Below are 54,277 nucleotides of genomic sequence, written 5' to 3' on the forward strand. Positions count from 1 at the left end.
CCGCACCAAGGCGGTATTCTGCGAGAGCGTCGGCAATCCCTCGGGCAGCGTGGTCGACTTGGCCGCCCTGGTTGATGCCGCCCATCGTCATGGCGTGCCGGTGATCGTCGACAACACTGTGCCGACTCCTTTCCTGTGGCGGCCCATCGAGCACGGTGCCGATATCGTTATCCAGTCGGCCACCAAGTATATCGGCGGTCACGGCACCACCGTGGGCGGGGTGATCGTCGACTCCGGGCGTTTTCCCTGGGCCGATTACCCCGACCGCTTCCCGCTGCTCAACGAGCCGGACGTCTCCTACCATGGCGTCTGCTATACCCGCGACCTGGGCGAGGCGGCCTTCATCGGCCGCGCCCGCGTGGTGCCGCTGCGCAACATGGGGGCAGCGCTCTCCGCCCAGGCGGCCTGGAACCTGCTGCAGGGCCTCGAGACCCTGTCGCTGCGTATCGAGCGCGTCTGTGACAATGCTCAGAAGGTGGCCGAGTACCTCGAGGGCCATCCCGCCGTCACCTGGGTGCAGTATGCCGGTCTCGAGAGCCACAAGGATTACGGGCTGGCGCAGCGCTACATGGGTGGACGCGCCTCGGGTATCCTCAGTTTCGGCATTCAGGGCGGGCGCGACGCGGGGGCGCGCTTCTATGATGCGCTGGGCATGATCCTGCGCCTCGTGAATATCGGCGATGCCAAGACCTGCTCGTCGATTCCGGCTTCTACCACCCACCGTCAGCTCAATGACGAGGAGCTCAAGGCGGCCGGCGTAACGCCCGATATGGTGCGCCTCTCCATCGGCATCGAGCATGTCGATGACATTCTCGCCGACCTGGAACAGGCGCTGGTCGCCAGTCAGGTGTGAGCGGCTGCAAGGCACGCCCCGTCTAGAGGCGGTACTGGCGCAGGAAGCGCCGATCCAGATGCGTCTTCAATGCCAGGGCCAGGCGCCCGCCCCACCAGTGGTGGCCACGGATGGCCAGCCCCTGTCCGGCGCCCAGGTCGAGGATGGCCAGGGCCCGCCGCTGGGGAACGTAGGCAATGAGGGGGTCGCCGGAGAGGCGTGCCGCCAGGTTATCCAGCAGTACCCTGGCCTGGCGGATGCCATAGATGCGCAGGCGGGGAAGCTCGTGGTGGAGCATTGCCGCACAGTCGCCGATGGCGAAGATGTCGGGATAGCCGGGGCACTGCAGGGTCGCCTCGACAGCCAGGCCGCGGTGCGGAATCAGTGGCAGGCCCAGTCGTTCGACAACGGCGGGAGGGACGAGCCCCTCGGCGTGCACGACATGGTCGGCCGCCAGCCATTGCAGGCTGTCCTCTCCCCAGGCATTGCTCTCGGTGGTAAAGGTGACGCCGTTGGCGGCATGGCCGGTGACCTCCAGGCCGAATCGCACCTCGATCTCGCGACGGGCGAGCTGGCGCATCAGCCAACCGATGGCGCCTCGCGGGGCTCCCTCCAGCAACTGCTGGCCTCGTGTCACCAGCAGGATCTCGGGATGAGCCCCATGGCGCCTGGCCAGCTCGCGTAATTGACAGGCGACCTCCACGCCACTCGGACCACCCCCGACGATGACCAGTCGGGGTGTCCGACCGCGTGAGAATTCCTGTTCCAGGCGGTGGCGCAGGGCGAGTAGCCGCGGGAGCGGCTTGACCCCCCAGACCCCCGGCCCCGGCGTACACGGTTCAGGGCAGGGCGAGCATGAGCCAAGATTCAGCGACAGTAGCGAAAAATCGAGCGCACGACCGTCCTCCAGCCGGGCGATGCCGGCCGCCGGATCGAGGTGGGCAAGGCGACCACGCAGGACTTTCACGCCGAAGCGACTCGCGAGACGGACGGGGTCCAGACGAATCTCGGCCGGGGAGTGGCGGGCACTTAACAGGCTGGTGGCCCGCCCCGAGTACCAGAAGCTGCCAGGGTCGACGAGGGTGATCTCGGCGGCTTCGAGGCGATGGTGATGTCGGATCAGGTGCAGGTGGGCGTGCCCGGCGCCGACCAGCAGCAGGCGAGGTTGTCCGACGCGAGGAGGTGTGGGAGGCATCTTGCGATAGTATCCGAAAGCCGCGGTTCAGGCGATATGGGCGCCGCGCTGGGCTCAACGCGGCGGGGCCGTGGTGGCGCGAGCCCCTCCGGGGCGTGACTGCCAGGCGGACCAGGAGTAGAGGGCTAGTCCCGTCCAGATCAGCAGAAACGTAACGAGTTGCGCCGTCGCCAGGGGCTCATCGAAGACCAGCAGGGCGATGACGAACTGGATGGTCGGGTTGAGATACATCAGAAACCCCAGCGTTGCCAGGCGCAGTCGGCGTGCGGCGCCGGCGAAGGCCAGCAAGGGCAGGGCGGTGATCACCCCGCTTGCCACCAGCAGGGCGGTGGTGCGGCCCTCGTCGAGGAAGTGGGAGAGCTCGGCCTGCGTCAACCAGCCCAGCCCGATCAGGGCCAGCGGCAGCAGTAGCAGCGTCTCGACAAAGAGCCCGGAGAGGCCGTCCAGGGGCACCTGCTTGCGCAGCAGGCCATAGGTGCCGAACGAGAAAGCCAGCACCAGGCTGATCCAGGGCAACTCGCCCAGCATGACCAGCTGGATCGCGATGGCCAGCCCCGCGAGGCCCACGGCCACCCCCTGCAGGCGCGCCATGCGCTCGCGTAATACCAGCATGCCCAGCGCCACGTTGACCAGCGGGGTCATGAAGTAGCCCAGGCTCGCCTGGAGAACCTGTCGTGTCTCCACCGAGTAGATGTAGAGCCCCCAGTTCAGTGCGATCAGCAAGGCGCAACCCAGCACGCGGCCGAGTCGCCTCGGTTCGGCAATGGCCCGGCGAACGGGGGCCCAGCGGCGGAGAAGGGTGACCAGCCCCACCAGGAAGAGGCAGGACCAGATCACCCGGTGCAGCAGTATCTCGAAGGCCGGGACACCCTGGAAAAGGGCAAAGAACAGCGGGAAGCAGCCCCAGGTGACATAGGCGGCCAGGCCGAAGGCGACGCCCTTGCCGGTTTCTCGGGATGGAGCAGAGGTGGAATGCTGGGACATGAGGGCCTCGAATCCAAATGCGCTAGACATTAGCAGGCTATTGTCGTGCCTGCCATGGGTCTTGCGCGGCGGCTGACGGCCACGGTGGTGGTGGGGTAGGCTGTCGTCAGCCAATGACCTTGACGGGAGTCACCGCATGAGTGAGCTGAGAACCACCCTGGTGCAGTGCGACCTGCGCTGGGAAGACCCCGACGCCAACTGCCGGATGCTGGAAGAGACCCTGGGCGAGCTCGGCGCCGATGAGACCGACCTGATCGTGCTGCCGGAGATGTTCGCCACCGGGTTTACCATGAACTCCCGGGAGATGGCCGAGCCCATGGTCGAGAGTCGCACCGTGGCCTGGCTGCAGGGCCAGGCGGCCCGGCGCGGCTGTGTGGTCACCGGTAGTGTTGCCGTGGTGGAGGATGGCGACTACTTCAATCGCCTGGTCTGGGCGCGCCCAGACGGCAGCCTGGTCACCTACGACAAGCGACATCTGTTTCGCATGGCCGGGGAGCATGAACGCTATGCAATGGGCCATGAGCGGGTGATCGTCGAACTCAAGGGATTCCGCATCCTGCTCAGCGTCTGCTATGACCTGCGTTTTCCCGTCTGGCTGCGTCAGCAGCCCGGGCCCGACGAGCATTTCGAGTATGATGCCCTGCTGTGCGTGGCCAATTGGCCAGCGCCACGCCGTCACCCCTGGCGGGTGCTGCTGCAGGCGCGGGCCGTCGAGAATCTCTGTCCGGTGATCGGCGTCAACCGGGTCGGCGAGGATGCCAAGGGACTTGCCTATGCCGGCGATTCCATGCTGATTGACGCCAAGGGTGAGGCGCTGATCGACGAGCCCAAGGACACCCCCTTCGTCAAGACGGGCATCCTCTCGCTCGACGACTTGCATCGCTTTCGCGAGAAGTTTCCCGCCTGGCGTGATGCCGACCACTTCAGCCTCGCTGACGGGGTGGGTTACTGATGCGTCTCGACCGTTTCCTCTGCGAGACCACCGACCTGACGCGCAGCCTGGCCAAGAAGGCGCTGCATCGCGAGGAGGTCCGGGTGGACGGCGAGGTGATCAAGAACCCTGCCACCCAGGTCGGCGAACAGAGCAATGTCACCTGGAACGGCGAGCCCCTGGCCCTGGTTGGCCTGCGCTATGTGCTGCTGCACAAGCCCGAAGGGGTCGAATGCAGCGCGCGTCGCGGTCTCTACCCGCTGGTCCGCGAACTGGTCGACCTGCCCCATGTCGAGCGTCTGCAGACGGTGGGTCGTCTGGACGTCGACACCACCGGGCTGGTGTTGCTCACCGACGACGGCCAGTGGTCCCATCGGGTCACCTCACCGAAGCGGCGCTTAGGCAAGGTCTATCGGGTCACCCTCGCCGAGCCGCTGGAGGGCGCCGCGCTGGACGCCGCCGTGTCCGGTTTCGCCGAGGGCCTGATGCTTGACGGGGAGGAAAAACCGACGCGTCCCGCGCAGCTGGCCATGCGCTCGCCGCAGGTTGCCGAGTTGACGCTCCACGAAGGCAAGTACCATCAGGTCAAGCGCATGTTCGCGGCCATCGGTCACCATGTGGTAGCGCTGCATCGCGAATCGATCGGACCGCTATCTCTCGGTGAGCTGGCGCCCGGCGAATGGCGCGAGCTGAGCGAGGAGGAAGTGGCGCTGTTCTGAGGGTGATGCGGCGTCGCGCTTTGATGCGCCCAAGGGCGGTTGCTGCCGGACGTCAGGCGTAGATCTCGACTCTCGCCCGCCCTCGGTTCTTGGCCGAATAGAGGGCCTTGTCGGCGAGACCGATCAGCGTCAGCGGGTCGCCGGCATGCTCGGGAAAGGTGGCGATGCCGCAGGAGATCGATAGCGGTCCGAGCACCCGGTCGCGGTAACGAAAACGCTTGTGGCTCAGTACCTCCAGCAGTTCGCTGAGACGCGCCTCGGCGATGGCCGCCGTGGCCCCCGGCATGATGATCACGAACTCCTCGCCACCCATCCGGCAGACCACGTCGGCATCGCGGAAGTGATGGGTCAAGACTCGGCCCATGCCGACCAGCACCGTATCCCCTGCCTCGTGTCCTTCGTGGTCGTTGAACTGCTTGAAATGGTCGATATCGACCATTGCCAGGGTCAGCGGGGTGCCGTGGCGACGCGCGACCGCCGCCTCGTGCTGAAGTAGCTCGTCGAAGTAGCGTCGGTTGTAGAGCCCGGTCAGGGCGTCCTGGTAGGAGTAGGCCTGCAGCTTTTCGACCATCTCCTCCAGCGCCCGCGTGCGCTCGGCGACCTGCTTTTCGAGGGAGAGGTTGAGCCGGTGCAGCTCGCGCTGGGTATGCCGGTAGTGCCACAGGGTGATCGTCACGATGGCCAGCGCGAAGACCAGTGCGGCAGCGCTGACCGGCACGCGTCGCCAGGGCAGCAGGCCGTGGGCCACGGCCATGTCGATCAGCAGCAGCAGGGCGAAGAGTCCGTAGCTGGTGACGATCAGCTTCTGTTCGGCATTGAGTGTGCCGAGGTGCACGGCGATCGTCGTGAACATCACCAGCAGGGTGACCAGCAGCAGGACATCGAAGGTCGGAAAGGTGCTGGAGAGGTCGATGACGCCGGCCAGCGCCAGTCCCGGTGCCAGCACCAGGTAGCCCAGGTGGAGCTGCCAGATGCGCCGCAGCAGCGTCGGGCCTTGGGCGGCGAACCAGTGCTCCAGCATCAGCCCCATGGCCACCGGCAGCGTGTAGTAGCCGATGGCGGCCAGGTAGTCCCATAGCAGGGGAATGTCCACCAGCAGTTGGCTGGCTTGGGTCTCGGCCAGCAGCATGCTGCCCGCCGCCAGAGCGAACAGGCCGATGCCGAAGAAGCTGCGTCGGTCGCCCTGCACGATCGCGAAGATGAAGGCCAGCAGCGCCAGCAGCAGCAGGAAGGCGCTGACCACCAGTTCTCCGGCCGAACGCTCGAGGATGTAGTGCAGAAGGTCGATGCGCTCCATCAGCTTGACCTCGCCCCACAAGCCGATGTCGGTATAGTCGGAGAACACCCGGAAGTAGAGGGTCTGGCCGGCGAAATCTTCCGGCAGGCTGATCATGTGCCACGGCCAACCCGCGAATCGTCCCTCGCCGCGAGCGTCGAAGTGTCCGTACTGGTAGATCAGCTCGTCCTCGAGCCAGGCCTGAGTGATCAGGTCGACGCTGTAGATGTAGAGTACCGGGTCGCGCCACTCGCCGGCGGGCAGGGTGATGCGAAACCAGGCGTGCCTGTTGTCGCCGCGGCCGGGCGGGTTGGAAGGAAAGGCGATTGGCTGCCACTCACTCTGCGATGTCGCGTCTCCGACCCAGGCGGGGGTGCCGTCATCCTGAAAGGGGGAGTCTCCCCAGCGATATTCCCAGCCTTCGTCGAGTGCCAGTGGAGCCGGACCGGCGCATGCAGGCGCGACCATCAGCAGTGCCAGCAACAGGGGCGCGAGCAGGGAGAAGAGAAGTGTACGCATGGCGTCCTGAGGCCTAGTATCGGGTCGATAGTGTAATCCAACGTAACTCCTGGCGAATGCCACCCCTGTCAACGCCCCGTCGCGGATGTCTTGGGACTCGGTATAGGGTCATAAAATTTATACCGTTATCTTGCTTTTCTACACTGAAAGTGGACCCACCGGTCCCAAAGAAGAAATCAGCCGAGACTGTCAGCAAACGAACGAGTAAACGCGTCTTTCCAACGTAGGCAGCTCACTCGTGCGGTGCCAGCCCGGCGGCCGCCACCAAGGCTCGTGTGTAGTCGCTGGCAGGATTCTCGAGGACCTGCAGACAGTCGCCCGCTTCCATCACCTCACCGTCCTTGAGGACCAGCACCCGATGAGCCATGGCCCGCACCACCGCCAGATCATGGCTGATGAACAGATAACTCAGCTGGCGCCGGGCCTGGAGATCGCGCAGCAGCTCGACCAGCTGCTTCTGTACGCTGCGGTCCAGGGCGGAGGTGGGCTCGTCGAGCACTACCAGTTGTGGCTCGAGGATGATTGCTCGGGCAACAGCAATGCGCTGGCGCTGACCGCCGGAGAACTCGTGGGGATAGCGGGAGGCACAATCCTCGGGCAGGCCCACCTCGCGAAGGGTGGCACGCACGCGGCGGTCGACCTCGGCTCTGTCGAGCTCCGGCTGATGGAAGCGCAGCCCCTCGCTGATGATGTCGAAGACCGGCAGACGCGGTGATAGCGAGCCATAGGGGTCCTGGAACACCACCTGCAGGCTGCGACGCTGGCGTCGCAAGGCGTTGCCGGTCAGCTGGTCGAGGCGCACGCCGTTAAAGTCGATCTCGCCGCTGCCCGTTCCCAGGCGCAGCAGGGCAAGGGCCAAGGTTGTCTTGCCCGAACCGGATTCCCCGACGATGCCCAGGGTCTCGCCGGGGGCGACATGTAGGTCGAGTGGCTTGACCGCTTCGAACGGCGGCGGGCGTCGGCCAAAAAGTCGTGTCGGACGCGGAAAGCGGACACCAACGCCTCGGGCACTCAGCAACGGCGCGAGACGGGGGATGGGCGCCGGGCGCCCCCTGGGTTCGGCCTCCAGCAGCTGCCGGGTATAATCGCTGCGCGGCTGGCTGAAGACCTCCGCGACCGCTCCGGTTTCCTGTTCGCGGCCAGCATGCAGTACGCAGATGCGGTCAGCATGCCGGCGCACCAGGTTAAGATCGTGAGTGATGAAGAGCATGCCCATGCCATGAACATCACGCAGTTCGGCGAGCAGGGCGAGGATTTCCTGCTGCACGGTGACATCCAGTGCGGTGGTGGGCTCGTCAGCGATCAACAGTTCGGGGTCGTTGGCAATCGCCATGGCGATCATCACGCGTTGGCGCTGCCCGCCAGAGATCTGGTGCGGCCAGGCATCCAGCAGTTCGCCGGCGCGGGGCAGCTTGACCTGTTCCAGCAGGTCGCGGGTGCGCAATCTGGCGGCATTGCCGGTGATGCCCTGATGCAGACGTAGGGTCTCGCCGATCTGCTTGCCGATGGGATGCAGCGGATTGAGCGAGGTCATGGGCTCCTGAAAGACGAAGCCCACTCGACTACCGCGCAACCCCCGCCAGCCTCGATCGGTCAGCGTGGCAAGGTTGGTATCGCGCAGCCGGCGCTCGCCTTCGATGCGCGCATTGGGGGGCAGCAGGTTCATCGCGCCGAGCGCCGAGACCGACTTGCCGGAACCCGACTCGCCGACTAGGGCCAGGGTCTCGCCGCGCTTGACGGTGAGCGACAGGCGGTCGACGACGCGGATTCCGTCGAAGGCAACGGTCAGGTCGTGCAGCTCAAGCAGGGGGGACGTCCGGGTGTCAGGCATCGGGCCCGCTCCTCGAGGATTCGCTCGCCGCCGGAGAAGCGCTGGCAGCATGCTGGATATGACGGGGGTCGAAAGCATCGCGCAGCCCCTCGCCGATGAATACCAGCAGCGACAGCATCACCGATAGGGTGACGAAGGCAGTAATGCCCAGCCACGGCGCCTGCAGATTGTTCTTGCCCTGGGCGACGAGCTCGCCCAGGGACGGGGAACCCGGCGGCAGCCCGAAGCCCAGGAAGTCCAGCGCGGTGAGGGTGGTGATGGCCCCGGTGAACAGGAAGGGGATGAACGTCAGGGTGGCCACCATGGCATTGGGCAGCACGTGGCGCCACATGATCAGCCGCGAGGGCAGGCCCATGGCTCGGGCGGCGCGCACGTACTCGAGGTTCCGGGCGCGCAGGAATTCGGCACGTACCACATCGACCAGCCCCAGCCAGGAGAACAGCAGCATGATGCCCAGCAGCCACCAGAGGTTGGGTTCCACCAGGCTCGCCAGGATGATCAGCAGGAAGAGCATCGGCAGCCCCGACCAGATCTCGGTGAAGCGCTGGCCGATGAGGTCCACCTTGCCGCCGAAGTAGCCCTGGATGCCGCCGGCCACTACCCCCAGCACGAGCGAGCCCGCGGTGAGCACCAGGGCGAAGACCACCGAGAGGCGAAAGCCGTAGATCACTCGCGCCATGACGTCGCGGCCCTGGTCATCGGTGCCCAGCCAGTGGCGAGCGGTGGGCGGCGACGGGGCCGGGTGATCGAGGGCCATGTCCAGGGTCTCGTAGGAGAAGGGGATCGGCGGCCAGAGCATCCAGCCGTTGGCCATGATCTCGTCGTGCACGAAGGGGTCGCGGTAGTCGGCGGGACTGGGCAGAAAGCCGCCGAATTCGGTATCGGGATAATCCACCAAAACCGGCACGTACCATTCGCCCTGGTACTGCATGACGATCGGACGGTCGTTGGCGACCAGCTCGGCCACCAGACTGATGGCAAAGAGGACCGCGAAGATCCATAGCGAGACCCGCGCTCGCCGGTTATCGCGGAAGACCGCCAGGCGTCGCCGAGTGATGGGCGAGAGCTCGCGCGAAAGCAGTGACATCGGTTCAGGACTCCCGTGTCTCGAAGTCGATGCGCGGGTCCACCCACACATAGGTCAGGTCGGAAATCAGCTTCAGGACCAGCCCGATCAGGGTGTAGAGAAAGAGCGTGCCGAAGATCACCGGATAGTCGCGCTGCATCACCGCCTCGAAGCCCAGCAGGCCCAGGCCGTTGAGCGAGAAGATCACCTCGATCAGCAGCGACCCGGTGAAGAAGATACCGATCAGCGCCGCCGGCAGCCCGGCAATGATGATCAGCATGGCATTGCGGAAGACGTGGCCGTAGAGCACGCGACGATCGCTGGCTCCCTTGGCGCGGGCGGTGAGCACGTACTGCTTGTGAATCTCGTCGAGGAAGCTGTTCTTGGTCAGCATGGTCAGGGTCGCGAAGCTGCCGATGGCCGAGGCGATGACCGGCAGGGTGATGTGCCAGAGGTAGTCCTTGACCTTGCCCCACACGGAAAGCTCATCGAAGTCCGACGAGGTGAGGCCGCGCAGCGGGAAGAGGTCCCAGTAGCTGCCGCCGGCAAACAGCACGATCAGCAGGATGGCAAACAGGAAGCCGGGGATGGCATAGCCGACGATCACCAGTCCCGAGCTCCAGATGTCGAAGCGTGAGCCGTGTCGCAGAGCCTTGCGGATGCCCAGCGGGATCGAGATCAAGTAGACCACCAGGGTGGTCCAGAGCCCCAGCGAGATCGATACGGGAAGGCGCTCCAGCATCAGGGTGGTCACCGGCTCATCGCGGAAGAAGCTTTCGCCGAAATCGAAGGTGGCGTAGTCGGCGATCATGCCCAGGAAGCGCTCATGAGCGGGCTGGTCGAACCCGAACTGTGCCTCGAGCTTTTCGATGAAGGCCGGGGGAATGCCCCGGGCACCGCGCGAATCGCCACTCGCCGCGACGTCCCCGCCACCTCCTTCCATGCGGGTACTGGCCTGGCTGGAGAGGCCCTCGAAGCGAGCCAGCATCTGATCGATCGGGCCACCCGGCGCGGCCTGGACGATGATGAAGTTGAGCAGCATGATCCCCAGCAGGGTGGGGATCATCAGCAGCAGGCGGCGCAGTACATAGCGGGCCACGGCGTATCCTTACTCCACGAAGGGCAACAGCCGGCGAGTCGGTTGCCGGCTCCCTTCAGCGATTGCGTTGGCGGGTCTCGATCTCGGCGCCGCGCTCGGGGTCCACCCACCAGGCGCTCAGGTCCAGGTTGTACTCGGGGAACGGTTCTTTCCAGGCGAACTTGTCCCACAGGGCGATGCGCGTCTTGCCCAGGTGCCATTGGGGAATCACGTAGAAGCCCCAGCGCAGCACCCGGTCCAGCGCGCGGGCCGCGGTGTCCAGCGCCTCCCGGGAGTCGGCGGCGATCAGGTCGTCGACCAGGGCGTCGACCACCGGATCGCTGAGCCCGATCAGGTTGCGGCTCTGGGGGACCTCGGCATATTCGCTGGTCCAGAAATCGCGCTGTTCATTGCCGGGGTTGGCCGACTGGGGGAAGCTGCCGACGATGATATCGAAATCGAAGCTGCGTAGCCGGTTGAGGTACTGGTTGACGTCGACGATGCGAATATCGCCTTGGATGCCGATCTTCGCCAGATTCTGCAGCAGCGGCTGCACGACCCGCTCGAACTGGGTGTCGAAGAGCAGCACCTCGACGCTCAGTGCGGCACCGCTGTCGAGGTGGGTCATGACGCCATCGCGAACGACATAGCCGGCTTCGTTGAGTAACGCTAGCGCCCGGGCGAGGCGGGGGCGCATCTCCTCCGGGTGCTCGATGGGCAGGGGCTCTTCGAAGACGCGCTCGGGCAGGGCCTCGCGATGCGGCTCGAGAAGGGCCAGCTCGGCCTCGCTCGGCAGCCCCTCGGCGGCCATCTCGGAGTTGGCGAAATAGCTTTCGGTGCGCTGGTAGGCACCGTAGAAGAGGTTGCGATTGAGCCACTCGAAATTGAAGGCCAGGTTGAACGCCTCGCGGACCCGCGGGTCCTGGAACTTGTCGCGCCGCAGGTTCATCACATAGGCCTGCATGCCGGCGGGTTGTCCGTCCGGTACCTCGAGGCGTTCGACGAAGCCTTCTTCCAGGGCCGGAAAGTCGTAGGCGGTGGCCCAGTTGCGGGCGCTGGTCTCGATGCGCATGTCGAGGTTGCCGGCCTTGAAGGCCTCGAGTGCCACCGTCTGGTCGCGGTAGTAGTCGTACACCAGTCGGTCGATGTTGTGGCGTCCCCGGTTGACCGGGAGATCCCGTCCCCAGTAGTCATCGACACGCTCGTAGGCGATGCGTCGCCCCGGCTCCACGGTGCCGATCCGATAGGGGCCGGAGCCGAGCAGGGGATCGCGCGTAGTGGCCTCGAAGTCACGACCCTGCCAGAAGTGGGCGGGCAGGATCGGCAGCTGGCCGATGATCAGCGGCAGCTCACGCGACTCGCTGTCGGCGAAGTCGACGTGCACGGTCTTTTCGTCCACGGCCCGGACGTCGACGACATCGGCATAGTAGGCGCCGTAGAAGGGCTGACCCTGCTCCGTCAAGGTCTCGAAGCTGAATACCACATCCGCGGCTGTGACCGGCTCGCCATCATGGAAGCGCGCTTCGGGGTGCAGGTCGAATTCGATCCATTGCCGGTCCGGGTCCAGCCGGACCCCCTCGGCGAGCAGGCCATACATCGAGAAGGGCTCGTCGGGATGCTGAGCCAGCAGGGTGTCGTAGATTTCGGTCAGGCCGGTGGCCGGCGTACCACGAATGATGAAGGGATTGGTCGAATCGAAACTGCCGATGGCCGAGCGCACCAGGCTGCCTCCCGCCGGGGCCTCGGGGTTCGCATGGGGGAAGTGCATGAAGTCCGGTGGCAGCGCCGGGTCGCCATACAGGGCCAGACCATGGACAGTCGGCACCTCGCTTGGCTCGGCCGACAGGGCCGGTCCAGCGAGCAGCACGCCCAGCAGCAAGCCCAGGCCAGGGGCAGCGTATCGCATCGCTCAGGTTCCTTGTAGCAGGCAGGGCCATGGCCCCGATCATCAACTACCGGAAAGTGTCAGCTGTTGCCCCGGTTGTAAAGCGTCGGGCCGTTCGATGCCGTTCCAGCGGGCCAGGTCGGCCAGCGCCACGGCATGGCGGGAGGCGATGGCCGAGAGGCTGTCCCCACGACGGACCACATAGATATCATCGCCGTCGTTGGTGGCGGTGCGCTGACGGGCAGTGCCGCGGAGCTGTGCCAGCATCTGTTCGGCGCTGTCGGCGGGTACCAGCAGCCGCTTGACGTGGCGTGGGTCGACCCGGTTGCCGAGCAGGCCGGGATTGAGGTCGGCCAGGGCGGCGTGGGAGACCCCGGCCATCCGGGCTGCTTCGCCGAGATTCATCGGCTGGGTCAGCGGGACTTCGGCCACGGCCGGCGAGGCACCTATCTGGGGCAGCTCGACGTTGTAACGCTCTGGCTCGGCGATGATCGCCGAAATAGCGATCAGCTTGGGGACATAGGCCATGGTTTCCCGCGGCAGGTGGAGGTCCCAGTAAGTGCCCGCCTTGCCCTGGGAGAGCGCGGCACTGCGCGCTCGGTTCACGGTGCCTGCGCCGGCATTGTAGGCGGCCAGGGAGAGCTCGAGGTCCCCCTCGTACCACTGCTCGGCCTGCATCTCGATGTAGTCCAGGGCGGCATGCGTCGAACGCGCCACGTCCAGGCGGCCATCGTAGCCGCCCCCGCGGCGCAGACCCAGGGCATGGCCGGTGCCGGGCATGAACTGCCAGAGACCCGCCGCCCCGCGGTGGCTGCGGGCGTTGGGGTCGAAGGAGCTTTCGATGAACGGAATCAGGGCAATCTCGCCCGGCAGGCCGCGTTCCTCCACGCGTTCGGTGATCCAGGCAAGCCAGGGCCTGGCGCGCTCGGTGATCTCGACGATGTTGTGGGGACTCTGCCGATAGTGGTCGATCCACTCCTGCACGCGTGCCTGATCGGTATCTTCCTGCCATTGGAAGGCCTCGGCAAGGCGGGACCAGGCATCCCTGGGTTCGAGCGCCAGGGCATCCCAGAAACTCTGGTTGGCGGGAAGCCTGGCAGCTTGGGCCTTGTGGCTGACCGAATCGTCCTTGAAGGCGCGCTGAGGGGTGGGTGAGGCCTGGCTGTTGCCGGTGGCGGCCATCAGGGAACCCATCAGTGCGAGACAGCTGGTAAAGCCCAGGATCCGTCGACGTGTCGTATGGTAGGTCATCGAAAGGTGGTCTCCTGGTCAAACGTTGGCCTGCCGTCTCTGGCAGGCCTCATGTCATCCATCAATTCATCCAGCAATGGCGTGCTCAGAAGTCATCCTTCCAGGCGCGCAGCGTGGTGAAAGTCGCCAGCTGGCTGTCGGTATCACCATGCGCCGAGGCGGCCTTGCGTATGCCGGCCGAGGTGCAGCGCAGGAAAGGATTGATGCGGCGTTCGCGGCCCAGCGTGGTGGGCAGGGTAGGGCGATCGAGTTCGCGGCTACGTTGGCATTCCGCTTCGGTGGCCTCGACATCGGGGTTGTCCGGGTCGGCCGTGCGCGCGAAGGCCAGATTGGCCAGGGTATATTCGTGGGCGGCAAACACTAGGGTGTCCTCCGGCAGCGCGTCGAGGCGCGACAGCGACTCGTGCATCTGTGCCGGGGTGCCCTCGAAGAGTCGGCCGCAGCCGGCACTGAACAGCACGTCGCCGCTGAACAGCAGCGGCGGGATGCCTGGCGCGAAGAAACCGATATGATCCAGTGTATGGCCGGGTAGGGCGAGGACCTCGAACAGCCTGCCCATCACGCGCACTTCGTCGCCGTCGCCGACCCGTTCGTCGATGCCGTCGATCTCGGGGTTGTCCGGACCGATCACGCGCGGCGAGTAGCGCTTGATCAGTTCGGCCAGGCCACCGGTATGGTCATGATGATGATGGGTGATCAGCACCGTGCCCAGGTTCAGCCCCTCGCGTTCCAGCCATTCGACCACCGGCGTTGCATCGCCGGGGTCAACCACACAGACTTCCGGGCTCGTGTCCTGGCGCAGCAGCCAGATATAGTTGTCGCTAAAGGCGGGTATCGGTGTCACGCTCAACATGGGCTCGGGGTCCTTGACGGAGGCGTTGCCAGACGCTGCCGCGATTTGTCGCGATATGGTTTACAAAACCCGGCACTGTGGAGGAATGACGGTACTATGTCAAATTCGCGGGATCCCCACGCCTTGGCGCGGCTGGTCCGGGAGGGGCGACGTTACTGGGCGTCGCCGGCGGGTCAGGCGCTATGGAAGTCCGAGCGGGCTTGTCTCGGTCCGGTCTGTGAGCGCCTGGTCGGGCAACACAGCCTGGAACTGGGCATGGCGCCCATGCTCAGTGATATCTGTCCGATCCGCCACGCCCTGGGCTGGTCACCGAGCCGTGAGATGGCCGAGCACGAATCGACCCTGGTGTGCCCACCGGATGCCCTGCCGCTTCCCGATGACAGCCTGAGCCTGGTGGTGGTCCACCATCTGCTCGAGGTGGTCACAGAGCCGCATCACATGTTGCAAGAGGCGGCGCGGGTCACCGCCGACAATGGCCGACTGATCATCTTCGGCTGGTTTCCGCTGAGTGCCGGCGGGCTGTCGCGTGCCTGGCCGGGCAGGCGGCGGCGCATGCCGTGGCGAGGTCACTGGCGCTCCCCCGGCCGGCTCGGCGACTGGTTGGCATTTGTCGACTTCGAGATCGAGCGGGTAGACTATTGCGGCTTTCATCTGCCCGGCAGCCTGCCGCGCAATACCATGCTGGAGACCCTCGGGCGGCGCCACAACCTGCCGCTGGGCGACAGTTACATGATTCATGCTCGCCGCCGGGCACAGCTCGCCCAGTCGCAGCGTCCGCGTTTCGAACTGGCTCGACCTCTGACCGGCCCGGCGCTGGGCAGTGCCTCGCGCGTCGAGCCGCAACCGGAAAGGAACCGCAACGGTGACTGACATAGCGCACGGCGAGCCGCAGACCGTGACCATCTATACCGACGGCGCCTGTCGTGGCAATCCCGGCCCTGGCGGGTGGGGCGCATTGCTGGTCAGCGGGCCTCACGAGAAGGCGCTCAAGGGGTTCGAGGCGGTGACCACCAACAACCGCATGGAACTGATGGCGGCGATCATGGCGCTACGCGAGCTCAAGCGGCCCTGTCGGGTGGCGCTGTGGACCGACTCCGAGTACCTGCGCAAGGGGATCACGGAGTGGATTCACAACTGGATCAAGCGGGGCTGGAAGACCGCCGCCCGCCAGCCGGTCAAGAATGCCGAGCTGTGGCGAGAGCTCCACGAGGAGACCCACCGCCATGCGATCGAGTGGCACTGGGTCAAGGGGCACAGTGGCCATGCCGGCAACGAGCGGGCCGATGAACTGGCCAATCAGGCCATCGACGAGCATCGCGCCCGCGCCTGACGCCCGCCTTTCCTGCACGCCGAGAGAGATCCCATGCGACAGATCATTCTGGATACCGAGACCACCGGCATCGATCCCCGTGACGGTCATCGCCTGATCGAGATCGGGGCGGTCGAGATGGTCAACCGCCGCCTTACCGGCAACCGTTATCATCAGTACATCAATCCCGAGCGGGACATCGAGGCTGAAGCCGTGGGCGTACACGGCATCACCAACGAGCGAGTCGCCGACGAGCCGCTCTTCGCCGAGGTTGCCGATGCCTTCTGGGCCTTCATCGAAGGGGCCGAGTTGGTGATCCATAACGCACCCTTCGACGTGGGCTTTATCGACCACGAACTCGAGAGGCTCAATGCCTTGCGCGGCGAGCCACGACTCGGCCCGGTGTCAGAGCACTGCCGCATCCTCGACACCCTGACCCTGGCACGCGACAAGCACCCCGGTCAGCGCAATAGCCTGGATGCCCTGTGCAAGCGCTATGAAATCGAGAATGGGCATCGCGTGCTGCACGGTGCTCTGCTCGACGCCGAAATCCTCGCCGACGTCTACCTGGCCATGACCGGGGGCCAGACCATGCTCTCGCTGGATGCCTCGGCAACAGCCGAGGGGCGCGCGGGTGATCAGGGGGGGCTGGCCATCCGTCGCTTGTCCCTTCCCGCGGGGCAACTGCGCGTGGTGCCACCCGACGAGACGGAGCTGGCGGCCCATCGTGCCAAGCTGGAACGCATTCGCGAGGCGGGCGGCGAGTGCCGCTGGGATGACTACCCGGAATTGCTCGGCGGTGAGGCGGCGTCACCCTGATGCTGCGTCAGGAATTGCCCAGCAAGGAAGGGGCCGGGCGTGTCATCCGCCTGGCCCGCGGGCGTATTGCGCCCGGTATCGACGAGGGCCCGCTGCAAGCCTTTCAGCCCTGGCATGAGCGGATGCAGCCGTTGTGCTGGTGGCAGGATGAGCCCGTGGCGCTCGCGCTGGAGACACAGCCCGACGATGACTGGCTTGATGGTCGGGCCTGGATGGCGCGCCTGCCGGAATCCTGGTTCCCGCTGGTCTCCACGGCCCTGCAGGTGGCGGCCTGGCTCGACAATCACTGCTTCTGTGGGCGCTGTGGCGCTCCGGCCAGGCGCCTCGACGCCGAGTTCGCCATGCACTGCGAGCAGTGTGGCCATCGCAACTACCCGCGCATCTCGCCCTGCATCATTACCCTGGTGACCCACGGGGAAGCGCTGCTGCTGGCCCGCAGCCCGCGGTTTCCTCCGGGCCGATACTCGACGCTGGCCGGCTTCATCGAACCGGGCGAGTCGGCCGAAGACGCCGTGCGCCGCGAAATCTTCGAGGAGGTGGGGCTCAGCGTGGGACGGGTCAGCTACTACAAGAGTCAGCCCTGGCCCTTTCCCCATTCACTGATGCTGGGCTTCTTTGCCGAAGCGGCTAGCCGGCGCATCCGTATCGACGGCGTGGAGATCGCCGACGCCGCCTGGTTCAGCCCGCGGCAGCTGCCCCAGCTGCCGCCGCTCTACTCCATCTCCCGAGCGCTGATCGAGACCCACCTCAGGGAAGTCGGAGTGCGGGAGTAACGAATATGCGGGGGTCAGTGGCCAGGAAACAGGCGGGTAAGCTGTGTGGCCAGCATGACGTTGCCGGTGGCCTTGAGCTTGCCCGTCATGAAAGCGCTCATGCCGTTGATCTCGCCGCTCATTATGCCCTTCAGGGTCTCGCTGCTCAGGCTCAGGCTGACCGAAGGGTCGTCATGCTCACCCTCGTGGATGCCCAGCGTACCGTCGTTCACTACCAGGTAATGATTGCCGGCATCGGTGAAGTGGAACTGGAAGACGTCATGCATGCCGCTGGCGGCCTCGGGGTCGAAGCGGCGCTGTAACTTGTCGAGGGTGGCGTCTGACATGGGGGAGATCCTTGCTGGCCGTCGGATAAAGTCTGACCACAGAGCGTATTTGAAACGTCCGTTTGAATCAAGCGTGCTTGTGCAGGCACCCAGGCCCCGGGCAGGATGACAGCATAGCGAACAAAAGGAGAAGGCAGTGAACGAATGGCTGACGGAATTTGGCATGTTCGTAGCGCAGCTGGTGACCCTGATGGTGATCGGCGGCGTGGCGCTGATCGTGGTCCAGCGGGTCAAGGGCGACGCGGGGGGCCGCACCCGGCTGCGTCTCGAAGAGCTCAATGGCACGCGCCGTCATCGTCGCCGCCGGATGCAGTTGGCGGCCAGCCAGCCGGGGGCCCGCAAGCGGCTGATCAAGGCCTTCCGGCGCGATGACAAGGCGCAGGATCGGCGCGGCCGCAAGGGAGACGGGGAGAGCGCCTCACCGACGGTGTGGGTGCTGGATTTTCATGGTGACATCAAGGCAAGCGGTACCGGACAACTCGCCGAGGAGGTCTCGGCGGTGCTGGGGGTGGCCGGCCAGGGGGACGAGGTGGTGGTCCGCCTGGAGTCGGCCGGGGGGCTCGTGCATGGCTATGGCCTGGCGGCCGCCGAGCTGGATCGCCTGCGCGAGGCGGGCCTCTCGACTACCGTCTGCGTCGACAAGGTGGCCGCCAGTGGCGGTTATCTGATGGCCTGCGCAGCCGACCAGCTGCGTGCTGCCCCTTTCGCGGTGCTCGGCTCGATCGGTGTGGTCGCCCAGCTGCCCAACCTGCATCGTCTGCTCAAGCGCCACGACATCGACGTGGAGCTGCTCACCGCCGGGCGCTACAAACGGACCCTCACCGTCTTCGGCGAAAACACCGAGGAGGGGCGCGAGAAGTTTCGCGAGGATCTCGAGACCACCCATGAGCTGTTCAAGCGTCATGTGGCCGAGCGTCGTCCGGGCCTCGATATCGACGCGGTGGCCACCGGCGAGATCTGGTACGGCAGCGATGCCCTGACACGCGGCCTGGTGGATGCACTGGGGACCAGCGAGGCCTACCTGATGGAGCGCATGCAGCAGGCGCGGGTGATCCGCCTGACCCTGGAGCACAAGCACACGCTAGGCGAGCGTTTGGGTATGGCGGTCTCAGGTGGCGTGGAGATGAGCATCGAGCGGGTGCTGGAGAGGCTCGATGCCGGTCGCTGGCAGAAGCGCTGATCGGACCCTAGGGTCTGCCGCCCAGTTCCAGGCGACCGAGAGCCTCGATCAGGGTTCTCGCACGCTCACCATGCAGGGAGTAGTAGATGGTCTGGGACTCCCGGCGAGTGCTGACCAGATTCTCGCGACGCAGTATCGCCAGGTGCTGCGAGAGTGCCGATTGGCTGAGTGACAGCCGCTGATTGAGCTCGGTCACCGAGAGTTCGCTGCCGTCGAGCAGGCAGAGAATCCGCAGACGGTTGTCGTTGGCCATCGCCTTGAGAAGGGCGCTGGCCTCATCGATGACCGCTGTGCCGCCTTCCAGGAGACGTGCTGCAGCGCCGCTGGTATTGCCCATGATCTGTCCCCTGCTGGGCAGGATCGGCATGTCGACGGCCGATGACCTGCGCTGTTGAATGCATTTACATGAGCCCGCCGCGCGGGTGGCATCTGTTGCTCGTGCATATCCTGATTCAGCTTCTCCTCAATAATAGTCCAGCTTGACGGCTGTCGCCGAATCAACGCTGTATCAATGAAAAATCTGATGCGGCGCGCCGCGTGTTGTCGACAATTAGCCCGGCTTTACCTTGCACTTTTGTCGAAGATTAGCCGATGGTATGAGGTTACAGCGGCCAACTTGCTCTAGAGTGTCAACAATCAACGCCCCTTCGATTGCTGACAGGATGCAGATGAGCATGTACCAAGACGAGTATCGCCGCTCCATTGATCACCCCGAGGCCTTCTGGGCCGAACAGGCCAGGCGCGTTCCCTGGTTCACCCCGCCCACCACCATTCTCGAGTACGACGAGGCGGGTCATGCTCGCTGGTTCGTGGATGGCGAGCTCAATATCTGCCATGCCGCCCTCGACCATCATGTCGAGCAAGGGCGCGGCGACCAGCCGGCCATCTACTGGGACTCTCCGGTCACTGACAGCAAGCGCACCTTGACCTTCGTCGAGATGCGCGACCAGGTCGCCCGCGTTGCCGGCGCCTTGCAGGCGCTGGGCGTGGAAAAGGGTGACCGGGTCGTGATCTACATGCCCATGGTGCCGGAAGCGCTGATGGCCATGTACGCCTGCGCGCGTCTGGGGGCCGTGCACTCGGTAGTGTTCGGCGGCTTTGCCCCTCACGAGTTGGCCGTGCGCATCGAGGATGCCGAGCCCAAGGTGGTGATTGCCGCTTCCTGTGGCGTCGAGGGCGATCGGGTGCTGCCCTACAAGCCGATCATCGATGCGGCCATCGAGCAGAGCAGCTACAAGCCCGAGGCCTGCGTGATCTTTCAGCGCGACCAGCATCATGCCGAGCTGGGCGCGATTGACCATGACTGGGCGGCGCTGGTCGAGAACGCCGAGCCCGCTGACTGTGTGGCGGTCAAGGGCAGCGATCCGCTCTATGTGCTCTATACCTCCGGCACCACCGGCAAGCCCAAGGGAGTCGTGCGCGATACCGGCGGCTATGCCGTGGCGCTGAGCTATTCCATGGACACCATCTATGACGTGGACCCTGGCGATGTCTTCTTCTCGGCCTCCGACGTCGGCTGGGTGGTCGGCCACTCGTATATCGTCTATGCGCCCCTGCTGCGCGGCTGTACCACCGTGGTCTACGAGGGCAAGCCGGTAAAGACCCCGGATGCCGGGGCTTTCTGGCGGCTGATCAGCGAGTATCGTGTCAAGAGCTTCTTCACCGCACCGACGGCCTTCCGCGCCATCAAGAAGGAAGATCCGGACGCCAAGCTGATGGCGCAATACGACATCTCCTGTCTCAAGGCGTTGTTCCTGGCCGGTGAGCGCCTCGATCCGCCGACGTTCCATTGGCTGGACGACCTGATGGACGTGCCGGTGATCGATCACTGGTGGCAGACCGAGACCGGCTGGCCGATCGCCGCCAACCTCCAGGGCCTGGAGCCGATGCCCACCAAGGCGGGGAGCGCGACAGTGCCGGTGCCCGGCTTCAACGTCCAGATCCTCGATCGTGCCGGGGAGCCCATGGGGGCCATGGAGCAGGGCAGCGTGGTGATCAAGCAGCCGATGCCGCCTGGCTGTCTGACCGGTATCTGGGGAGATCCGCAGCGCTTCCAAAGCGCCTACATGTCGGCCTTCCCCGGCTACTACCTGACCGGTGACGGTGGCTTTGTTGACGAGGATGGCTATCTGTTCATCATGGGGCGCACCGATGACGTCATCAATATTGCCGGTCATCGTCTCTCCACGGGCGAGATGGAGGAGGTCGTCGGCGCGCATCCCGCCGTCGCCGAATGCGCGGTGATCGGTATTCATGATGCTCTCAAGGGCCAGCTGCCGGTGGGGCTGGTCATCCCCAAGGACGGCTTCGATGGACGCGAGGTGGAACTCGAGGAGGAGCTGATCGCCCTGGTGCGCGACAAGATCGGGCCTATTGCCTGCTTCAAGCAGGTGCTGGTGGTTGATCGCCTGCCCAAGACCCGTTCCGGCAAGATCCTGCGCAAGCTGCTGCGCAATATTGCCGACGGCCAGGAGTTCGGGGTGCCCTCCACCATCGATGACCCGGCGAGTCTGCAAGACGTGCACGAGGCCATGAAGGAGCGTTCGGTAGGCACCGCCCACGAGGCCCGCCAGCTCTAACGCTCGCCACCACCGCCGACCTCGACGCCGCCGCCCTTCCGGGCGGCGGCGTCGTTCCATGGCATGCATGGCCAGGCGTCTGGTCAGGCCGTATAATGCCCGGCCTATTCGCCTCCGGGCGATGACTCTGCCACGAGGGTTCCCTCACCCCTCCCCGAAAAAAGGATGCCGTGATGTTCGTGCTTTCCAATGCCCAGTATCGACGCTGCCTGACGCTGCTGGTCGCCTTCCATATTCTGGTCATCGCCGCCAGCAACTACCTGGTACAGCTGCCCTTTACCCTCTTCGGGTTCCATACCACCTGGGGCGCTTTCAGCTTTCCCTTCATCTTCCTGGCCACGGATCTCACCGTGCGCCTGTTCGGCAAGGAGCCGGCGCGGGCCATCGTGCTGAGAGTCATGCTACCGGCGCTGGTGATCTCCTACGTCGTCTCGGTGGTCTTCCCGCGCGGCGGCTTTGCCGGTCTCGCGGGGCTGGGCGAGTGGAACCTCTTCGTTGCGCGGATCGCGCTGGCGAGTTTCATGGCCTACGTGCTGGGCCAGCTGCTGGATGTGCAGGTCTTCGATCGCCTGCGCACGCTCAAGGCCTGGTGGGTGGCGCCGGCGGTCTCCACGGTGCTCGGCAACCTGGCCGATACCTTCGCCTTTTTCTCCATCGCCTTCCACAACAGCCCCGATGCCTTCATGGCGGCCAACTGGCCGGAGATCGCCTGGGTCGACTACGTGATCAAGCTCGGCATCAGCCTGGCGTTCTTCCTGCCGCTCTACGGTGTGCTGCTGGCCTGGCTGAGCCGTCGCCTGGTGGCTGTGACGGGCAACGCCGATCTGATGCCCGGCGAGGCACAGGCAAGAACCTGACGTTACTCCAGGACAAGGAAATCGTGATGCCCATCGAACTTCACTACGTCGACACCGGCGGTGACGCAACGCCGCTGGTGGTCGTGCATGGCCTGCTCGGCAGTGCCGACAACTGGCGGTCTCACCTCAAGCAATGGCAGCGCCGGCATCGGGTGATTGCCGTCGACCTGCGCAACCATGGCCGCTCGCCGCATGTCGCGGGGATGGGCTACGATGCCATGGCCGAGGACCTGCTGGCCCTGCTGGATCGGCTCGACGTCTCCAGGGTCCACCTGCTGGGTCACTCCATGGGCGGCAAGGTGGCGATCAGCCTGGCCCGCCTAGCCCCTTCCCGCGTGGCCTCGCTGATCGTGGCCGACATCGCGCCGATCGCCTATGGCCATGACCACGACAGCGTGTTTGCCGCCCTGCGCCGCGTCGAGGCAGGCCAACCGACCAACCGTCGCGAGGCCGACGCGCTGCTCGCTGAGCATGTCGAGGAGTCGGCCGTGCGCCTCTTCCTGGCCACCAATCTCGAGCGTAGCGACCAGGGCATATTGCGCCCGCGAATCGGCCTCGACGAGATCCAGGACGACTACGAGACGATCATGGCAGAGCCGGCAGGCGAAGGCGCCTTCGACGGGCCGACCCTGGTTCTGCGCGGTGCGCACTCGACCTATGTGACCGACGCCATGCTGCCGAAGGTGCGCGAGGTGCTGCCGCGCGCCGAGGTCGAGACGCTGGAAGCAGGCCACTGGCTACATGCCGAGCAGCCTGCCGCCTTTCAGGCGGCGGTCAACGCCTTTCTCGAGCGCGTGGAACGCTAGCGAGGCGACGCCCCGGGGTCGATGGCCAGTCGCGAGACCGGATGGCGTTCCTGGATCAGGCCGGCCTCGAAGAGGTAATCCTCGAAGCGGCGGTAGCGGCCCTGATCGAGCGCCGCCGGGCTGAGGTTCAGGCGGCCACGCACCATGTCCCACCCCTCGCGATTGACCGCGGTGTCCAGCGCGGGTTCGGCGCTTGCAAGCAGCGCCCAGGCCTCGTCCGGGTGGTTGGCGATCCAGGCCGTGGCCTCCTCGAGCGTCGCGACCAGCCGGCGGATGGCCTCCCGCTGCGGCCCCAGGTGGTCGCGGTTGGCCAGCAGTACCAGACCGTCATGTAGCGGTATGCCCAGCGCCTCGATGCGTAATACCCGGGTAGCCAGCCCCTCGTCGGCGAGCTCACGGGGCAGCCGGTGACGCATGGCGCCGATCACCCCGTCCACGCGCCCCTCGCGGAGCGCGTCGCCGAGCCGAAAGTTGAGCGCTTCGGTCTCGACCTCGTCGTCACGGATCGCGGCGCCCTTCAAGAGGGCCGCCAGCAGCACATCTCGGCTATCGATGTCGGCATGGCCGATGCGCGAGCCGGCCAGCTGGGCGGGCGTTTCGATGGTGCCGTCCTCGCGAACCACCAGCGCACTCAAGGGCGTCGCGATCAGACTGGCGACACGTACCAGCGGCAGGCCGCGATCCACCTGGAGGTGCAGCAAGGGCTGGCGGGATACCGCCAGGTCGATCCTTGAGGCGGCCAGCAGCTTGCTCGGTACATCCGGGTCGGCCGGGTTCGCAAGCGTGACGTCCAGCCCGCGGCTGGCAAACAGGCCTCGCTCCCTGGCGACGAACAGGGCGGCGTGGCGAGGGCTGGGGTAGCCGTCCAGCATGATCTGCAGTGTCGTGACCGGCGGTGGTTCGATTGGCTCCGCCGGGCGAAGCGCTAAGGCTGGAACGCTGGGACGCGAGGGCGTGTCGACGCTGGGGCCGGCCGGCGCGTCTGTGTAGCGACGCAGGGTCTGGGCCCAGGCGGCAGCCCTGGCCGCCTCGTCGGCCAGGGCCTCCAAGTCCAGCACCATCACCTCGGTACCCAGCGGCGGATAGCCTTCCTGCAGCTCGGCGGAAGCGTCGTCTGGCGGGTCGGCCGCGGCGGGCTGCGTTGACAGTAGCACGATGGCCGAGAGCAGCAGCCTCCAGCATAGAGGCCGCCGAAAAACAGATGTGATCATCGAAACGGGACTCCTGAGAGGGGCGCTTTCCGGCCGTGCCACGCTGCTGCGCAAGCTTAACCGCTGCCCATGGGCGGCGGCCAGTCATGACCGCAAACGGAAATCGCCGTGTCAGACGCGGCATGCGATAATCCGTGTTCTCATTGCCCAGGCAGGATGCCATGGATTCGATCAACAGCCTCTTCCTGCTCAGCGGTTTCCTCCTGGCCCTGAGCATTCTTGCCAGCCGGCTCTCCTCGATGGCCGGTGTGCCGCTGCTGCTGATCTTTCTGGGCCTGGGCATGCTCGCCGGTGAGGAGGGTCTGCTTGGCATCCAGTTCGACGACTATTCGCTGGCATTTCTGATCGGCCACCTGGCGCTGGCCATGATCCTGCTCGACGGCGGACTGCGCACTCGTCTCAAGACCTTCCGCGTGGGTTTCCGGCCGGCGCTCTCCCTGGCGACCCTGGGCGTCTTCATCACCAGCGGCCTGGTCGGCCTGTTTGCCATGTGGCTGTTCGACCTGAGCCTGGTGCAGGGGCTGTTGGTGGGCGCCATTGTGGGGTCCACCGACGCCGCGGCCGTGTTTTCCATGCTCAGTGGTCGGGGCGTCAATCTCAACGAGAGGGTCGGGGCGACGCTGGAGATCGAGTCCGGGACCAACGACCCCATGGCGATCTTTCTTACCCTGATGCTGGTCGAAGTGCTGGTTGGCGAGATCGGCGGGGTTGGCGAGACCCTGTTGTTCCTCGTGCAGCAGTTTGGCCTGGGCATCGCCCTCGGCGTGGGTATCGGCTGGCTGAGCGCGCGCCTGCTGAGCTGGCTCGATCTGGCCCCGGGGCTCTATTCACTGCTGGCCCTGGGGCTTGGCTTCTGTGTCTTCGGGCTGACCAGTGCCCTGGGCGGCAGCGGCTTCCTGGCCATCTACCTGACCGGCCTGATGATCGGCAATCGGCCCGGTCGCCACCTCACGTTCATTCTGCCGGTGCATGACGGACTGGCCTGGCTCTCCCAGATTGGCCTCTTCCTGGTACTGGGCCTGTTGGTCACCCCCAGCGAGATGCTGGATTTTGCACTGCCCGCGCTGCTGGTGGCCCTGGCACTGATCTTCATCGCCAGGCCGCTGGCGGTGCTGGTGGCGGTCAAGCCATTCTTCAAGTTCCGTTGGCGGGAGATCGGCTTCATCGCCTGGGTGGGGTTGCGTGGGGCGGTGCCCATCGTGCTGGCGATCTTCCCGGTCATCGGCGGGGTGGAGAATGCCTCGCTCTACTTCAATGTCGCCTTCGCGGTGGTGCTGCTGTCGTTGCTTATCCAGGGCGGCAGCCTGCCGTGGATGGCACGCCGCATGAAGGTCGAGCTGCCGCCCAGCGTGACCCCGAATCGGCGGGGGCCGCTGGGTATCCTGCCCGAGAACGACTACGAGATGTTTGTCTACGAGGTCGAGAACGCCGACCTCGAAGACGTCCCGATTCGCTTGCTGCGATTTCCTTCCGGGGCGCTGATCTCGGCGCTCTTCCGCGAGCATGCCATGTTGCACCCCAAGGGCAGCACGCGGCTGCGGCTGGGAGACGTGATCTGCGTGATTGGTCGCACGGATGATCTGCCGGCGCTCAACCGGTTGTTCAATGGCGATGCCAAGCTCAAGCGGGAGCGGGCCTTCTTCGGGACCTTCACCTTTGATGGTGACGCCCGCATGCGCGACATCGCCGATGCCTATGGCCTGACGCTGAGTCCCGGCGAGCAGGACATGACGCTCGCCGAGTTCATCTCCCTGCGGGTCGGAGGGCACCCAGTGGTGGGCGATGACGTGGACTGGCACGGTATCCACTGGGTGGTCAGCGAGATGGACGGCAACAAGGTGACCCGGGTAGGACTCAGGCTCTATTGAACCGGCAGGCCTGTGGCCGATAATCAAGAATTCCGCGCCGCCTTGAGCATCGCCATTTCCACCTCGACGGCATCCTGATCGGGTCGGGTGACCCACACCGCTCCATCCTGAATCAGGCAGTTCAGCGTCATGCTCCTGGCCGCCAGCGTTGCCAGGGCCTGAACCGATGCTGGGGCAATATCGATGACCGTCAGGTTATCGAGTGTCGCGCACTTGCCGGCGACCTGCTCCCACCAGATGGCTGCACCGTGACCGCTGTAGGGATAGAGGATGACCTGGCTGGCTCGCGCGCAGGCGCGCCGGATTTCCTTTTCGTCGGGCTGCCCCAGCTGGATCCATACCTCGATAGCGTCGGTCAGATCCTTGCGCCACAGGTCGGGTTCGCCCTCGGTGCTGACGCCACGCCCGAAGGTCAGAGACGCATCGGCGTTCAGGGCGAAGGCCAGCAGTCTCACCATCATCCGCTCGTCGGTTTCCGAGGGATGTTGTGCCACGGTCAGGGCATGATCCGCGTAGTAGTGTCGGTCCATGTCGGCGATCTGCAGCTGAACCTTGTGAATCGTTGCCTTGAGTGCCATGTCGCTCGTCGGTTGGGGGAATATATTCTGCCATCATGACACAGTCGACGAATGCGGAGGATGAAACATGCTGGCCACACATCCAGTGAATACCCGGGGCCGCGATTTCTTCGTGGGAGACCTTCATGGTCAGTACCGTCTCCTGCAGGAGAGGTTGCAGGACGTCGCTTTCAACTCCTCGGAGGACCGCTTGTTCTGCGTTGGCGACCTCATCGACAGAGGCGCTGGTTCGCTCGACTGCTTGAAGCTGGTCTTCATGCCCTGGTTTCACGCCGTGCGAGGCAATCATGAGGAGTTGGCCCGCCATGCGCTATGCGACGGGGAGGACAGCCGCGCCTGGGAGATGTGGATGATCAACGGCGGTGGCTGGGTTTACGATAGCGGCATTGGCGAGATGCGAGACGTGCTGGAATCGGCGCTTCTCGATCTGCCCCTGGCACGAGAGATCGCGGTCATGGGCGGGCGCCTGGGCATGGTGCATGCCGAACCGCCGCCCGACTGGTCGCGTATCGAGGAGGCCGACCCGCAAGCGCTGGTATGGAACCGCTCCCGTATCCAGCAGGGCGACGAGACAACGGTAGCGGGAATCGACGCCGTTGTGGTTGGCCATACCATCGTGGAACGGCCGATGTGTCTGGGTAACGTCCACTACATCGACACTGGTGCCTTCAGTACCGGACGCTTGACGATGTTCGAGGCACGCGAGTTTCTGGCGTGAATGAAAAGGGCAACGACGATAGCCATTGCCGGCCACTAAGCAAGGCTGGAACTCGATAGGGATAGATGACAAGAACATGAAAAAGGCGCCCGTAGGCGCCTGATTCTAAAAACGAAGTGGCGGAGGGACAGGGATTCGAACCCTGGAAGGGCTATTAACCCTTGCCGGTTTTCAAGACCGGTGCATTCAACCGCTCTGCCATCCCTCCGGCTCACGGTTGGGTATACTACCAGCTTTCCTCGCCGGGTCAAGAGCGCCTTGGGATCAAGATGTTAGGCCTGGCTTCGTGGGGTGAGGCACAATGAGCGGATCGCTGACTTCAGGAGCGCAACATGCTTGACCCCGCAGCGAATGCCAAGGTTCGTCCGGTCCCCGCCGTCTCGGCCGCCGTGATAAAGGAGGGACGCATCCTCATGGTGCGACGTCGCAACCCGCCGAATGCGGGGATGTTGGCCCTCCCAGGCGGGAAAGTGGAAGCGGGGGAAAGTCTTCGGCAGGCCGCGGCGCGGGAGCTGATGGAGGAAACCGGGATACTCGCGGCCCCACGGCGCATCCTGACGGCTATCGACCTCTTCGACCACGACGATGCGGGCTTGCTGAGGATGCATTTCATCATCGTGGTGGTTGAGCTCGAGTGGCAGGGTGGGATGGAGGCGGCCGCCGACGATGCTACCGAGCTGCGATGGATGGACCTCGAGGCGCTCGAGCAGGGGGATGGCGAGGTCTGTGACTCCGCCCTGCGCGTGGCCCGCAGGGTGCTGGCCGAGTCGATGTCCGCAGAAAACGCGTTGAAACCCGACTAACCAGTCTCTTGCGTCGGGAACCTTCTGTCGGCATTCTAGGTCAAGTATCATGACCAATCACACAGGGAGCTTCGGATCCATGGCTTACCAAGATACGCAGATGACTCAACAGCAGACGCAGGCTGTGGGTACCAGCAAGGTCCTGCGCAACACCTATGGCTTACTGGCGATGACCCTGCTGTTCTCCGCCGCCACGGCTGGTGCTGCGATGGCCATGGGCATCGAGCGGATGAACATCTTCGTGTTCTTCATCGGCGCCTACGGCCTGATGTTCCTGGTGCACAAGACCGCCAACTCGGCGCTCGGCCTGCTATCCACCTTCGCTTTCACCGGTTTCATGGGGTTCACGCTGGGGCCGATCCTCAGTGCCTATCTTACCCTGCCTAACGGCGCGCAGCTGATCATGACCGCGCTTGGCATGACCGGCTTGACGTTTGTCGGCCTCTCGGCCGTGGCGTTGATCACCCGCAAGGACTTCAGCTTCCTGGCGAATTTCCTGATGGCCGGCGCTATCGTGCTGATCATTGCCATGCTGGCGGCCATCTTTCTGCAGATCCCCGCCTTGTCGCTGATGGTATCTGCCGGTTTCGTGCTGTTTGCCTCGGCCGCCATCCTCTATCAGACCAGTGAGATCGTCCATCGTAGTGGCGAGACCAACTATATTCTTGCCACCATTACGCTCTACGTTTCGATCTACAACCTCTTCGTCAGCCTGCTTTCCATCCTGGGGATCATGAGCCAGGATTGATCGTACCCCCCGATACCGTGGTTTCCTGGCCCCGCCTCTGGCGGGGCCAGGCTATTTCAGGAGGACTCCCATGCGCTACGCTATTCTGCTGATGGGGACTCCCTACAGCGATCAGGCAAGTCACTCCGCCTTGCGCTTCGCGCATGCCCTGGTGGCGAGAGGGCACTGTCTCGAGGCAGTGTTCTTCTACCATGATGGCGTACATAACGCCGCCCGTCTGGCCGCCCCCCCTCAGGATGAGCCGCACCTGGTGGATGCCTGGGCGGGGCTTGCCAATGAACATCGAGTCGCCTTGCAGGTCTGCATTGCCGCCGCGCTGCGCCGAGGTCTGCTGGACGAGCGCGAAGCCGCACGACATGGCAAGGATGGCGTCAGCGTGCAGGCTCCCTTCGAACTGACGGGCCTCGGCCAGCTGGTCGACCTCGGTATGCGCTGCGACCGTCTGGTTACCTTCGGCCCCTGAGGGCGTTCGACGGAGTCACCATGCAAGATCACCACCATTACGACAGTGACCTGCTGGTCATCCTTCGCCATGGGCCCCACGGGAGCAGCTGGCTGAAGGAGGGACTGGACGCGGCTCTGGTTGCCGCTGCCTTCGGGCGCCGTGTTTCCCTGCTGTTCATGGGAGAGGGTGTGGCGGCCCTGATGCCGTGCCAGAAGAAGGGCCCCCTGGGGCAGAAGGGCACGGCCGAGACGCTGGAGATGCTGGAGATGTATGATATTGACAGCCTACTGGTGGAAGAGCAGGGGCTGTCGTGTCTCGGCCTCTCGAGCGACGACTTGATGCTCGAGGTAACATCCTTGTCGCCCCCGGCGCTGGCACGTGTTTTCGCCGAGCACCGCCTGGTGTTGACCTTCTAGCAGACGCAAGGAGTGCGCCAATGCTCTTGCATGTGGTAAATCGTTCCCCGGCGACCAGTCGGGTCTATCAGCAAGCCCTGTCTGGCATGTCGCCGGACGATCGCCTGCTGCTGATCGAGGATGGGGTCCAGGGAGCGCTCCCTCAGCTGGTCAGGTATTATGCGGGCCTCGAGGGGCGCCTGTTTGCCCTGAAGGAAGATCTGGAATCCCGCGGGCTGCTCGGGCACTGCGACGCCAGCGTGCAAGTGGTTGACGTGGATGGTTTCGTGGATCTGACCGAGGAAGCCGAACGTACGGTGAGCTGGTACTGATGGCAACCACAGAAATATACCGTTATCTAACTATTAAAAAAGGAAAATATGCCCTAGACCCGGAAGGATACCTGGTCAACATGAATGACTGGTCGCCCGACGTCGCCGAGGCCCTGGCACATGAAGAGGGCATCACACTGACAGAGGAGCACTGGGAAGTCCTCCAAGTGCTGCGTGACTTCTATGCACGCTATGAAATGGCTCCTGCCATGCGTCCACTGGTCAAGGCTGTCGGACAGGCCCTGGGGGCTGAGAAAGGCCGCTCCATTCATCTGATGCGTCTCTTTCCGGATAGCCCGGCCAAGGTCGCTGCCCGTCTTGCCGGCTTGCCCAAACCCACCCACTGCCTGTGATTGAGCAACAATGAACTTCCTGGCACATGGCTGGCTCGCCCGGGGCGGCAGCGATGACTTCCTGTACGGCAACCTGATTGCCGACGGGGTCAAGGGGGCGGATCTCTCGGCCTGGAGGGCGGAGCAGGCGGCCGGCATTCGCCACCACCGGCGCGTGGACGCCTTCGTCGATCGCCATCCGGTCGTTTCCGATGTTCTCGCGAGAGCGCCGCGCCGGCAGCGCCGCTTTGCCGGCATCGCCCTGGATCTGGTCTGGGACCATTTTACGGCCAGAACACTGGCCGACGACCAGCGGCGCTGGCTGACTGATCGTTGTTACCAGGTATTGAGCACACGGCCCGCGCCGGCGCGGCTGGAGACCATGGTGCCGGCCCTGGTAGAACAGGACTGGCTCAACCGCTATGCCGACTTTGCCTTTACGTGCCGGGCCATCGAGGGGATCGGACGGCGGTTATCCGGCCCCAACCGTCTTGTCGAGCTGTTGCCCTGGCTGGAAGAGGACTACGAGCAACTCGCTCGAGACTTTGCCAGGCTCTGGCCGGCGGTCAATGACACCCTCGGGGTCGTGCCGAGCGAGGGGCCCGTCAGTCGACCCTGAGCCACAGGCAGTCGACATCATCTCCCGGCTCGATACGGCTCTCGGCGGGAATCACCGCCAGGGCATCGGCATTGATGCAGGATGAGAGCACGCCGGAGTTCTGGTCCCGGAAGGCACGTGCCACGATCCCCTCGCGGCCGAACTCGAGCCTTACACGCATGTAATGGCGCCGCGGGCCAGTGCTCGTGCTGAAATCCGCCCGAGCCCGCAGGCAGGGGAGGTGGGCGAGTGACGGGCACCCCTGCAGAGCACCCAGCAACGGACGCAGGAACAGCCAGGCTCCCACGAAGCAGGAGACGGGATTGCCGGGCAGACCGACGAAGCGGACCTGCTGCCCATCTGGTCCCGGCAGGCGACCCAGCGCAAGGGGCTTGCCGGGGCGAATCGCCAGTCGCCACAGATCCAGTTGGCCCAAGGATTCCAGGGCCGCCTTGACGTGATCCTCCTCGCCCACGCTAACGCCGCCGGTGCTGATCACCAGATCGGCCTGCAAGGCGGCTGCCTTCAATGTCTCTCGGGTTCCCGTCGGGTCATCGGGAATCGAGGTGACCAGTGTGAGCGTTGCGCCGAAGCGTTCGAGGAGGCGCTTGAGCATCGGGCGATTGGAGTTATAGATCTGGCCCGCGGCAAGCGGCTGGCCCGGGTCGACGATCTCGTCGCCGGTGGAGAGCAGTGCCACCTTGGGTCGGGGGCGCACCACAACCTCGGTAATGCCCTGGCCGGCCAAGTGACCCAGTGCGGCGGCCTCGAGTCGCTCCCCGGCTGCCAGCAGCCGATCGCCTGCGGCGACGTCGCGACCACGGCGGCGAATATTGTCGCCTTCCGGGATATCCGTCGGTATTGCGGCCAGGTTGGCTGCCACGTCGACTCTTTCCTGCATCACCACGCAGTCGGCGCCCGGCGGTATCTCGCCCCCCGTGAAGATGCGCGCGCACTTGCCGGGGGCAAGCGGCCTCGCCGGCACGCCTGCCGCGATGCGCTGGGCAATGGGCAGACGCTTGCCGGCGTCCTGATGGTGAAGGGCATAGCCGTCCATGGCGCTGTTATCGAAGGCCGGCACGTCGAGGCGGGCATCGAGGGACTCGGCGAGCACACGGCCGGCCGCCTCGTCACAGGGGAGGGGCTCCGCCGCTGCCGGGGCAACGTCACGAAGCAATGCCGCCAGCGCCGTGTCGATCGATTGCAGTTCAGCCATGCTGGCCTCGCTCGGGAATGACAAGATTGGCGAAGTTACACGGCTTGTGCCGACTGTCGAGCTGTTCGGCGAGGATGCCGTCCCAGGCGGTGCGGCAGGCGCCGGTGGACCCGGGCAGGCAGAACACCACGGTCGCGTTGGCCAATCCGCCGAGGCAGCGGCTCTGCACGGTGGAACTGCCGATTTCCTGCCAGGAGAGGTGGCGGAAGAGTTCGCCGAATCCTTCGATCTGCTTGTCGAGCAGCACCGAGACCGCCTCGGGCGTGGAGTCACGGCCGGTGAAGCCGGTGCCGCCGGTGGTCAGGATCACCTGGACGTCGGGGTCGGCGATCCAGCCGGCCACCACGGCACGAATACGATAGACATCATCAGGCACGATGCGCTTGTCATGCAGCACATGGCCGGCGGTGGTGAGGCGCTCGACCAGTCCCTGTCCGCTGCGGTCGGTCTTTTCGTCGCGCGTATCCGAGATGGTCAGCACCGCAACGCAGAGGGGAATCATTGGCTCGCTCATCCGTCCTTCTGCTCCCGCTTGGCGGCCTCACGCGCCTCGAAGGCGGCCTTCTGCTCGGGTGTGGCCTCCTGCTGGTAGTGGGCCTTCCACTCCGCATAGGGCATGCCGTAGACGTATTCGCGTGCGCTGTCGTAATCGAGTTCGGCGCCGCGCTCATCCGCGGCGGCCACCAGCCACTTGGAAAGACAGTTTCGGCAGAAGTCGGCAAGAATCATCAGGTCGATGTTCTGCACCTCCTTGTGCTCGTCGAGATGGCGTAGCAGGCGGCGAAAGGCGGCGGCTTCGAGTTCGGTGCGAGTGGCATCATCGAGATGCTGCATGGGGAGACTCCCGGGAGTGGCTTTCACAAATACCGCTCCAGCTTAACAAAAGACACCGCCCGAAGGCGGTGTCATTGTACGGCTCGTGGCCAACGCTCAGCCGGATCGAGGTGTCGGTTCCTCGCCTCGCGAATGTGGCCGGGTGGCCGCCAGTTGCTCCTCGGGAACCGCCTGATCCTTGACGTCCTCGTACCAGAGGTTGTGATGCTCCTTGGCCCAGCTCTCGTCGACGTATCCGGTGGCCATCGCCTCGAAGGAGGCCTCGGTCCCCAGCGTACCGATGTAGATGTGACCCAGGGCAACCGCCGTCAAGCCGAAGGCGCCCACTGCATGGATGATGTTGGCCCACTGCATGGTGTCGCGCCCTTGGCCATAGTTGGGAAAGTCCAGCACCAGACCGCTGACAATGACCGCGATGCCGGCAGTGGCGAGCAGCCAGTACCACAGTTTCTCGCCCGCGTTGGCGAAGCCGGCATCCGGATGCCCCTTGCCAATCAGGCCGCCGCCCTTGGCGAACCAGGCCAGGTCATGCTTCCGGGGGATGTTGTGGGCCAGCAGGCGCAGCAGCAGGATGACCAGCAGAATGCCGAACAAGGGCCCCAGGTAGTTGTGGATCAGCTTGGTGCCGGACATCATCGCCGCCCAGAACCCGTCGCCGAACAACGGACGGAAGATGGCCTTGCCGTAGGCCAGATTGAGGCCGGTAAGGGCGAGCAGGATGAACAACGACGCCACCGTCCAGTGCAGCGACCTGATCACCAGTGACCAACGCAGCAGCTTGCGGCCCGTTCGGGGCTCGTCGAGCTTCTTGCTGCCGAACACCAGATAGAAGAGACCGATCACCGCGATCATGCCGAGTATGACGATCACCCCGAAGGGAGAGACCCAGCGATCGCGAAGTTGCCGCCAGGTCTCACCACTGGCATTGATCAGGTTGTAGTTGGAGTCGAAGCGGCTATCCCGGTAGTTGGGTCCGGTCTCGCCGTTCTTGACCTGCCGCCAGACATCGGCATCCAGGGCTGGTACCGCAATCGCCGCCTCTCGCCCCGGGTCGGCCTGGGCGAGAGCCGTCTGGGCCAGTCCCAGGCTGACCACCAGGGCCAGTATCAGCAGGGAGAGTCGCCATAGCCCCCGCCAGGGTGTGGATGTGTTCATGACATGACCTCCTTACCCCTGCTGTGTGGCGTCGTAGGCCAGGGAATCGGCCGCCGAGAGGTCGTTACCCTGGCCAGCGCGCACCCGTTCACGGCGCGGATTATCGGACCAGCCGCCGTCGCGATGGCCGCGCTGCACCACGCGCTGGCGGAAGATGTCGGCCACTTCCTGAGCGTCGCCGGCCAACAGCGCCTTGGTCGAGCACATCTCGGCACACAGCGGCAGCTTGCCCTCGGCGATGCGGTTGGCCCCGTACTTCAGGTACTCCTCCTCCTGGGTCTCCGCCGGGCCGCCGGCGCAGAAGGTACACTTGTCCATCTTGCCCCGCTCGCCGAAGGCGTTCTGCTTCGGAAACTGCGGCGCACCGAAGGGACAGGCGTAGAGGCAGTAGCCGCAGCCGATGCACAGATCCTTGTCGTGCAGCACGATGCCGTCGTCGCGCTGGAACAGAGTCTCGGTGGGACACACGGCAATGCACGGTGCATCATCGCAGTGCATGCAGGCCACCGAGATGGAGACCTCGCTGGGCTCGCCGTCGTTGAGGGTCACCACGCGACGGCGCTGGACCCCCCATTCCACCTCGTTGGCGTTCTTGCAGGCGGTGACGCAGCCGTTGCATTCGATGCAGCGCTCCGCGTCGCACATGAACTTCATAGTGGCCATGGTGTTCTCCTCAGCTTGCCTTCTCGATGCGACACAGCGTGCACTTGGTTTCCTGCATCTGGGTCACCGAGTCATAGCCGTAGGTGGTGGCGGTGTTGGCCGCCTCGCCGAGCACATAGGGTGCCGAGCCTTCCGGATAGCGGTCATGCAGGCTCTCGCCCTGGAACATGCCGCCGAAGTGGAAGGGCATGAAGACCACCTCGCGAGCGACCCGCGGGGTGACCAGCGCCTTGACCTTCACGCGGCCGCCTTCGGCGCCTTCGACCCAGACCATGTCGCCCTCGGCGATGGCCAGATCGTTGGCGAGAGCCGGGTTGATCTCGACGAACATCTCCTGCTGCAGCTCAGCCAGCCAGGACATGGAGCGGGTCTCCTCACCGCCGCCCTCGTACTCGACCAGGCGTCCGGAAGTGAGGATGATCGGGTACTCCCCGGTGACGTCCTTTTCCTGGATGGTCTTGTAGAGCGTGGGCAGACGATAGTGGGAGGCGACGTCGTCCCAGGTCGGATAGTCGGCCACCAGATCGCGACGGCTGGTATAGAGAGGCTCGCGGTGCTTGGGGATAGGATCGGGGAAGGTCCAGACATTGCAGCGCGCCTTCGCATTGCCGAAGGGCGAACACTCGTGGGCGATCGCCACGCGCTGAATGCCGCCGGAGAGGTCGGTTTTCCAGTTCTTGCCCTCCGCCTCGGCCTTCTCGGCCTCGGTCAGGTCATCCCACCAGCCGAGATCCTTGAGCATGGCGTCGGTAAATTCGGGATAGCCGTCCTCGAGCTCGGAGCCGTCGCTGAACGAGCCGTCAGCGAGAATGTTCTCGCCATTGCGCTCGATGCCGAAACGTGCACGGAAGGTCAGACCACCTTCTGACACCTTCTTGCTGGTGTCGTAGAGGATCGGGGTCCCCGGGTGGCCCATCTCGGCGGTCCCCCAGCAGGGCCAGGGGAGCCCGTAGTAATCGCCATCAGCGGGGCCACCCTCGGCTCGCAGGTCGCGGAAGCTGAAGGTATGCCAGTTCTGCTGATGCGCCTTGAGACGCTCCGGGCTCTGGCCGGTATAGCCCACCGTCCACATGCCGGCGTTGAACTCTCGAGTGATATCCTCGATCAGTGGCTCGTCGCCGTTCATCTGGAAATTCTTGACGAGTTCGTCACCGAAGCCCAGTTTCCTGGCCAGCAGGTACATGATCTCGTGGTCCGGCTTAGATTCGAACAGCGGCTCGATGACCTGGTCACGCCACTGAATGGAGCGGTTGGTGGCGGTGACGCTGCCGGTGGTCTCGAACTGGGTTGCGGCCGGCAGCAGGAAGACGCCGTCCTGGCGGTCATGCATGACCCCGGCAACGGTGGGGTAGGGGTCGACGATGACCATCATCTCGAGCTGCTGCATGGCCTTCTGCATCTCGGGGCCGCGGGTCTGGGAGTTAACCGCATGCCCCCAGTAGAACATCGCCTTGAGCCGGGTGCGCTGGGAGATATCCTCTTCCTGCTCGAGCACACCGTCGATCCAGCGCGACACGGTGATGCCGCTGGAGTACATCGGCTGGCCGTCGACGTACTCGGCCTGGTCAAAGCGGCCCTTGAGCCATTCGTAGTCCAGATTCCAGACCCGTGCCCAGTGCTTCCAGGCCCCCTCGGACAGGCCATAGTAGCCGGGCAGGGAGTGAGACATCAGACCGAGGTCGGTGGCGCCCTGGACGTTGTCGTGGCCGCGGAAGATGTTTGCCCCGCCGCCGGACTTGCCGATGTTGCCCAGCGCCAGCTCCAGGATGCAGTAGGCCCGGGTGTTGTTGTTGCCGGTGGTGTGCTGGGTGCCGCCCATGCACCACACCACGCAGCCCGGACGGTTGTCGGCCAGGCGCTTGGCGGTGTCGCGCATGGCCGCCTCAGGGACGCCGGTGATGTTCTCGACCACATCGGGCGGGAACTGGGCCACTTCGGCGCGCACCTCGTCCATGGCATAGACGCGCTGATCGATGTACTCCTGGTCTTCCCAGCCATTCTCGAAGATGTGCCACAGCAGCCCCCAGATAAAGGCCACGTCGGAACCCGGGCGAAGGCGAACGTAGCTGTCGGCCTTGGCCGCGGTGCGGGTGAAGCGCGGGTCGACGACGATGATCTGCGCCTGGCTCTTCTCCTTGGCCAGCAGGATATGCTGCATGGCCACCGGGTGTGCCTCGGTCGGATTGGAGCCGATGAACATGATCGACTTGCTGTGCTGGATATCGTTGAGCGAGTTGGTCATCGCTCCGTAGCCCCAGGTGTTGGCCACGCCGGCCACGGTGGTGGAGTGACAGATGCGCGCCTGGTGATCGGTATTGTTGGTGCCGGCCAGCGCGGCGAACTTGCGCATCAGGTAGGCCTGTTCATTGTTGAACTTGGCCGAGCCCAGCCAGTAGATGCTGTCCGGGCCGTGCGCCTCGGTCAGCTCCAGCACCTTGTTGCCGATCTGCTCGATGGCCTCCTCCCAGGAGAGGCGCTGCCACTCACCGCCCACCAGCTTCATGGGATACTTGAGGCGACGGGTCGAGTGACCGTGCTGACGCAGCGACGCGCCCTTGGCACAGTGGGCGCCGCGGTTGATGGGGTGGTCGAAGGCGGGTTCCTGCTTGGTCCATACCCCTTCCTGAACCTCGGCATAGACGCCACAACCCACCGAGCAGTGGGAGCAGACCGTCCGCTTGGTCTCTACCGGGGCATCGGAGACAGCGGTCTTCTCGGCCGCATCGGCGCGCTGCATCATAGGCGCGCCCATGAAGCCGGCGGCGGCCAGGCCGCCGGTCGTGGCGCCGCTGCGCTTGAGGAACTGGCGGCGGGAGATGCCCAGCCCACTGGTCCTCGGCGTATCGGATCTAGGTGTCAGACGCATGGCATCGCTCTCCTGGCTCGGGGCCGTCAATCACGCAGGGTGGCGTAGAAGGCACGGATATGGGGGGTTTCCCGGTACTCACGGGAAGGTTCGGCCTCGCGGGTGGTCGGTTTGGCGTCGGCCTGAACCAGGGTGACGTGACCGACGGCAGCGGCTGCACCGGCGGCAGCGGAACCGATACCGATCGTCTTGAGGAAGCGACGGCGCTCCGGATTGCGTGTGTTGGGCATGGAACTATCTCCTCTACTCATGCTGTCTGCGGCCCGTGCCGGGCCTGTTGTGATTGTCTTTGTTTCTGTGGCATCACGGTCCGGTGTGAGGCGTCAGGGTTCGACGATTCTTACGGCGTCCTCCTGCGACTCGGCCTCGAGTCGCCGGCCCTCCTCTTCGATAAAGGCCTGGCCGAGCCGCCCCAGGCTGGCATGGAACGAGGTCTCGACCCGGCCGAGATCCGCCAGGCACTGAGAGGCCCAGGGCGCGAGGTGGCGCATGAAGAAGCGCGCCTCGTCCGGGGAGCGAGCCTCGATCAGCATGGCCATCACTTCACACAGGGCGGCCAGGTGATCTTCCGGGTCCTGGCTATGGCCGGCGCGCTGGAAACCCAGCGCCTTGAGATCGCGGCGCAGGGCAACCAGCGCCGCATCCATCAGCTCGCCGTTGCGGTACCAGGAGGCGTACGGCGTGATATCGCCCTGCACCACGCCGATCAGGTGACGGAAGTGCGCACGTTCGAGGCGCTCGGCCGAGGTCTCGCCTGCAGCGGCTACCAGCGAGGCCCAGCGCTGGGCCAGCAGGCTACCGTCCTGCTCGACGTCCAGTCCCGCCAGCCACTCCAGCAACGAGGCATCGGGCGCCGCGCGCAGCAGTCGCCCCAGCAGCCGGTAGACATCGGCTCGCAGGGCATCCCGCTCGTTCAACTCGGTCATGGATTCACACCTTCAGCTGCGATTCAGGATCACGGGCCATGGCCTGCCAGACATCCTTGACGCGACAGTCCTCGCACATCTCAAGCCGGGCCAGGGCCTCGCCGGCGAAGTAGGGATGGTCGGCGAGCTTCGCCTTGAGCGTCGCTACCGTGCTCGCGGCAGCGAAGGGTTTGCCACAGCGAATGCACGGGAAGGCCGCTTCCTCGTACTGGACCCGACGTTCGCCTCGCGTCGCGTCGGCCAGAAAGCCGGGCACCAGCGTGATGGCATCCTCGGGGCAGGCCTCGGCACAGAGCCCACACTGCACGCAGTCGGCCTCGCGAAAGCTCAGCAGTGGGCGGTCGTTGCCGGCAGCCAGGGCCGGGGTAGGGCAGTTGGATACGCAGGAGAGGCACAGGGTGCAAGCCTCACCGTCAACCGCCAGGCTGCCGTAGGCTGCGCCGGCCGGCATCGCATGGCGCTGGCCATCGGGTGTGCCGTGTGCGGCCAGGTGGGCAAGCACGTCGTTGAGACGGTCGCGCTTGTCGCTGCCGGTGAACGACAGTGGGGTGCCCTCAAGCGGGGCTTCGCCCGGCAGCGCGTCGCGCGCGGCCGCGTCACCTGCTATCAGGCGGCTCACCCGTGATGGCGAGTGGCCAAGGGCGTGGAGCAGGGCATGTGCCTGGGCAAGCTGGTCATCGATGAAGGTCATGAGACGATCGGGCATGCCGGGCCGGCACTGGATGCGCACCTCGGCGGCCCCGCCGGCCAGCGCGGTCAACCACTGGTCATGACCGGCGGCGCCCAACTCCTCGAGAGGAATATCCAGGACATGACCCGCCGCGTCGCCTTCCGCCGCCAGGTCGCCGGCCTCGGCGAAACGCACCACCGGGGCCGTGCCACCGGCGTCCCGATAGGCAGAGAGCCAGGCCAGCAGGGTCTCCTGCTGCCGAGCGGTCTCGGGTAGGCGGAACTGTATCGCGCCGGTCGGGCACGCGCTGGTGCAACTGCCCACCCCATGACAACGGAAGGGGTCAATCTCAATCCATGCCTCGATACGGCCCTGATGGCTGCGCACGGCATCGGCGGGGCAGACATCCAGGCAACGGGTACAGCCGGTGTACCCGCTGGCAGAGTGGGCGCAGAGGGCATTGTCGATCTGGAAGTAGCGCGGTTTGTCGAAGTCGCCTACCAGGCCGGCGAGGGCCTCCAGCTGCTCGTCGCGTTGCGGATCCTGCCAGGCGAGGGGGAGATAACCGGGTGGCGGCAGTTCGAGATCCAGCAGCGGCCTCTGGCCCAGATCAAGTACCAGGTCGAAGTGCGAACGATCGGTCAGGGCCCGGGCCAGATCGAGTGTATCGCCCTCGCCGGACATGCGAACCAGGAAATGCCCCAGGTAGCCCTCGATCTCCAACGCACGGGCCTGTGATCGTGAGAGCCGCTGGCAGGTCATGTCGGCAGTGGCGGCGAGCAGCGCTTCATCCTCTTGCGTCTCGCCCTCGGTGACAGGGTCGGTGAACAGCAGGGTCGGCGCAGGAAGGCCAAGATGGCGCAGGGCACAAGCGGCGCGCCGCACGTCGCGCTCGTTGCCGAGCAGCAAGGCGTGGCCCTCGCTATGGTAGCCGACGCTGGCCGGGGTAAGATTGACCGGCCAGGAGACGCGCTGGCGTGCCGCCTCTCGGGCCTGCCGGTTGCGGCTGTCATCCACCGGCATGATATCGATTCGTTGGTTCATGCAGTCTCACGGTCGAGTGGCGTAGGTTGAGCGTGTTCTTGTTATGAAGTGCTAATCAATAAGTGTTGGTCGAATCGGCGTCGAGCGCAAAGACCTCCTTGGTCTAAGAGAGACCGATCTAAGAGGCGCCGGGTGGGTAACGCTCTGTGTCTGATGGTTCGTCGTCTTCCTCGCCAGTGACCATCGCCGCGTCATCTTCGGCGCCGGCTTGTTCGGTTTCAGCTGGCTCGGCATCGGGGTGTGACGCCTTGGCGATCTCGGGATCATGCGCATCCTGGATCTGGCCATCATCTTCCGCTTTCTGACGGGTCCAGTTGCGCAGTCGCTCGGCGACCTCGCTGGCCAGTGGCTGGAGCTTCTGCCGGTAGTCGTCGTCATAGTCGTCAAGGCCGTCACGGACCCCGTAATGCTCAGCGGCAAAGAGTCGGCGCAGGGCCCGCTTGCGCAGGCCGGCGCTGACGCCGGAGGCCAGGTAGGCCTTGATGTCGCTGCCGGCGGGCAGGGTGTCCGGATCGGGCAGGGTGTGATCGAGACTGCCGGGCGCCGGCGAATCGGATGACCGGGACGCCCGGGCGCAAGGGTCGGTGTCCAGTGGCGTCCGGTCAGATGCCTCGTGCTCCTGCGACTCGCCCTCGCGTTGCGACAAGGGTGCCGCTGACGACGCCGGCAGCTCACCCCGCTTGAGACGCGACCATCTCTCTAAGCGGCTCATGCCTCGATCTCCCGGGCGCGCCCGGCACCCTTGCGCTTCTTCTTGCGGCCTTCTTCCGGAGCCTCGCCATGATGCGCGACATAGGCCTCGATCCAGGCCTGCACAGCCAAGGGCATATCGGCTTCCAGCACCCGGTGCTCGCCGTCGAGCCAGCCGGCAGCGACGTCCTGGCTGGCGGAAATGGCGGCGGGGTGGGGTGAGGCACCGGCTTCACCGGCCCGAACGAAGAGGCGAGGGGATCGGCTTGTCAGGTTGAAACGGTAGGCGGCACGCTCGGTCATGTAGAGTTGCAGGTCCAGGGTCCAGGGACCGTGGCGCCCGGATGCGAGGTCGACGATCTCCCAGCGGGTGGTGGGAAAGCCCTTGATAGTCAAGGACTCACCGACGATGTTGAAGCTCAGCGGGCGAATCGTGCGGTTTGAGGACATGATACGAATTTCTCCAGCCATCTCTATATGCAGTAAAGACAGTGGCGGGAGAGAATGCCATCATCACCCATCAACGTTCTGTCAAGGAACCGTGAATGCATGACATCAGCCTGAGTCGGGCGCGTCTGCCGGCCACCCTGGAGATCGAGGTTCTCGACGAGTTCGGTGAGGCAAAACGGCAGGCCATTGCGGCGGAGCGGGCCCTGACCGTCTACCTCAACAGGCGCGAGATCGTCACGCTGATGACCCTGGGGGCAGATCCCGAAGCCCTGGTGGTCGGGTACTTGCGCAATCAGGGGCTGTTGATCGAACAGGCGGATCTTCAGGCGGTCCATGTCGACTGGGAGGTGGAGGCCGCGGCGGTGGTCACCCGCCATCTACCCGAGGATCTGGAGGAACGCCTGGGCCAGCGCACGGTGACCACCGGCTGCGGCCAGGGAACGGTATTTGGCCGGCTGCTAGAGGCCACTTCATTGCGACCGCTACCGACGACAGCGATCCGCCAGTCGGTGCTCTACCGGCTTCTCGACAACCTTGGCGCTTACAACGAGACCTATCGCAGCGCCGGTGCCGTCCACGGCTGCGCCCTATGTCGCCAGGAAGGCGTCCTGGATTTCATCGAGGATGTAGGGCGGCACAACGCCGTGGATACGCTGGCCGGCCGCCAGTGGCTGGCGGAGGCGGAGAGCACCGACGCCGATATCTTCTACACCACCGGCCGACTGACGTCGGAGATGGTGCTCAAGGTGGCGCAGATGGGCATCGGGGTCCTGGTGTCGCGATCGGGTGTCACCCAGAAGGGGGTGGAACTGGCCGAGCGCTTCGGCGTGCTGCTGATCGCCCGCGCCAAGGGACGGCGTTTCCAGGCGATCCACGGCGCGGGCCGGCTTGAACTCGATGCCGTCCCCCAGCGGCGCCCGGGGGATCGGGCACGGGCGTGAGTCTCAGGCGCTGCCGTCGCTGCGGGTGCAGACCGACAACACCGTGGCATCGTCGTCGCTGACCGAGACCAGCGCATGGCCCATGGCGCTGTCGAAGTAGATGCTGTCTCCGCTGGCCAGCGCCAGGGGCTCGTAGTATTCGGTATAAAGCCGGATTTCGCCGTCGAGCACCATCAGGAACTCCTCGCCGTCATGACGCACCCATTCGCTGAATTCGTCGAAGGCGCGCGCGCGCACAATGGTCTTGAAGGGAATCATGCGCTTCTGGGCGAGTTCACAGCTGAGCAACTCGTGCTCGTAGGTCGGGGTGGGGTGGCGCTGCCCCTCGCCACGCCGCGTAAGGTCGCGACGACCCATGGTGCGGGGCTGGGTACGGGGTGGCGAGAGTAGCTGGGGCAGGTCGATGCCCAGACCGTTGATCAACTTCTGCACGGCCGTGAAGGTGGGCGAGATCTGATCGTTCTCGATCTTGGAGAGGGTGGAGCGTGCCAGGCCGGTCCGCTGACTGACGTCCTCGAGCGTCCACTGTTGCGCCAGGCGAATCTCCTTGAGGCGCTCGCCGAGGCGAAGTGGTTCGACGAACGGTTTGCGGCCGGCGGCGATGCGCAGGGCGGCGTCCTGGTCGGTGGTAGCGGTCATGCGCTGTTCACTATCGGAAACGAGATTTCCCCAAGCCTACCACAGTCACAGCGCACATGGCCCTGCCAGCGGCGCCACTATGGCGCGTGGCGACAAGGAAGTCGCAAAGCGACAGGCGGACGTCGTGTTTCCCGGGAGCGGGAAACAGACGGATCACTCGCCGAACGGCAGCCCGAGCAGGGCCTTGAGATGCGCCTCGGTACTGCGCCCCAGGGAGTCGAGGTCATAGCCGCCTTCCAGCACCGATACCAAGCGGCCATCGGCATAGAGCGCGGCGATCTCCAACGCCATGTGGGTGACCCAGTGGTAGTCCTCGTCTTCCAGGCAGAGCTCCGCCATGGGATCCTCGCGATGCGCGTCGAAACCGGACGAGAGCAGCACGATTTCCGGCTTGAAGGCATGCAGGGCGGGCAGCCAGTCATCCTCGATCGCCTGGCGGAAGGCGGCACTGTCGGTGCCGGCGTTCAGTGGGGTGTTGACCACGTTCTGCCATTCGCTGCGCAGGTAGCGCCAGGGGTAGAAGGGGAACTGGAAGCTGGTGCAGACCAGCACCTCAGGGTCATCCTTGAAGATATCGATGGTGCCGTTGCACTGGTGGACATCGAAGTCGAGGATGGCGATACGGCGGGCGCCATATTTCGCCCTGGCGTGGGCCGCCCCCACCGCCACGTTGTTGTAGAAGCAGAAGCCCATGGCGTCGGAGGCCTCGGCGTGATGCCCCGGGGGACGCACCGCACAGAAGACATTGTCGGCCTGGCCACGGAAGACCTGATCGACGCCGCGCACCACGGCGCCGGCAGCCACCCTTGCCGCCTTGAGGCTATCCGGGTTCATCATGGTGTCACTGTCGAGCGTGACGATGCCGTGATCCGGCACGCACTTGTCCAGGGCCCGCAGATGACGGAGGGGGTGGACGCGGGCCAGCTGTTCCTCGCTCGCCTCCACTGCATCCGATTGCATGGTCTGCTGCAGCACACCCGACAGCATCAGCCGTGCGCGAATGGCATCCAGGCGCAAGGGGCTTTCCGGGTGTTCAGGCCCCATGTGATGCAAGTGACAGTTCGGGTGAGTAATGTAGGCGGTAATCATGCACTGGCTCCGAAGTGACTGAGGTCACCTTAATCGTGACGCCCGCTTGCAGGACAGTGTCAATAAGTCTTAGACAATGAAGGGCAATACCCCTTCGGGAGGATCCTGCGTGAGTACCCGCTTCCTGCGCCACTTCTTCGAACCCACCTCCATCGCGGTGATCGGGGCCTCCGAGAAGCCCCATTCCACGGGCGGCCTGGTGATTCACAACCTCCGCGAGGGCGGTTTTACCGGCAGCGTCTGGGCGGTCAATCCCAAGGGCTACGACAGCGTCTTCACGATGCCCTGCGTCAGTCGCGTATCGCAACTGCCCGAGGTACCGGATCTGGCGGTGATCTGCTCGCCGGTGGAGACGGTGCCGGGCCTGATCGAGCGGCTGGGAAAGTTTGGCGTCAAGGCCGCCCTGGTGCTGTCCGGGGGCGCCCATCTCGACGAGGAACGCGACCACAAGGGCTCGATACGCAGCCGAATGCTGGCCGCCGCCAGAGACTCGGGCATCCGCGTGCTCGGGCCCGAATGCATGGGGCTGATCGTGCCGGGACGCAAGCTCAATGCCTCCTACGCCAGTCAACCGGTGAAGGCGGGGCGCGTGGCCTATCTCGGCCAGTCGGGCATGCTCGGTAATGCCATGATCGACTGGGCGGCCGGCCGCGGCATCGGTTTTTCCCATCTGCTCACGGTGGGCGACAGCGTCGACGTCCTGCTGCCCGACCTGATGGACTACATCAACCAGTTTTCGCCGGCCCAGGCGATCCTGCTTCACCTCGAGCGCATCATGGATGCCCAGCACTTCATGACCGCGCTGCGCGATGCCTCACGCAATCGCCTGGTGTTGGCCATCAAGAGCGGCCGCACGGCGGAGTCCGACATTTCCGGGCTGCCGCCGACGCCGGGTATTGCCAATCGCGACCAGGTGTTCGATGCGGCCTTCGCCCGGGCGGGGGTTGTCAGGGTCAACGACTCCGATGAACTGTTCGACGCTCTGGAGACGCTGTCGCGCATGAAGCCCCTGAAGGGGGATCGCCTGGCGATTGTCTCCAACGGTCTGGGACCGGCGATGCTGGCCATCGACAAGCTAATCAATGCCGGGGGCAAGCTGGCCCAGTTCAGTGAAGAGACTCGCGAGGCCCTGCGCCGCGACGACTTCGACATGAGCAAGCCCGGTGAAAACCCGGTGGACCTGGGCGGCAATGCCACGCCCGAACGGCTCGTGGAGGCCCTGGAGATCGTGGCGGCCGACCGGGGCGTGGATGCCGTGCTGGTCGTCCACGCGCCGACGCGCCTCGCGCCGTCGAAGACCACCGCCCAGGCGATCATCGCGGCGCGCAAGCGCTTCCGGCGCAATCTGCTGACCAGCTGGATGGGCCTCGAGGAGGCACTGTCGGCGCGTCACGAGTGCAACCTGGCCGGCATACCCACCTATATCTCGCCGGAGAAGGCGGTGAAGGCCTTCATGCACATGGTCGATTACCAGCGGGTGCAGGCCCTGCTCCAGGAAATCCCGCCGAGTTTGCCCTTCGACACCACCCTGGAGATTCGTCGCCGCTGCCGGTCGCTGATCGAGGAGGCCCGCGAGGCGGGGCGCGAATGCCTGACGCACTCCGAGACGGCCCAGGTACTGGAGGCCTACGGGCTTCCGGTAGCACAGAGTCGCTATTTCACGACCGCCGAGGAGGCCCGCGAGGCGGCTGTTGACTTCGAAGGGCCGATGGCCCTCAAGGTGATCCATGAAGGCAACTGCCACCCCTTCCGCTATCGTCAGCACCCTCACAAGATCTCCGCCGGCCTGATTCAGGACCTGTCGAGTCCGGCGCAGGTTGCCGAGGGCGTGGAACGGCTTAGCGACAAGGTAACGGAAAAGTTTCCGGACCTGACGGTGCTGGAGTACTGCCTGCAGGCCATGCAGCGCGGCAAGCACTCCATGCAGCTGTGTGCCGGCATTACCCGCGACCCGATCTTCGGCCCGGTGATCGTCTTCGGCATTGGCGGCTACAAGGTCAACATACTGGCCGACCGCCAGGTGGCGCTGCCGCCGCTCAACATGAGTCTCGCGGCGGACGTGGTGGGACGCACCCACGCCGCCCGACTGATCCGCGAGCACTCCAGCCATCCCGAGCGCGACCTGGATCGACTCTGCGAGCTGCTGGTGAAACTGTCACAGATGGCCAGCGACCTGCCCCATCTGCGCGGGCTGGAGCTCAATCCGCTGCTGCTCAATCGCGACGGTGTGGTGGCGGTGGATTTCGCCATGGATCTCGGCCCCGCCGCGCGTTTCGCGATCATGCCCTATCCCGAGGAGCTGCGGGAATGGGTGACGCTCAAGAACGGTTGGCAGGTCGAGGTTCGCCCGATCCGCGCCGAGGATGCGCCACTGATCGATCGTTTTCACCAGCAGCTCTCCGAGGAGAGCATTCGTTTCCGCTACTTCCACAACAAGGCGGACCTGACCAAGCGAGACCTGTCGATGCTCTCGCACATCAACTACGACCGGCAGATGGCCTTCATCGCGGAGCACCTTCGCGACGATGGCAGCAAGGAGATGCTCGGCGTGGTCCGCGTGTGGAACGACCCCGACAACATTCGCACCGAGTTCTCGGTCATCATCCGTGACGACCTGCAGGGACTGGGTATCGGCAGCCTGCTGATGGAAAAGATGATCAGCTACTGCAAGAGCGTCGGCACCCTCGAGATGATCGGCAAGATCATGGTCGACAACCATCCCATGCGCGCCCTGATGAAGCACCTGGGCTTCAAGCAGCGCTACAACATGGAGGAGCAGGTGGTGGATGCAATACTGCGGCTCAACGAGCCGGAGAGCGAGTGGCAGCGCCACCGGCTGGAGAGCCTGCCGGACTGAACCAGGCGCCGCAATGTCGTCGGCCCCGCCACGCGTGGCGGGGCCGGGCGTCGGCGGATCAGGGCGCGAGGCGGAAGCGGTTCCAACTGCCGTCGCGTCGCTCGTAGCGGATGCGGTCATGGAGCCGGCTCGGCTGCCCCTGCCAGAACTCGATCATGTCGGGAACCACCCGATAACCGCCCCAGTGGATGGGACGCGGGATCTCCTGTCCCTCGTAGGCGCGCTCGAAGCGCTGCTCGCGCTCCGCGAGCCAGGAGCGATTGGGTATCACCACGCTCTGGGTGGCCACCCAGGCGCCCAGCTGGCTGCCGCGGGGACGCGTGGCAAAGTAGGCATCCGACTCCGCGGGAGCGACCTGCTCGACTCGCCCCTCGACCCGCACCTGGCGAGAGAGCGACGGCCACCAGAAGACCAGGGCGGCATGGGGCACATTGGTCAGCTCACTGCCCTTGTGGCTGTGATAATTGGTGTAGAACACCAGGCCCTGGTCGTCGGTTCCTTTCAGCAACACGACGCGTGCATGAGGGCGGCCCTGACTGTCGGCGGTGGCCAGGGTCATGACATTGCCGTCGTCTCCTTCGGCCTCCAGTGCCAGGGTCAGCCACTCGTCGAACATTCCCATGGGCGTGTCGGGTGTGTCGGACTCGTCGAGCTGGCCGCCTTCATAGTCGCGCCGTATGTCGGCAATCTTGCGTGTCATGACCGTCTCCTAGCATTTTGTCCCATGGTCGCCGCTCGTCGGGTCGAGCTCAATACCTCGGATGGGCAGGGCGGAAGATATTTCCGGCTAAGCTTATGGTGTCCAGCCCAGCTGTACCATCGCCATGTACGCGCCGGTGCCGCCGATGATCGACAGCAGGGCGTTGCGCTGCCATAGGTGCAGGCTCACCACTACCAGTGAGGCGATAATCATCGGCCAGCCGTCGGGCGCAATATTCAGGCGTCCATCGGCCAGGGGGCGGAAATCGCGCAGGGCATAGAGCACCAGGATCATCATTACCGCCGGCGGCAGATAACGGCCCAGGTGCAGGATCAGCGGATGCTCCGCCTGGCGGGCCAGGGCCACGAAGGGCAGTACCCGAGTGGCGAAGGTCGCGGCGGCACAGACGGCAATGAAGCCCAGCAGGTCGAGAACATTCATGATGCCCCTCCGGCCTGGCGCACGCGATAATCGGCCAGCAGCATCAGGCTCGCCGCGCCGATCGCCCCCAGCAGCAGGTGACGCTCCGGCAGCAGCAGGATGGCCCCGAATCCGGTCGCCAGGGCAATCACAAAGGGCAACCACTGGCGCAGCCGGCGTGCCTGCTCCAGCGTCAGGACTATGAACAGCGCCGTCAGGGCGAATTCAATACCGCGGCTGTCGAAGGCCAGGGTCGTGCCGATGAGCACGCCGAGGATCGAGCCCAGCACCCACCAGAGCTGGTTGAGCAGGCTGATCCGGAAGGCCTGAGCATGGTCCAGGCCACCGTCACCGGTATGGGTCGTGAGCAGGGAGTAGGTCTCGTCGGTCAGGGCGAAGATGAGATAGGGCTTGCGCCAGCCGGCGCCCTGGAAACGGCGCAACAGCGAGAGCCCGTAGAAGAGATGGCGGGAGTTCAACATCAGCGTGGCCACGGCCACTTCCACCAGCCCGGCGCCGCCGGCCAGCAGTGCGACGGCCAGGAACTGACCGGCCCCGGCATAGATGAGTAATGACATCAGGACCGCGCCCCAGGCCGGAATACCCACCTCGATAGCGAGGATGCCGAAGGCGGCGCCCAACGGCAGATAGCCGAACATCACGGGCAGGGTGGTAACACCCGCCTGCCGCCAGGCGTTATCGTTGTTCAACATCGACCTCCTTGTCGGTGCCTGATGCTAGTTAGCTCGCTGCTGCCGGCTGCGAAAGCGCGCATAGGCTGTGCAGCCCACGAACAGTGCCAACGCCACCAAGGCCTCGGCGCTGCCACGCACGCCTTGCCCCGGCAGCGTGGCCACCATCACGCCTTGGGTGAAGTAGAGCAGGCTGACGAAGGCCAGCCAGGCATGGCCGCGGGGCCGGCGCGTCAGGATCGACGGCAGGAAGAGCACCAGCGGCAGCACGAAGACCAGCAGCGGCACCAGGGGGTTACCGTCGGTGGACACGATGACGCCACGATAGACCATCAGTGCCAGCAGCAGACCGTAGCTGCCCAACACCAGTCGTCGCGAGCCGTCGGTCAGCCGGTCGAGTCCCTTGCGTGCTTCCAGACCTTCCAGCCACTGTCTCATGAGGCCTCCCGGCGCAAGGCCTCGAGAGCCAGGGCGAGACGGGCCAGCCGCTTGCCTTGAGCGAACGCCAGGTGGCGCTCATGCTCGTCCAGCGGCCGATCACTGCGTTTTCCGGCGACGTGGCTCGCCCCATAGGGCGTTCCACCGGCGGCGGTTTCCATCAGTTCGATCTCGCTGTAGGGCAGGCCGGCGTAGACCATGCCGTGGTGAAGCAGCGGCAGCAGCATCGAGATCAGCGTGGTCTCCTGGCCACCATGCAGGCTGGAGGTCGAGGTGAAGGCAGTGGCCGGCTTGTCGGTCAGGGCACCGCCCAGCCACAGCTCGCTGGTCCCGTCGATGAAGTACTTGAGGGGCGCGGCCATGTTACCGAACCGCGTCGGGCTGCCGATGGCCAGGCCCGCGCAGTGACGTAGGTCATCCAGACTGGCATAGACGGCGCCGCTGTCGGGAATCTCCGGGTCGACGGCCTCGCAGGTGGGCGAGACCGGTGGCACGGTTCGCAGACGTGCCTCGACACCCGGGCAGGACTCGACGCCGGCCACGAGTCGCTCGGCCATGGCGCGGGTGGCGCCATGTCGTGAATAGAACAGGATCAGTACATAGGGACGAGGGGCAGTCATGAGCATTCCTGATGGCCTGGAAATAGAGAGTCGGTGGAAAATCCGTCGAGAAGGTGAGTGACCGCCTAGCGCCGATAGGACGCCCAGCGTGACATGGCGAAGCCCGGGTCAAGGAGGAGGGTGATCATGATCGAATCCTTATGCCATCAGGCAATAAAGGAACCATTGTAGGCTGCGGCGGAATCTCGCCACAACATCTCGCCGCAGCCGGCCAGCATCAGTCGCCGCTCCCGTGGCCCGGGAGGAAACGCTCGATGGCCCCCAGGACCGATATGATCACCAGCGCCATCAGCGTGACCATGCCGGCCAAGGGAAAGTTGTCGACGCCGGCAGCGACCCCGATGGCGCCGGCCAGCCAGATCGACGCGCCGGTGGTGATGCCATGGACGCTCGCCCCGCTGCGGATGATGCTGCCGGCGCCCAGAAAGCCGATCCCCCCGATCACCCCCTCGACGATACGGGTGGGATCGATGCGTGCCGAGGGATCACCCTCGGCAGTGGCGTGGAGAATTTCCAGGCCCACGATCAGGAAAGCCGCCGCCCCCAGGGCGACCAGCATGTGAGAGCGCAAGCCGGCGGCCTTGCCGCGCAGTTCACGTTCCAGGCCCAGCACCAGCGCCAGGCCGGCAGCAACGCCCAGGCGAGTGAACATATCGAGCAGCGAGATCTCGGTTTCCATGATGCCTCCTGGAGCCCAGCCGGCCGACCGCCGTGGGTGTGTCACTGAATAAAGACGTCGTAGTCAATCGCGCCGTCGGTAGGCCCAGACGCGTTGACCATCGGCCAGCCTCACCCGCACACGATCGTAGCGTATGCCAAGCCGCTCGTAGCGATCCAGGCGCGCCAGTTCGCCGGCGTCGACCTTCAGTACCAGTCCCTCGACGCGCCCTTGAGGCGCCTCTTGCAAGTCGAGGGCGTCACGCCGGTAGCCTTGCAGCAGGGCGGGTTCGGGATCGCCGACACGCCCGTAGACCAGCCAGCGGACCGGGGCATGGGTGAGGGTGCCATACACGAAGACCCGGTGCGGGCCTTGCTGGATAGCGGCCAGATGGTCGGGGCGGTCGTAGGTCCAGGGACTGAGCAGGGACAGCCACAGCCAACCCGCCAGGGCCAGCGGGGTGCCGAGGGCCAGAGGACCCAGCCACTTGAGGGTTCGCATCGAGCATCCTTGTCATGGGCCAAGGGCTATCCTGCCATGGTCGGGCCGATGACTTAAGACATCGAAACCGCTCTGCTAGGATGAATCTTCCCCTTATGACATCCAGGAGGTGCCCCATGAGCCAGGCGAATCGCGACGATGTGGATTTCCGGGCACTGATGGAGGATGTACGGCCCCTGCGCGGCACCACCAATCGGGCCGACCCCCAGCGAGGCCGGCGCGCGCCCAGCGAGGCCCAGCTGGCCAGGCGCGAGAGTGCCGCGGCCGAGACCTCGGGCGGCGACTTCCTTTCCGATGATTTCGTCGACCTGGTGCCACCCTTTGACCCCTTGGCTTTCCGCCGTGACGGCATCCAGCAGGGCGTCATCGACCGTCTGCGCCACGGCGGCTATCCGGTTCAGGCCAGCCTGCATCTGCTGCGTCGGCCGCTCGAGGAGAGCCGGCGGCTTCTCCCCCCTTTCATCCGCGAGGCCTATGCCCACGACCTGCGCTCGGTGTTGATCGTCCATGGCCGGGGCCGCGAGATCGACAGCCCACCCAACGTCCTGCGCTCCTACCTGGCGAAGTGGCTCGGTGCCTTCGATGAGGTACAGGCCTTCATGTCGGCGAGTCAGGCAGACGGTGGCCTGGGCGCGACCTGGGTGATGCTGCGCAAGAGCGAGCGTGCGAGGTCGGCAAATCGGGAGCGTCAGCAGAAGCGGCGCGGCTAAGGCGCACGCTAACACGACGCTGCCGGCCCTCGGGCCGGCAGCACACTCAGTCAGAGAGCGTGGGTCACTCAGGCCATCGCGGGTTGCCTGCGCCGCTGCGCAAGTTCACGCATCCGCCGGCGAAATAGCGGCTCGGGGTCGTCAGTGCCGGGCTGGTAGCCCCGACTGAAGGTGTAGAGGGCGCGCAGGGCGTCCTCGACAACCTGGTCTTCGCGCAGCGAGAAGGCATTGACGCCGCAGCGGGACATGTAGAACAGCTGGTCGATCAGTACATCGCCCACGGCGCGAATCTGCCCTCGATAGCCGTGTCGCTCGCGCAGCAGCCGCGCGATGCTGTAGCCCCGGCCATCGGTGAATTTCGGAAAGTCGATGGCCACCAACGGGGCTTCCTGCAATTCGGCGGCAAGGGCTGGCGTGAGCTCGGTGTCGCTGGACAGCCAGGGGGCCAGGTCGTCGCGACGACCGGCCGCCTGCCACACCGCCAGGGGCACCAGGGCGGGACCCTGTGCCGGGGCGGTCTCGTCGTCATGGCGGACCCAGGAATCCTCGACCAGATGACGATCGACGATCAGCGGACGAGTGACGGTCTGCTCAGGCATAGACACGCTCCTTGAAGGGTTTGAGGCCGATACGACGATAGGTGTCGAGGAAGGTCTCGTCCGCGGTTCGCTCGCCGACGTAGACCTGCAGCAGCTTGTCGATCACCTCCGGCACATCCTCGCGGAAGAAGGAGGGCCCTAAGATCTTGCCCAGCGAGGTGCCGTTACCCTGGCTGCCGCCCAGCGAGATCTGGTAGTACTCCTCGCCCTTCTTGTCGACGCCGAGGATGCCGATGTGGCCGACATGATGGTGTCCGCAGGCATTCATACAGCCGGAGATGTTGAGCTCCAGCGGGCCCAGGTCATAGAGGAAGTCGAGGTCCTCGAAGCGCTCCTGGATGGCGTGGGCGACCGGGATCGACTTGGCGTTGGCCAGGCCGCAGTAGTCGCCACCGGGGCAGCAGATAAGGTCGGCCAGGGTACCCACCGTGGGGTTGGCCATGCCCAGCGCCTCCAGTTGCTGCCAGAGTGCTTCCAGACGGTCCACCGGCACGTCGGTCAACACCAGGTTCTGCTCGTGGGTGACCCGCAGCTCTCCATAGCCGAACGCATCGGCCAGATCGGCGATAGCCGCCATCTGCTCCGAGGTAACGTCCCCGGGGGAATGCTCGCGACGCTTCAGCGAGAGGGTCACGGCCTTGTAGCCGGCCACCTTGTGGTCGGTGACGTTATTGGTGACGAAGCGCGCGAAGGCACGGTTCTCGCCGCGCAGGCGCTCGTAGGCATCGATGGCCTCGGCCGACACTTCGCGGCGCGGCGGCTCGACGAAGTGCTCGGCCACGGCCTCGACGGCCTCCTCGGTCAGAGTCTGGGGGCCGTCCTTGAGATGCGCCCACTCCGCCTCGACGCGGCGACGGAATTCGTCGACGCCCAGCGCCTTGACCAGAATCTTGATGCGCGCCTTGAACTTGTTGTCGCGACGGCCGAACTGGTTGTAGACCCGCACCAGCGCTTCCAGATAGGTCAGCAGGTGCTGCCAGGGCAGGTCCTCGTGGATCACTTCGCCGATCATCGGCGTACGGCCCAGGCCCCCGCCGGCCAGCACCTTGACGCGCACCTCGCCATCGCGGTCCCGCCACAGCCGCAGGCCCACGTCATGCACCTGAATGGCGGCACGGTCCTCGACGGCGCCGCTCACGGCAATCTTGAACTTGCGCGGCAGATAGGCGAACTCCGGGTGAAACGTCGACCACTGGCGAATCAGCTCGCACCAGGGGCGCGGGTCGACCTCCTCGTCGGCAGCCACCCCGGAGAACTGGTCGGTGGTGGTGTTACGAATGTCGTTCCCGCTGGTCTGTATAGCGTGCATCTGCACGCTGGCGAGATCGGCCAGGATATCTGGCACGTCCTCGAGCTTCGGCCAGTTCAGCTGCAGGTTGGTGCGGGTGGTGAAATGGCCATAGCCGCGATCGTAGCGCGCGGCAATCTCGCCCAGCTTGCGCAGCTGATAGGAGGCCAACATGCCGTAGGGAATGGCGATGCGCAGCATCGGCGCATAGCGCTGGATGTAGAGGCCATTCTGCACGCGTAACGGCAGGAACTCTTCCTCGCTGATGCGTCCCGCGAGATAGCGACGCATCTGGTCGCGGAACTGGGCGACGCGTTCATCGACCAGAGTCTGATCGTGGGTGTCGTAACGGTACATTCAGCGCATTCCTGATACTGGGAAGTGGCGGATATGGGGGCCACCTTACCGCCTGGCGTTTATTCTAGAAAAGAATAAATATTCATAGTTTATATGCAAAATGGAATGACGGCGGCGTCAGATGACCAGTGCCTGCCAATGCCGCCGCTGCCAGATC

The 54,277-nt window shown here is 65.1% G+C and carries 59 protein-coding genes and 1 tRNA gene (2 of these 60 only partly in view); 23 read left to right on the forward strand and 37 right to left on the reverse strand.

Annotated elements, in window-relative coordinates; all coding sequences use genetic code 11:
- A protein-coding gene (locus tag FHR95_RS00275; protein WP_183312931.1) for an O-acetylhomoserine aminocarboxypropyltransferase/cysteine synthase family protein crosses the window boundary here: on the forward strand, positions 1–853 show its 3' portion. 422 nt of this gene lie to the left of the window's left edge; 853 of the gene's 1,275 nt are visible here — the last part of the coding sequence; its start codon lies off the left edge, out of view; its stop codon occupies positions 851–853.
- A 22-nt stretch (positions 854–875) separates the two neighbouring features.
- On the opposite strand, the gene FHR95_RS00280 is transcribed toward FHR95_RS00275, so the two are convergent.
- Both FHR95_RS00280 and rarD read right to left on the reverse strand, forming a co-directional pair.
- Positions 876–2,027 carry an NAD(P)/FAD-dependent oxidoreductase gene (locus FHR95_RS00280; RefSeq protein WP_183312932.1) on the reverse strand — a complete coding sequence of 384 codons (1,152 nt, stop codon included), beginning with the start codon at positions 2,025–2,027 and terminating at the stop codon, positions 876–878.
- A 54-nt stretch (positions 2,028–2,081) separates the two neighbouring features.
- Positions 2,082–3,011 carry an EamA family transporter RarD gene (gene rarD, locus FHR95_RS00285; protein ID WP_040186871.1) on the reverse strand — a complete coding sequence of 310 codons (930 nt, stop codon included), beginning with the start codon at positions 3,009–3,011 and terminating at the stop codon, positions 2,082–2,084.
- Positions 3,012–3,147: 136 nt separating this feature from the next.
- Between rarD and FHR95_RS00290 the strand changes: the two genes are divergently transcribed.
- Complete coding sequence (locus FHR95_RS00290; RefSeq protein ID WP_183312933.1) at positions 3,148–3,963, forward strand: amidohydrolase; 816 nt, start codon at positions 3,148–3,150, stop codon at positions 3,961–3,963.
- A complete protein-coding gene (locus tag FHR95_RS00295) occupies positions 3,963–4,661 on the forward strand; it encodes a pseudouridine synthase (protein ID WP_183312934.1) in 699 nt (232 codons plus the stop codon). The genes FHR95_RS00290 and FHR95_RS00295 overlap by 1 nt, the downstream gene beginning before the upstream one ends.
- Before the next feature lie 52 nt (positions 4,662–4,713).
- Here FHR95_RS00295 and FHR95_RS00300 read toward each other — a convergent pair whose 3' ends face one another.
- From FHR95_RS00300 to gloB, 7 genes are all read right to left on the reverse strand, one after another.
- Positions 4,714–6,456 (reverse strand): GGDEF domain-containing protein, encoded by a 1,743-nt coding sequence (locus FHR95_RS00300; protein WP_183312935.1) that lies wholly within the window; start codon positions 6,454–6,456, stop codon positions 4,714–4,716.
- Between the two features lie 232 nt (positions 6,457–6,688).
- On the reverse strand, positions 6,689–8,287 hold the full coding sequence (locus tag FHR95_RS00305; protein ID WP_183312936.1) for an ABC transporter ATP-binding protein: 1,599 nt from the start codon (positions 8,285–8,287) through the stop codon (positions 6,689–6,691).
- A complete protein-coding gene (locus FHR95_RS00310) occupies positions 8,280–9,374 on the reverse strand; it encodes an ABC transporter permease (protein WP_040186861.1) in 1,095 nt (364 codons plus the stop codon). The genes FHR95_RS00305 and FHR95_RS00310 overlap by 8 nt, the downstream gene beginning before the upstream one ends.
- Positions 9,375–9,378: 4 nt before the next feature.
- Entirely contained in the window at positions 9,379–10,452 is a 1,074-nt protein-coding gene (locus FHR95_RS00315; RefSeq protein ID WP_040186859.1) for a microcin C ABC transporter permease YejB, read from the reverse strand.
- A gap of 55 nt (positions 10,453–10,507) precedes the next feature.
- Complete coding sequence (locus tag FHR95_RS00320; protein WP_183312937.1) at positions 10,508–12,337, reverse strand: extracellular solute-binding protein; 1,830 nt, start codon at positions 12,335–12,337, stop codon at positions 10,508–10,510.
- A 42-nt stretch (positions 12,338–12,379) separates the two neighbouring features.
- Positions 12,380–13,567, reverse strand: a complete 1,188-nt coding sequence (locus FHR95_RS00325; RefSeq protein ID WP_183312938.1) for a transglycosylase SLT domain-containing protein — start codon at positions 13,565–13,567, stop codon at positions 12,380–12,382.
- Between the two features lie 85 nt (positions 13,568–13,652).
- Positions 13,653–14,420, reverse strand: a complete 768-nt coding sequence (gene gloB, locus FHR95_RS00330; RefSeq protein ID WP_183312939.1) for a hydroxyacylglutathione hydrolase — start codon at positions 14,418–14,420, stop codon at positions 13,653–13,655.
- Between the two features lie 96 nt (positions 14,421–14,516).
- Between gloB and FHR95_RS00335 the strand changes: the two genes are divergently transcribed.
- Genes FHR95_RS00335 through nudC form a run of 4 tightly spaced genes read left to right on the forward strand, consistent with a single transcriptional unit; the run spans position 14,517 to position 17,321 of the window.
- The gene (locus tag FHR95_RS00335) at positions 14,517–15,290 is read left to right on the forward strand and encodes a methyltransferase domain-containing protein (RefSeq protein WP_183312940.1); all 774 of its coding nucleotides are present in this window, start codon (positions 14,517–14,519) and stop codon (positions 15,288–15,290) included.
- Complete coding sequence (gene rnhA / locus FHR95_RS00340; RefSeq protein ID WP_040186853.1) at positions 15,283–15,750, forward strand: ribonuclease HI; 468 nt, start codon at positions 15,283–15,285, stop codon at positions 15,748–15,750. The genes FHR95_RS00335 and rnhA overlap by 8 nt, the downstream gene beginning before the upstream one ends.
- Positions 15,751–15,783: 33 nt before the next feature.
- The gene (gene dnaQ / locus FHR95_RS00345) at positions 15,784–16,548 is read left to right on the forward strand and encodes a DNA polymerase III subunit epsilon (RefSeq protein ID WP_183312941.1); all 765 of its coding nucleotides are present in this window, start codon (positions 15,784–15,786) and stop codon (positions 16,546–16,548) included.
- Positions 16,548–17,321, forward strand: coding sequence for an NAD(+) diphosphatase (gene nudC / locus FHR95_RS00350; RefSeq protein ID WP_183312942.1), 774 nt, complete (start codon positions 16,548–16,550; stop codon positions 17,319–17,321). Before dnaQ ends, nudC begins: the two co-directional genes overlap by 1 nt.
- 14 nt (positions 17,322–17,335) lie before the next feature.
- Here nudC and FHR95_RS00355 read toward each other — a convergent pair whose 3' ends face one another.
- Positions 17,336–17,647, reverse strand: coding sequence for an SCP2 sterol-binding domain-containing protein (locus FHR95_RS00355; RefSeq protein ID WP_040186849.1), 312 nt, complete (start codon positions 17,645–17,647; stop codon positions 17,336–17,338).
- A gap of 136 nt (positions 17,648–17,783) precedes the next feature.
- Between FHR95_RS00355 and sohB the strand changes: the two genes are divergently transcribed.
- Positions 17,784–18,827, forward strand: a complete 1,044-nt coding sequence (sohB, locus tag FHR95_RS00360; protein WP_183312943.1) for a protease SohB — start codon at positions 17,784–17,786, stop codon at positions 18,825–18,827.
- Between the two features lie 7 nt (positions 18,828–18,834).
- Here sohB and FHR95_RS00365 read toward each other — a convergent pair whose 3' ends face one another.
- The gene (locus FHR95_RS00365; protein WP_183312944.1) at positions 18,835–19,164 is read right to left on the reverse strand and encodes an ArsR/SmtB family transcription factor; all 330 of its coding nucleotides are present in this window, start codon (positions 19,162–19,164) and stop codon (positions 18,835–18,837) included.
- 331 nt (positions 19,165–19,495) lie between these two features.
- On the opposite strand from FHR95_RS00365, the gene FHR95_RS00370 reads away from it, so the two are divergent.
- The 3 genes from FHR95_RS00370 to FHR95_RS00380 all read left to right on the forward strand — a co-directional run bounded on the left by FHR95_RS00370 (position 19,496) and on the right by FHR95_RS00380 (position 23,069).
- Positions 19,496–21,406, forward strand: a complete 1,911-nt coding sequence (locus FHR95_RS00370) for a propionyl-CoA synthetase (protein ID WP_183312945.1) — start codon at positions 19,496–19,498, stop codon at positions 21,404–21,406.
- A 173-nt stretch (positions 21,407–21,579) separates the two neighbouring features.
- The gene (locus tag FHR95_RS00375) at positions 21,580–22,263 is read left to right on the forward strand and encodes a 7-cyano-7-deazaguanine/7-aminomethyl-7-deazaguanine transporter (RefSeq protein WP_040186842.1); all 684 of its coding nucleotides are present in this window, start codon (positions 21,580–21,582) and stop codon (positions 22,261–22,263) included.
- A gap of 26 nt (positions 22,264–22,289) precedes the next feature.
- Entirely contained in the window at positions 22,290–23,069 is a 780-nt protein-coding gene (locus tag FHR95_RS00380) for an alpha/beta fold hydrolase (protein ID WP_183312946.1), read from the forward strand.
- On the opposite strand, the gene FHR95_RS00385 is transcribed toward FHR95_RS00380, so the two are convergent.
- Positions 23,066–24,280, reverse strand: coding sequence for an ABC transporter substrate-binding protein (locus FHR95_RS00385; protein ID WP_183312947.1), 1,215 nt, complete (start codon positions 24,278–24,280; stop codon positions 23,066–23,068). The two genes, FHR95_RS00380 and FHR95_RS00385, sit on opposite strands and share 4 nt — an antisense overlap.
- Positions 24,281–24,441: 161 nt before the next feature.
- Here FHR95_RS00385 and FHR95_RS00390 point away from each other — a divergent pair, with 161 nt between their 5' ends.
- On the forward strand, positions 24,442–26,148 hold the full coding sequence (locus FHR95_RS00390; protein WP_183312948.1) for a potassium/proton antiporter: 1,707 nt from the start codon (positions 24,442–24,444) through the stop codon (positions 26,146–26,148).
- Between the two features lie 23 nt (positions 26,149–26,171).
- Here the strand turns inward: FHR95_RS00390 and FHR95_RS00395 are convergent, their stop codons facing one another.
- The gene (locus FHR95_RS00395; RefSeq protein ID WP_183312949.1) at positions 26,172–26,726 is read right to left on the reverse strand and encodes a YaeQ family protein; all 555 of its coding nucleotides are present in this window, start codon (positions 26,724–26,726) and stop codon (positions 26,172–26,174) included.
- 67 nt (positions 26,727–26,793) lie between these two features.
- On the opposite strand from FHR95_RS00395, the gene FHR95_RS00400 reads away from it, so the two are divergent.
- The gene (locus tag FHR95_RS00400) at positions 26,794–27,444 is read left to right on the forward strand and encodes a metallophosphoesterase (RefSeq protein ID WP_183312950.1); all 651 of its coding nucleotides are present in this window, start codon (positions 26,794–26,796) and stop codon (positions 27,442–27,444) included.
- A 117-nt stretch (positions 27,445–27,561) separates the two neighbouring features.
- Here the strand turns inward: FHR95_RS00400 and FHR95_RS00405 are convergent.
- Positions 27,562–27,652 (reverse strand) — tRNA-Ser (locus FHR95_RS00405).
- 124 nt (positions 27,653–27,776) lie between these two features.
- Between FHR95_RS00405 and FHR95_RS00410 the strand changes: the two genes are divergently transcribed.
- The 7 genes from FHR95_RS00410 (at position 27,777) to FHR95_RS00440 (ending at position 31,118) form a co-directional block, all read left to right on the forward strand.
- On the forward strand, positions 27,777–28,247 hold the full coding sequence (locus FHR95_RS00410) for an NUDIX hydrolase (RefSeq protein ID WP_183312951.1): 471 nt from the start codon (positions 27,777–27,779) through the stop codon (positions 28,245–28,247).
- 79 nt (positions 28,248–28,326) lie between these two features.
- Complete coding sequence (locus FHR95_RS00415; RefSeq protein WP_040186831.1) at positions 28,327–28,995, forward strand: Bax inhibitor-1/YccA family protein; 669 nt, start codon at positions 28,327–28,329, stop codon at positions 28,993–28,995.
- A gap of 70 nt (positions 28,996–29,065) precedes the next feature.
- Positions 29,066–29,458 (forward strand): sulfurtransferase complex subunit TusD, encoded by a 393-nt coding sequence (tusD, locus tag FHR95_RS00420; protein ID WP_183312952.1) that lies wholly within the window; start codon positions 29,066–29,068, stop codon positions 29,456–29,458.
- Positions 29,459–29,478: 20 nt separating this feature from the next.
- The gene (gene tusC / locus FHR95_RS00425) at positions 29,479–29,856 is read left to right on the forward strand and encodes a sulfurtransferase complex subunit TusC (protein WP_183312953.1); all 378 of its coding nucleotides are present in this window, start codon (positions 29,479–29,481) and stop codon (positions 29,854–29,856) included.
- 20 nt (positions 29,857–29,876) lie between these two features.
- Positions 29,877–30,167 carry a sulfurtransferase complex subunit TusB gene (tusB, locus tag FHR95_RS00430; RefSeq protein ID WP_040186827.1) on the forward strand — a complete coding sequence of 97 codons (291 nt, stop codon included), beginning with the start codon at positions 29,877–29,879 and terminating at the stop codon, positions 30,165–30,167.
- Positions 30,167–30,520, forward strand: coding sequence for a TusE/DsrC/DsvC family sulfur relay protein (locus tag FHR95_RS00435; protein ID WP_183312954.1), 354 nt, complete (start codon positions 30,167–30,169; stop codon positions 30,518–30,520). The genes tusB and FHR95_RS00435 overlap by 1 nt, the downstream gene beginning before the upstream one ends.
- Positions 30,521–30,530: 10 nt before the next feature.
- Positions 30,531–31,118, forward strand: a complete 588-nt coding sequence (locus tag FHR95_RS00440; protein WP_183312955.1) for an acyl carrier protein phosphodiesterase — start codon at positions 30,531–30,533, stop codon at positions 31,116–31,118.
- Here the strand turns inward: FHR95_RS00440 and FHR95_RS00445 are convergent.
- The 11 genes from FHR95_RS00445 to FHR95_RS00495 form a co-directional block, all read right to left on the reverse strand.
- Positions 31,105–32,313, reverse strand: a complete 1,209-nt coding sequence (locus FHR95_RS00445; protein WP_183312956.1) for a molybdopterin molybdotransferase MoeA — start codon at positions 32,311–32,313, stop codon at positions 31,105–31,107. The two genes, FHR95_RS00440 and FHR95_RS00445, sit on opposite strands and share 14 nt — an antisense overlap.
- Entirely contained in the window at positions 32,306–32,827 is a 522-nt protein-coding gene (gene moaB, locus FHR95_RS00450) for a molybdenum cofactor biosynthesis protein B (RefSeq protein ID WP_183312957.1), read from the reverse strand. Before moaB ends, FHR95_RS00445 begins: the two co-directional genes overlap by 8 nt.
- Positions 32,824–33,147: a DUF1244 domain-containing protein gene (locus FHR95_RS00455; RefSeq protein WP_183312958.1), complete on the reverse strand. Its 324-nt coding sequence runs from the start codon at positions 33,145–33,147 to the stop codon at positions 32,824–32,826. The genes moaB and FHR95_RS00455 overlap by 4 nt, the downstream gene beginning before the upstream one ends.
- Before the next feature lie 96 nt (positions 33,148–33,243).
- Positions 33,244–34,302, reverse strand: a complete 1,059-nt coding sequence (locus tag FHR95_RS00460; RefSeq protein WP_052448831.1) for a formate dehydrogenase subunit gamma — start codon at positions 34,300–34,302, stop codon at positions 33,244–33,246.
- Between the two features lie 12 nt (positions 34,303–34,314).
- A complete protein-coding gene (gene fdh3B, locus FHR95_RS00465) occupies positions 34,315–34,965 on the reverse strand; it encodes a formate dehydrogenase FDH3 subunit beta (protein ID WP_183312959.1) in 651 nt (216 codons plus the stop codon).
- Positions 34,966–34,975: 10 nt separating this feature from the next.
- Positions 34,976–37,831, reverse strand: coding sequence for a molybdopterin-dependent oxidoreductase (locus FHR95_RS00470; protein ID WP_183312960.1), 2,856 nt, complete (start codon positions 37,829–37,831; stop codon positions 34,976–34,978).
- A gap of 26 nt (positions 37,832–37,857) precedes the next feature.
- Positions 37,858–38,061, reverse strand: a complete 204-nt coding sequence (locus FHR95_RS00475) for a twin-arginine translocation signal domain-containing protein (RefSeq protein WP_040186815.1) — start codon at positions 38,059–38,061, stop codon at positions 37,858–37,860.
- A gap of 93 nt (positions 38,062–38,154) precedes the next feature.
- Positions 38,155–38,757 (reverse strand): TorD/DmsD family molecular chaperone, encoded by a 603-nt coding sequence (locus FHR95_RS00480; RefSeq protein ID WP_040186813.1) that lies wholly within the window; start codon positions 38,755–38,757, stop codon positions 38,155–38,157.
- A gap of 4 nt (positions 38,758–38,761) precedes the next feature.
- Positions 38,762–40,471 carry a 4Fe-4S dicluster domain-containing protein gene (locus FHR95_RS00485; protein WP_183312961.1) on the reverse strand — a complete coding sequence of 570 codons (1,710 nt, stop codon included), beginning with the start codon at positions 40,469–40,471 and terminating at the stop codon, positions 38,762–38,764.
- A 118-nt stretch (positions 40,472–40,589) separates the two neighbouring features.
- Positions 40,590–41,183, reverse strand: a complete 594-nt coding sequence (locus FHR95_RS00490) for a DUF3306 domain-containing protein (protein ID WP_183312962.1) — start codon at positions 41,181–41,183, stop codon at positions 40,590–40,592.
- On the reverse strand, positions 41,180–41,611 hold the full coding sequence (locus tag FHR95_RS00495; RefSeq protein WP_183312963.1) for a DUF3305 domain-containing protein: 432 nt from the start codon (positions 41,609–41,611) through the stop codon (positions 41,180–41,182). Before FHR95_RS00495 ends, FHR95_RS00490 begins: the two co-directional genes overlap by 4 nt.
- 95 nt (positions 41,612–41,706) lie before the next feature.
- Between FHR95_RS00495 and FHR95_RS00500 the strand changes: the two genes are divergently transcribed.
- Positions 41,707–42,552 (forward strand): formate dehydrogenase accessory sulfurtransferase FdhD, encoded by an 846-nt coding sequence (locus FHR95_RS00500; RefSeq protein ID WP_183312964.1) that lies wholly within the window; start codon positions 41,707–41,709, stop codon positions 42,550–42,552.
- A 3-nt stretch (positions 42,553–42,555) separates the two neighbouring features.
- Here the strand turns inward: FHR95_RS00500 and FHR95_RS00505 are convergent, their stop codons facing one another.
- Positions 42,556–43,191: a helix-turn-helix domain-containing protein gene (locus FHR95_RS00505; protein WP_183312965.1), complete on the reverse strand. Its 636-nt coding sequence runs from the start codon at positions 43,189–43,191 to the stop codon at positions 42,556–42,558.
- A 153-nt stretch (positions 43,192–43,344) separates the two neighbouring features.
- Positions 43,345–44,280: a histone deacetylase family protein gene (locus FHR95_RS00510; protein ID WP_040186805.1), complete on the reverse strand. Its 936-nt coding sequence runs from the start codon at positions 44,278–44,280 to the stop codon at positions 43,345–43,347.
- Between the two features lie 109 nt (positions 44,281–44,389).
- Here FHR95_RS00510 and FHR95_RS00515 point away from each other — a divergent pair, with 109 nt between their 5' ends.
- Positions 44,390–47,137 carry a GNAT family N-acetyltransferase gene (locus FHR95_RS00515; RefSeq protein ID WP_183312966.1) on the forward strand — a complete coding sequence of 916 codons (2,748 nt, stop codon included), beginning with the start codon at positions 44,390–44,392 and terminating at the stop codon, positions 47,135–47,137.
- A 58-nt stretch (positions 47,138–47,195) separates the two neighbouring features.
- On the opposite strand, the gene pdxH is transcribed toward FHR95_RS00515, so the two are convergent.
- From pdxH to FHR95_RS00550, 7 genes are all read right to left on the reverse strand, one after another.
- Complete coding sequence (gene pdxH / locus FHR95_RS00520) at positions 47,196–47,837, reverse strand: pyridoxamine 5'-phosphate oxidase (protein WP_040186803.1); 642 nt, start codon at positions 47,835–47,837, stop codon at positions 47,196–47,198.
- A 93-nt stretch (positions 47,838–47,930) separates the two neighbouring features.
- Positions 47,931–48,278, reverse strand: a complete 348-nt coding sequence (locus FHR95_RS00525) for a branched-chain amino acid transporter permease (RefSeq protein ID WP_040186801.1) — start codon at positions 48,276–48,278, stop codon at positions 47,931–47,933.
- Positions 48,275–48,970, reverse strand: coding sequence for an AzlC family ABC transporter permease (locus tag FHR95_RS00530; RefSeq protein WP_183312967.1), 696 nt, complete (start codon positions 48,968–48,970; stop codon positions 48,275–48,277). The genes FHR95_RS00525 and FHR95_RS00530 overlap by 4 nt, the downstream gene beginning before the upstream one ends.
- Positions 48,971–48,994: 24 nt before the next feature.
- The gene (locus FHR95_RS00535) at positions 48,995–49,387 is read right to left on the reverse strand and encodes a DUF2069 domain-containing protein (protein WP_183312968.1); all 393 of its coding nucleotides are present in this window, start codon (positions 49,385–49,387) and stop codon (positions 48,995–48,997) included.
- Positions 49,384–50,007, reverse strand: coding sequence for an NAD(P)H:quinone oxidoreductase (wrbA, locus tag FHR95_RS00540; RefSeq protein ID WP_183312969.1), 624 nt, complete (start codon positions 50,005–50,007; stop codon positions 49,384–49,386). Before wrbA ends, FHR95_RS00535 begins: the two co-directional genes overlap by 4 nt.
- Before the next feature lie 217 nt (positions 50,008–50,224).
- Positions 50,225–50,686: an MgtC/SapB family protein gene (locus tag FHR95_RS00545; protein ID WP_179862054.1), complete on the reverse strand. Its 462-nt coding sequence runs from the start codon at positions 50,684–50,686 to the stop codon at positions 50,225–50,227.
- Positions 50,687–50,749: 63 nt separating this feature from the next.
- Positions 50,750–51,166 (reverse strand): gamma-glutamylcyclotransferase family protein, encoded by a 417-nt coding sequence (locus FHR95_RS00550; RefSeq protein WP_183312970.1) that lies wholly within the window; start codon positions 51,164–51,166, stop codon positions 50,750–50,752.
- Between the two features lie 116 nt (positions 51,167–51,282).
- On the opposite strand from FHR95_RS00550, the gene smrA reads away from it, so the two are divergent.
- A complete protein-coding gene (smrA, locus tag FHR95_RS00555; RefSeq protein WP_183312971.1) occupies positions 51,283–51,876 on the forward strand; it encodes a DNA endonuclease SmrA in 594 nt (197 codons plus the stop codon).
- A 68-nt stretch (positions 51,877–51,944) separates the two neighbouring features.
- Here smrA and FHR95_RS00560 read toward each other — a convergent pair whose 3' ends face one another.
- The 3 genes from FHR95_RS00560 to FHR95_RS00570 form a co-directional block, all read right to left on the reverse strand.
- A complete protein-coding gene (locus tag FHR95_RS00560) occupies positions 51,945–52,475 on the reverse strand; it encodes a DUF934 domain-containing protein (RefSeq protein WP_040186795.1) in 531 nt (176 codons plus the stop codon).
- Positions 52,468–54,120: a nitrite/sulfite reductase gene (locus FHR95_RS00565; RefSeq protein ID WP_183312972.1), complete on the reverse strand. Its 1,653-nt coding sequence runs from the start codon at positions 54,118–54,120 to the stop codon at positions 52,468–52,470. Before FHR95_RS00565 ends, FHR95_RS00560 begins: the two co-directional genes overlap by 8 nt.
- A gap of 117 nt (positions 54,121–54,237) precedes the next feature.
- Positions 54,238–54,277: the final stretch of an MATE family efflux transporter gene (locus tag FHR95_RS00570; protein WP_183312973.1), read on the reverse strand. Its footprint extends 1,289 nt past the window's final position; the window shows 40 of its 1,329 coding nt (coding positions 1,290–1,329); the start codon falls outside the window, past its right edge — the gene reads right to left on this strand; the stop codon is at positions 54,238–54,240.

The organism is Halomonas fontilapidosi, from assembly GCF_014192285.1.
GTDB lineage: Bacteria > Pseudomonadota > Gammaproteobacteria > Pseudomonadales > Halomonadaceae > Halomonas > Halomonas fontilapidosi.

Excerpts from the sequence above, each read along its gene's own strand:
- FHR95_RS00280 (WP_183312932.1), bottom strand. The coding sequence starts at position 2,027 with ATGCCTCCCACACCTCCTCGCGTCGGACAACCTCGCCTGCTGCTGGTC.
- rarD (WP_040186871.1), bottom strand. The coding sequence starts at position 3,011 with ATGTCCCAGCATTCCACCTCTGCTCCATCCCGAGAAACCGGCAAGGGC.
- FHR95_RS00290 (WP_183312933.1), top strand. The coding sequence starts at position 3,148 with ATGAGTGAGCTGAGAACCACCCTGGTGCAGTGCGACCTGCGCTGGGAA.
- FHR95_RS00295 (WP_183312934.1), top strand. The coding sequence starts at position 3,963 with ATGCGTCTCGACCGTTTCCTCTGCGAGACCACCGACCTGACGCGCAGC.
- FHR95_RS00300 (WP_183312935.1), bottom strand. The coding sequence starts at position 6,456 with ATGCGTACACTTCTCTTCTCCCTGCTCGCGCCCCTGTTGCTGGCACTG.
- FHR95_RS00305 (WP_183312936.1), bottom strand. The coding sequence starts at position 8,287 with ATGCCTGACACCCGGACGTCCCCCCTGCTTGAGCTGCACGACCTGACC.
- FHR95_RS00310 (WP_040186861.1), bottom strand. The coding sequence starts at position 9,374 with ATGTCACTGCTTTCGCGCGAGCTCTCGCCCATCACTCGGCGACGCCTG.
- FHR95_RS00320 (WP_183312937.1), bottom strand. The coding sequence starts at position 12,337 with ATGCGATACGCTGCCCCTGGCCTGGGCTTGCTGCTGGGCGTGCTGCTC.
- FHR95_RS00325 (WP_183312938.1), bottom strand. The coding sequence starts at position 13,567 with ATGACCTACCATACGACACGTCGACGGATCCTGGGCTTTACCAGCTGT.
- gloB (WP_183312939.1), bottom strand. The coding sequence starts at position 14,420 with ATGTTGAGCGTGACACCGATACCCGCCTTTAGCGACAACTATATCTGG.
- FHR95_RS00335 (WP_183312940.1), top strand. The coding sequence starts at position 14,517 with ATGTCAAATTCGCGGGATCCCCACGCCTTGGCGCGGCTGGTCCGGGAG.
- dnaQ (WP_183312941.1), top strand. The coding sequence starts at position 15,784 with ATGCGACAGATCATTCTGGATACCGAGACCACCGGCATCGATCCCCGT.
- nudC (WP_183312942.1), top strand. The coding sequence starts at position 16,548 with ATGCTGCGTCAGGAATTGCCCAGCAAGGAAGGGGCCGGGCGTGTCATC.
- FHR95_RS00355 (WP_040186849.1), bottom strand. The coding sequence starts at position 17,647 with ATGTCAGACGCCACCCTCGACAAGTTACAGCGCCGCTTCGACCCCGAG.
- FHR95_RS00365 (WP_183312944.1), bottom strand. The coding sequence starts at position 19,164 with ATGGGCAATACCAGCGGCGCTGCAGCACGTCTCCTGGAAGGCGGCACA.
- FHR95_RS00370 (WP_183312945.1), top strand. The coding sequence starts at position 19,496 with ATGAGCATGTACCAAGACGAGTATCGCCGCTCCATTGATCACCCCGAG.
- FHR95_RS00375 (WP_040186842.1), top strand. The coding sequence starts at position 21,580 with ATGTTCGTGCTTTCCAATGCCCAGTATCGACGCTGCCTGACGCTGCTG.
- FHR95_RS00380 (WP_183312946.1), top strand. The coding sequence starts at position 22,290 with ATGCCCATCGAACTTCACTACGTCGACACCGGCGGTGACGCAACGCCG.
- FHR95_RS00385 (WP_183312947.1), bottom strand. The coding sequence starts at position 24,280 with ATGATCACATCTGTTTTTCGGCGGCCTCTATGCTGGAGGCTGCTGCTC.
- FHR95_RS00390 (WP_183312948.1), top strand. The coding sequence starts at position 24,442 with ATGGATTCGATCAACAGCCTCTTCCTGCTCAGCGGTTTCCTCCTGGCC.
- FHR95_RS00395 (WP_183312949.1), bottom strand. The coding sequence starts at position 26,726 with ATGGCACTCAAGGCAACGATTCACAAGGTTCAGCTGCAGATCGCCGAC.
- FHR95_RS00400 (WP_183312950.1), top strand. The coding sequence starts at position 26,794 with ATGCTGGCCACACATCCAGTGAATACCCGGGGCCGCGATTTCTTCGTG.
- FHR95_RS00410 (WP_183312951.1), top strand. The coding sequence starts at position 27,777 with ATGCTTGACCCCGCAGCGAATGCCAAGGTTCGTCCGGTCCCCGCCGTC.
- FHR95_RS00415 (WP_040186831.1), top strand. The coding sequence starts at position 28,327 with ATGGCTTACCAAGATACGCAGATGACTCAACAGCAGACGCAGGCTGTG.
- tusD (WP_183312952.1), top strand. The coding sequence starts at position 29,066 with ATGCGCTACGCTATTCTGCTGATGGGGACTCCCTACAGCGATCAGGCA.
- tusC (WP_183312953.1), top strand. The coding sequence starts at position 29,479 with ATGCAAGATCACCACCATTACGACAGTGACCTGCTGGTCATCCTTCGC.
- tusB (WP_040186827.1), top strand. The coding sequence starts at position 29,877 with ATGCTCTTGCATGTGGTAAATCGTTCCCCGGCGACCAGTCGGGTCTAT.
- FHR95_RS00435 (WP_183312954.1), top strand. The coding sequence starts at position 30,167 with ATGGCAACCACAGAAATATACCGTTATCTAACTATTAAAAAAGGAAAA.
- FHR95_RS00440 (WP_183312955.1), top strand. The coding sequence starts at position 30,531 with ATGAACTTCCTGGCACATGGCTGGCTCGCCCGGGGCGGCAGCGATGAC.
- FHR95_RS00445 (WP_183312956.1), bottom strand. The coding sequence starts at position 32,313 with ATGGCTGAACTGCAATCGATCGACACGGCGCTGGCGGCATTGCTTCGT.
- moaB (WP_183312957.1), bottom strand. The coding sequence starts at position 32,827 with ATGAGCGAGCCAATGATTCCCCTCTGCGTTGCGGTGCTGACCATCTCG.
- FHR95_RS00455 (WP_183312958.1), bottom strand. The coding sequence starts at position 33,147 with ATGCAGCATCTCGATGATGCCACTCGCACCGAACTCGAAGCCGCCGCC.
- FHR95_RS00460 (WP_052448831.1), bottom strand. The coding sequence starts at position 34,302 with ATGAACACATCCACACCCTGGCGGGGGCTATGGCGACTCTCCCTGCTG.
- fdh3B (WP_183312959.1), bottom strand. The coding sequence starts at position 34,965 with ATGGCCACTATGAAGTTCATGTGCGACGCGGAGCGCTGCATCGAATGC.
- FHR95_RS00470 (WP_183312960.1), bottom strand. The coding sequence starts at position 37,831 with ATGCGTCTGACACCTAGATCCGATACGCCGAGGACCAGTGGGCTGGGC.
- FHR95_RS00475 (WP_040186815.1), bottom strand. The coding sequence starts at position 38,061 with ATGCCCAACACACGCAATCCGGAGCGCCGTCGCTTCCTCAAGACGATC.
- FHR95_RS00480 (WP_040186813.1), bottom strand. The coding sequence starts at position 38,757 with ATGACCGAGTTGAACGAGCGGGATGCCCTGCGAGCCGATGTCTACCGG.
- FHR95_RS00485 (WP_183312961.1), bottom strand. The coding sequence starts at position 40,471 with ATGAACCAACGAATCGATATCATGCCGGTGGATGACAGCCGCAACCGG.
- FHR95_RS00490 (WP_183312962.1), bottom strand. The coding sequence starts at position 41,183 with ATGAGCCGCTTAGAGAGATGGTCGCGTCTCAAGCGGGGTGAGCTGCCG.
- FHR95_RS00495 (WP_183312963.1), bottom strand. The coding sequence starts at position 41,611 with ATGTCCTCAAACCGCACGATTCGCCCGCTGAGCTTCAACATCGTCGGT.
- FHR95_RS00500 (WP_183312964.1), top strand. The coding sequence starts at position 41,707 with ATGCATGACATCAGCCTGAGTCGGGCGCGTCTGCCGGCCACCCTGGAG.
- FHR95_RS00505 (WP_183312965.1), bottom strand. The coding sequence starts at position 43,191 with ATGACCGCTACCACCGACCAGGACGCCGCCCTGCGCATCGCCGCCGGC.
- FHR95_RS00510 (WP_040186805.1), bottom strand. The coding sequence starts at position 44,280 with ATGATTACCGCCTACATTACTCACCCGAACTGTCACTTGCATCACATG.
- pdxH (WP_040186803.1), bottom strand. The coding sequence starts at position 47,837 with ATGACACGCAAGATTGCCGACATACGGCGCGACTATGAAGGCGGCCAG.
- FHR95_RS00525 (WP_040186801.1), bottom strand. The coding sequence starts at position 48,278 with ATGAATGTTCTCGACCTGCTGGGCTTCATTGCCGTCTGTGCCGCCGCG.
- FHR95_RS00530 (WP_183312967.1), bottom strand. The coding sequence starts at position 48,970 with ATGTTGAACAACGATAACGCCTGGCGGCAGGCGGGTGTTACCACCCTG.
- FHR95_RS00535 (WP_183312968.1), bottom strand. The coding sequence starts at position 49,387 with ATGAGACAGTGGCTGGAAGGTCTGGAAGCACGCAAGGGACTCGACCGG.
- wrbA (WP_183312969.1), bottom strand. The coding sequence starts at position 50,007 with ATGACTGCCCCTCGTCCCTATGTACTGATCCTGTTCTATTCACGACAT.
- FHR95_RS00545 (WP_179862054.1), bottom strand. The coding sequence starts at position 50,686 with ATGGAAACCGAGATCTCGCTGCTCGATATGTTCACTCGCCTGGGCGTT.
- FHR95_RS00550 (WP_183312970.1), bottom strand. The coding sequence starts at position 51,166 with ATGCGAACCCTCAAGTGGCTGGGTCCTCTGGCCCTCGGCACCCCGCTG.
- smrA (WP_183312971.1), top strand. The coding sequence starts at position 51,283 with ATGAGCCAGGCGAATCGCGACGATGTGGATTTCCGGGCACTGATGGAG.
- FHR95_RS00560 (WP_040186795.1), bottom strand. The coding sequence starts at position 52,475 with ATGCCTGAGCAGACCGTCACTCGTCCGCTGATCGTCGATCGTCATCTG.
- FHR95_RS00565 (WP_183312972.1), bottom strand. The coding sequence starts at position 54,120 with ATGTACCGTTACGACACCCACGATCAGACTCTGGTCGATGAACGCGTC.